The organism is Saccharothrix isguenensis, from assembly GCF_052936305.1.
Window position 1 is genome coordinate 4235575 of the sequence record NZ_CP193626.1, and the last position, 57671, is coordinate 4293245.

The following is a 57671-nucleotide window of genomic DNA, read 5'->3' on the forward strand; positions in this document are numbered from 1 at the left end:
GCCAAGGTGTCGCTGATGGCCCGTGGTGACGGGGGCACCGGCTGGAGCAAGGCGTGGAAGGTCAACTTCTGGGCCCGCCTCCTGGACGGCAACCACTCCCACAAGATGCTGGAGGAGCTGCTCAAGAACAGCACCCTCGACAACTTGTGGGACACCCACCCACCGTTCCAGCTCGACGGCAACTTCGGCGCCACCGCCGGGGTCGCGGAGATGCTGCTCCAGAGCCACGGCGGCTCGATCGACGTGCTGCCCGCGCTGCCCGATCTCTGGGCCGAGGGCTCGGTCAAGGGGCTCCGCGCCCGCGGCGACGTGACCGTGGACGCCGAGTGGACCGGAGGCGTGCCGACCAGGATCACGCTGCACCCCGGCCAGTCCGGTGAGCTGAAGGTGTCGAGCGAGCTGTTCACCGGCCGCTTCCGGCTGATCGACGCCAAGACCGGTCGGGACGTGCGGTTCCAGCGCGACGGGAACACCATGTCCTTCCAGGCCTCCAAGAAGCGCGAGTACATGGCCCTGTCCGGGGCGTCGGTGAAGGTGGCGGTGCCCGCGACGGTCGTGGGCGGCACCCCGTTCGAGGTGGAGGTCACGGTGTCGGCACTCGACTCCGCCCTTCCCGGGGCGACCCTGGCGCCGGCCCTCCCCGAGGGCTGGACGAGCACCCCGGCGCAGCAGTCCGTTCCCGCGATCCCCGCCGAGCGCTCCGAGAGGTACGCGTTCACCGTGACGCCGCCGTCGGACGCGGCGGCATCCCAAGGGATCGAGGTGGCGTTGAGCGGCGACGGTTGGACCGCCAGCGGTGTCGCCTTCGCGCGCGTCGAGCCGCCGCCCCCGTGCGCGGTGCCGCCGGCCGACACGCCGCTGGTGGCGTGGGACGCCACGTCGGGCGCGGTGGTGGAGGACCGTTCCGCGGCCCACCGCGACGGCGCGGTCGTGGGCGCGGCGGTGTACGACCCGAACGCGCCCTCGGGCTCCGGGCTGGTGCTCGACGGCCAGACCTACGTGCGGACGGAACCCACGTCGCTCGGCTTCCTCCGGGAAGCGACGTTCGCCGCGGAGGTGAAGGTCGACGGATCGGGCCACTACCGGCGCCTGTTCGACTTCCAGCCGGGCGGCGACCCGGGCACCGACGGTGTGCTGATCGACCTGACACCGTCGAACAACGTGCGGTTCATCGGCGCGGGCCTGAACGTGACCACGGACGCCGTGGTCCCGACAGGTCGTTACGTCGACCTGGTCGTCGTGATGGCCGACGACGGCCGGATCGACGTCTACGTCGACGGCGCCCGCGCCGGAGGGGCACAGGTGCCGGCGGACGGCATCGACGGCTGCGCCACCCGGGAACTCCGCTTCGCCGCCGACCAGGCCGGCGGCCAACGCCTCATCGGAGCCCTGGACCGGGCCGCCATCATCCCGGACGCGCTGTCCGCCGAGGAAGTAGGCGCCTGGCGCACCCGCGCCTTCGGCTGACCACGACACCGCCGGGACGACCGACCCACGGCGGCAGGTGACCGGCCACGGCCCGGCTCGCACCTTCGCGAGCCGGGCCGCTTGACGTCCCGCTCCCGTGGTCGAGCCGGACCCCACGCGAGCCGGTCAGATCCTGCGAACCGGTCAGTATGCTGCAGACCTTCCGTGTCCCGACGAGGAAGTTGAGCCGATGCCGGTCACCGACGAAGCCATCGAGAAGATCAAGGGGATGATCGTCAGCGGTGAGCTGGGCCCCGGCGACAAGCTGCCACGCGAGGCAGACCTCGCCGAACGCCTCGGGCTGTCCCGCAACTCGCTGCGCGAGGCCGTCAAGGCGCTGTCGTTGATCCGGGTGCTCGACGTCCGCCAAGGCGACGGCACGTACGTCACCAGCCTCCAGCCCGCGTTGCTGCTGGACGCCCTGGGGTTCATCGTCGACTTCCACCAGGACGCGTCGGTGCTGCACTTCCTCGAAGTGCGGCGCATCCTCGAACCCGCGGCGACCGCCACGGCGGCGATCTCGATGCCGGACGAGGACGTCCGGGCGCTGCGCGCGACGCTGGAGTCGCTGCCGGAGGACGCGGGCGTCGAGGAGCTGGTGGCCAACGACCTGGAGTTCCACCGCCGGATCGCGGAGGGCTCGGCGAACCCGGTCCTGTCCTCGCTGCTGGAAGGCATCTCCGGGCCCACGGCCAGGGCGCGGATCTGGCGTGGCCTCACCGAGGAGGACGCCGTCCGGCGCACCCGGGAGCAGCACCTGGCGATCCTGCTGGCGATCGAGGCCCGGCAGCCCGACCTGGCCCGGTCGTGGGCGACGGTGCACATCGCCGGCGTGGAGATGTGGTTGCGCAGCACCGTGGGCTCACCGGCACTGGGCGGATAGGCGTGCGGTGCGAGGTCGCCGCGAGAACGGCGGCGCCTCGCACGGGACGCACGGGACAGGGCGGGAACACGGCGCAGGCTCGTGTTCCCGCCCTGAGTTCGAGCGGTCGGCGGGTGGTCCGCTACGGCGTGTCCGCCGGGTCATGATTGTGTTTTGTCGGGTGTGGCGCGGATCCAGTCGATGGTCTCGACGATGTCGTTGGTGGCCTGCCAGTGCAGGGCGAGCTTGTCGTATCGGGTCGCGAGCGCGCGGAATTGCTTGCGGCGGTTGAACCCCCGTTCGACCTGGTTGCGCCGCTTGTAGGCATCGGCGTCGAAGGACGGGCGCCGTCCGCCGGCCGACCCTTGCGCAGCCGGTTGGCGACCTGATCCCGTCGCTGGGGAATCACCGCCTGGATCTTCCGACGCCGCAGCGAGGCCCGGTTCGCCCTGCTGCCGCAGGCCTTGTCGGCGGTCAGCGAGTTCGGTCGCTTGCGGGGCCGGCCCACACCACCGGGCCGGGGCACGGCGACGGCCTCCAGCAACGCCTCCAACTGTCTGGTGTCCGCCGCCTGGCCGGGCGTGGTGCGGGTGGCCAGTGAACGGCCCCGGCCGTCCGCGATAGTGTGGATCTTGGACGTGAGGCCGCCCCGGGACCGGCCCAGGCCCTGGGCTGCCCGGGATTGCTCCGGGGTCAGCCCCCTTTTCGGGCGCCGGCCGCGTGCTGGTGGGCGCGCACGATCGTGGAGTCGGCCTGCGCGTCCCAGTCGCTGTCGCCCTCGGCCTCGGCGCGGCCCTGGACCTGCCGTTTCACCCGCGCCCACGTCCCGTCCACGGCCCACCGGCGATAACGCTCGTAACAGGTCTTCCACGGCCCGTACCGCTCCGGCAGGACCCGCCAGGGCGCGCCGGTGCGCATCCGCCACAGGATTCCGTTGACCACCCGCCGACGGTCACCCCACCGGCCACCCCGCCCAGGCTTCGGGCCGGGGAGCAACGGCCTCGACGGTCCCCTGTGCGCCGATGCCCGCGTTGTTGACCAGCACGTCCAGCCCGCCGAGCTGGTCGGCGGCCTGGTCGACCGCCTTGCTGACCGACGCGGTGCCGCTCACGTCCACGACGATGCCGATCAGGGGTCCGGGGACGTCCTGGGGGTTCAGGTCGAGGCAGGCGACCGCCGCGCCGCGACGGGCAAGCAGCATCGCGGTGGCCAGGCCGATGCCCGACGCACCGCCGGTGACCACGGCGCGGAGTCCGGTGAAGTCGGTCATGACGCGCTCCGCCGGTCGGCCGCCGACCACACCGGACCGGTCGGGTAGGCGAAGCGGGTGATGGTGTCGGGGTGCATGGCCGCGCTGAAGCCCGGCGCGGACGGCGCGGCGTAGCGCCCGTCCACGATCCGCACGGGGTCCACGAAGTGCTCGTGCAGGTGGTCGACGTACTCGATCACCCGGTTCTCCATCGACCCGGACAGCGCCACGTAGTCGAACATGGACAGGTGCTGCACCAGCTCGCACAGCCCGACACCGCCCGCGTGCGGACACACGGGCACGCCGAACTTGGCCGCCAGCAACAGGATCGCGATGTTCTCGTTGACACCCGCCACGCGCGCGGCGTCGATCTGCAAGTACGAAAGCGCACCCGCTTGCAGGAACTGCTTGAACACCACGCGGTTCTGCACGTGCTCCCCCGTGGCCACGCCGATGGGCGCGATGGCCTGGGCGATGGCGGCGTGGCCGAGCACGTCGTCGGGGCTGGTCGGCTCCTCGACCCACCACGGGTCGAACGGCGCCAGCTCGCGCACCCACTCGATCGCGGTGCCCACGTCCCAGCGCTGGTTGGCGTCGACGGCGATGCGGATGTCCGGGCCGACCGTGCCGCGCGCGATCCGCATGCGGCGGATGTCGTCCGCCACGTCGGCCCCGACCTTGAGCTTGATCTGGGTGAACCCGTCCGCGACCGCTTCCCGGCACAGCCGGCGCAGCTTGGCGTCGTCGTAGCCCAGCCACCCGGGTGACGTGGTGTAGGCCGGGTAACCGGAGGCCAGCAGCTCCTCCCGGCGCGCGGCGCGGCCGGGCTCGGCGCGGACCAGGATGTCCAGCGCCTCGGCGGGGGTGAGCGCGTCGGTGAGGTACCGGAAGTCGACCAGCTCGACCAGCTGCTCCGGGCTGAGTTCCGACAGCAGCAGCCACAGCGGCTTGCCCGAGCGCTTGGCCTTGAGGTCCCAGAGGGCGTTCACCACGGCGGAGATCGCCATGTGCATGACCCCCTTCTCGGGGCCCAGCCAGCGCAGCTGCGAGTCGTACACCATCTCGCGGTACACCCGACCCATGCCGTCCACCACGGACTCCAGGTCCCGGCCGACCACGTAGTGCTTCACCGCGTCGATGGCCACGGCCTGCACGTCGTTGCCCCGGCCGATGGTGAACGCGAAACCGTGGCCCTCCAAGCCGTCGGGGGCGTCGGTCGTGATCACGACGTAGGCGGCGGAGTAGTCCGGGTCCGGGTTCATCGCGTCGGAACCGTCCAGCTCGCGCGAGGTCGGGAACCGGAGGTCGTGCGTCGTCAGCCCGGTGATGGTCGGCCTCATGCCTGCCCCACCTCCTGCCGCTGCCTCCCGAGACCGTCGATCTCGACCTCCACCACGTCACCCGCCCGCAGGTACGGCTTCGGGTCCGGCATGCCGAGGGCGACGCCCGCCGGCGTGCCGGTGTTGATCACGTCACCGGGCTCCAGGACCATGAACCTCGACAGGTACCGGACGATCTCGGCGACGCCGAACACCATGTCGGAGGTCTTGCCGTCCTGGCGGGGCGTCCCGTTGACCCACAACCGCAAGCCCAAGGCCTGCGGGTCGGGCACCTCGTCGGCCGTCACCAGCCACGGGCCCAGCGGGTTGAACGTCTCGCAGGACTTGCCCTTGTCCCACTGCCCGCCGCGTTCGAGCTGGAACTCACGTTCCGACACGTCGTTGGAGATCGCGTAACCCGCGACGCACACCATCGCCTCGGCGTGGGTGTCGAGGTAACGAGCCGTGCGGCCGATGACGACCGCCGGCTCGACCTCCCAGTCGGTCTTGACGCTCCCCCTCGGCACGAGCACGCGGTCGTTCGGACCGACCACCGCGTTGGGAGCCTTGAAGAACACGACCGGTTCCGCGGGCAGCGGCGCACCGGTCTCGGCGGCGTGGTCGGAGTAGTTCAGGCCGATGCAGACGACCTTGCCCGGACGGGCGACCGGCGGCCCGATCCGCTCCCCGGGATCGACCACCGGGAGCGCGCCGGCGGCCAGTGCCGTCCGAATCCGGTCCAGGCCGTCACCACCGAACAACCCGCCGTCGATGTCGGACACCACCCCGGAGACGTCCCGCACGTCCCCGTTGTCGTCCAGCACTGCCGGACGCTCGGCTCCCACCGCTCCTACTCGAAGCAAGATCACTCGACACCATCCCCGCCATACATCGGACCTATGCGCGAAAGGTATACCGGTGTCCTGAGGTGCGCAATGGAAGCCGCCAAATAGATCGGATGTATTGCAGTCGCGGTGACTGTCTGAGCAGCCCCAACCGCCTCGGGGCCGTCGACGACCGGCTCATCCGCCGCTCTTCCACACGTCGTCCGGCACCGGCAGGCGAACCCACCGCGCGGCGGCGTGGGCGTGGTCGACGGCGCCGAGGCCGGTCACCACGGAGGCGACGGCCGGGTGGCGCAGCGAGAACGCCATGGCGGCGTGCGGCAGCGTGGTCCCGTGCCGTTCACAGGCTTCGGCCCACGCTCGTGCTGCCGTGCGCACGTGGTCCGGTGCGGGTCCGTAGTCGAAGTGGGCGTCGTCCGGTGGCCGGGTCGGGCCAGGAGGCCCGAGTTGAACGGTGCGGCGGCCAGGACGGAGACGCCGCATTCGGCGCACGTGTCGAGGAGGGGCCGCGCGGTGCGGTTCACGAGGGTCCAGCGGCCGGCGACCATGACGACGTCGACGTCGGTCTCCCGGACCGCCCGCAGCGACGCCTGCCACTGGTTCATCCCCAGCCCGACCGCGCCGACGACCCCCTGCTCGCGCAGGGCGGCCAGTGCGGGCACGGCCTCGGCCAGCGCCTGGTCGACGTGGTCGTCGGGGTCGTGGACGAGCACGATGTCGATCCGGTCGACCCCCAGCCGCTCCAGGCTGGTCTCGATGCTGCGCAGCACTCCGTCCGCGCTGTAGTCGCGCACGCGCGTGAGGTCGTCGGGGACGTCGAACCCGCCGTGCGGGAGGTCGGAGCCCGTGGGCGCGGGGTTCGGTTCGAGCAGTTGTCCGACCTTCGTCGAGATGACGTAGTCGTCGCGCGGACGGCTCGCCAACGCGGCGCCGAGCCGCCGTTCGGACAGGCCCAGCCCGTAGTGGGGGGCGGTGTCGAAGTACCGCACCCCTTCCGCCCAGGCCGCGTCGACCGCCGCGCGGGCGACGTCGTCCGGTCGGGCGCGGTAGAGGTTGCCGATCGGGGCGGCGCCGAAGCCGAGTTCGGTCACGGTGACGCCGGTGGTGCCGAGCGGGCGGCGTGGAAGTTCCTGCAACGGTGCTCCCGGAGGTCGGGTGGAAGTCGGTGGTGTCGTGCACGAGGTCACGAGCTCCATTCCTGCGCCGCGGCTCCGTTGCACGTCCGGAGCTGGAGGTGGTTCCGGCGCGCCGGTGCCGCCGTTGGCCACGTCGACGCACTTGCCGCCAGCGCCGGTGATGGAGCCGTCGGGCCGGAGCGTCCACACCTGGTGTGGACTGCCCGTGCAGGTCCACAGCACCAGTGCCGCGCCCTCCCTCGACGAGCCGCCCGCCGCGTCCAGGCAAGCGACCACCGTTGCCGACGATCAGGCCGTTCGGGCTGTCGAGACCCACCGCTGCCCGGAGCTGCGGTTGCAGTCGGCGATCTGCACAGCGGTGCCGTTGGTCGCCCTTCATGAGCCGCCGATGGCACTAGACATCGGATCTATACCCCATCAGATAGGTATCCTGCTGACACCTCTCGGGTTTGACAAGTAACTCCTCCGATGTAAGCGGACCGTACGGTCTCGGCCACGCAACTGCGGAGTGGGCGCACTTCCGGCTGCTGATCACCACGAGACGGCCGGAAGTGGTCAGCGTCGAGGTCGCCGGTCGTTCGCAGATGTTCCCCGCCTGTTCGCCCAGGAGCGACCATCGGCGGGTTGACGGTGTCGGGCCTGTGCCGGGAACCTTCGGTGCCGGCCGATGATCTCCATGTCAGCGGCCGGTTCCGCCGCCGTGCCACTCGACACCGGATGGAGGGCGTGGTCGTGGTGACCGCCCAGTCTGCGAATCAGACCCGTAGGACCTCCCGCACGAGCGCGAGGCGGACCGCCTTCAGACTGCTGGGCGCGCTGGTCGGCGCGACCCTGCTCACGGCGCTCGCCCCCGCGATCGCGTGGGCCGAACCCCCGCTCGCGCTGCCCGCGTCCTCGGCCGCCGCCGACGCCAAGTGGCAGCCCGCGTTCGACTACGACACCGATGGCTGCTATCCGACCCCCGCGATCTCGCCGACCGGCGCGGTGGCCACCGGCCTGAAGAACTCGGGCGCTCTCAACGGTCAGTGCCGCGACCGGTCCGACCTGGACAACACGAACTCGTACTCCCGCTCCAAGTGCAACAACGGTTGGTGCGCCTACCTCTACGACCTGTACTTCGAGAAGGACCAGGCCGTGCCGCTGATCGACTGCTGCGGTCACCGGCACGACATCGAGCACGTGGTCGTGTGGGTCAGCGGCGACCAGGCGCAGTACGTCTCGACGTCCGCCCACGGCCGCTACTCGACCTACCCGCGTTCCCGGGTCGCGTGGGAGGGCACACACCCCAAGATCGTTTACCACAAGGACGGCGCGGGCACGCACTGCTTCCGCCTCGCGGGCGCGACCGAGCAGCCCGAGAACCACTACCGCGCCTGGCAGTACCCCGACCTGGTGAGCTGGGACCACTTCCCCGCCGGCATCCGGGACATCCTGGTGAACGCCGACTTCGGCAGCGCGAGCCTGGCCATCAAGGACAGCGCCTTCGCCTACAACCTCGGCCTGGCCAAGCCGAGCGGCATCCCGTTCGACCCCAACGCCTGACGGAACGCCGCGGCTACCGACGCCCATGTCGTCGGTAGCCGCGGTCGTCGTCGGTGCACGGGATCGTGGCCGCCCGGTCGTGCTCCGTCCGGCGGCTCGGAAAGCCGCCCACCGGCTGGTCGACACCGCCCCGCACGAGCGGCGGCGTTCACCGGCGTCGCCCGTGCGGGACGAGGGCCAGCCGGAGGCCGCGCGGCGCGTTCAGGACACCCCGTGAGGACGTGGGGGCGCGGTGTGGCAGCACGTGGTGGGTGGCGAGGACGGTCGCGAGGGCGACGACGAGTTCGGCCGTGGCCAGGTGGGAGCCAGGGCAGAAGCGGGGGCCCAGCGCGAAGGGCAGGTAAGCGCCGGGGGTCGGGCGGGAGGTCGGGCGCCAACGGTCCGGGTCGAACCGGTCGGGGTGGGGGTGGCCGGACTCGTCCCGCTGGTTGACGTATGGGCTGAACAGCAGCTCGGCACCGGCCGGGAAGTCCAGGACGGAGGCGTCGAGCACCCGCCGCAGCTGCCACACGGGCGGGTGCAGGCGCAGGACCTCGCGGACGACGGCCCCGCACAGCGGCAGGTCGGCGCCGCCGGGGTCCGGATGGGTCGCCACTTCGCCCCGCACCCGCTCCTGGACGTCGGGGTGCAGGGAGAGTTCGTGCAGCGCCCATGCCAGGGCCGCGGCCGGGACGTGGTGGCTCGACAACAGCATCGTGCGCACCGCCAACGCGGTGGTCCGCTCGTCGAGGCCCGCACCGGCCAACGTGGCGACGAGCCCGGCCGAGGGCGTCCGAGCGCGGAGGTGCTCGCGGACGGCGGTGTGGGCGGCGAGCTGGGCACGCAGCAGACGACGTCGGCGGGGTAGTGGCGGGCGCGCCCGTTCCGCGGCCGACAGCTCCTCCCCCACCAGCCGGGCGAGGGTCGGGGAGGTACCGCCCAGGACGTAGTGGGTGTTGACCGTCGACATCAGGTCGACCGCTCCACCCAGCACGTCGAAGCTCGCCGCCGACGCCCACCCGGTGACGGCGTGCCGCGCGTGCGAGCTGATCACCGGGGCGAACCGGGCGACGGCGGACGCGGTCAGCTCGGGGTGCATGGCCCGGCGTGCCGCCATCCAGAGCCGCAGCCCGTCCGGGCCCCAGGACGTCGCGGCCGTGCCCTGCTCGGTCCTGGCGGTCAGCGCGTGCCTGCTCGCCAGCAGCCGCTCCGTGGCCGCGAGATCGGTCACCAGCCACGCGCCGGGGTGCAGCTCGACCACGCCACCACCGCTTCGCGCCAGGACGGTCAGCGCTCGACGCGGATCCCTCATGCCGGTGGGGTCCTTCCCGGGCCGCCGGAGTCGGCGACCCGGGAGGAGGACCGGGTCACACCGGCGGGTAGGAGTAGTACCCGAGATTGGCGAAGCGACGACGACGCACGATCCTCTTGAGCAGTTTCACCACAGGCTCCTCATCGTTGATGAGACCCAGTGTTACTAGATGATCACTCTATGTCAACGACGGGCAGCCGGGTGCTCGGCGCGCGCCGTGCCGGGCGGGACCGTGACGGTGAGGCTGGTGCCGGTGCGGGCGGTGACCGGGGCGAGCAGGCCGTTGATCCGCACCAGGTTGTTGGCGAACTCGGGGTCGGTGTTGGCGACGCTCAGCGTGACGGCCGTGCCGGACGTGGCGGTCTTCGGGGTGAAGTCGGCGAGCGCGGGCCGGTCGTCGCCGATGACGAGGATGCCGTCGAGGGTGGCCGTGCCGTGCGGCGAGATGACCGAGAGCGGACCACTGGTGGCGCCTTCGGGGACTGTGACGACGAGCTTGTCCGGTGCGGCGGAGGTGACCGCGCCGGACGTGCCGTTGAACCGGGCGCTGGTGCCGGTGGCGGCGAAGCCCTTGCCGGTGACCGTGACGGAGTCGCCGGGGCGGACGCGGCCGGGCACGGCCGACAGGATCGCGACGGCGGGGGTGCCGAGCCGTTCGACGCCGGTGGTGTTGCCCACCGCGTCGTAGCGGTAGCGGGCGACCGAGCCGTCCGCGGTGACCACGCCGACGAGTCGGCCGAGGGCGTCGTAGGCGTAGGACGCCGGACCGGGTGGCGGCTCCGCCTGTGCCTCGGCCTGCGCCGGGGCGGGCGTGCTCGCGGGGCGCGGCGTCGCGGGCGACGGCTGGGCGGAGGAGTACCCCGCAGCGGAGCCGGCGACGGTGAGGAGCGCCAGGAACAGGGTGGAGAGGCGTCTTGTCGACCGCGGCACGTTGTCTCCTCGGGCCGTTCGGGCGGGGCGCGGGCAGGGGCACTACCCCGGCCGCGAGAGGACTCGGCCGGTCGGACGACACAGCGCGCAGCGGTGAGCAGGGGTCGCTGCGCATGACGTTTCGCGGCGGGTGGCGGGTTCATTACAGGAGTCACCCGAACGTCGCAGCGGGGCGGTCCTCGCCGGGGTGGCGGACTACCCGTTCGTGCAGGTCAAGCTCGTTTCGGTGACCCAATTGCCCGGCTTCGAGTCACCGCAAGGAGGTCGTGCAGCCCAATGGCGCAACGTCGGATCGCGGTTATCCGGGTATTCCACGCGAGGGCGGCACGAGCACGGCCATGGCGATCGCTCGTGGCACCGTCCACCGGGGTGCGCCGGCCGGTGACGCGGACGGTGGCGCGGACGGTGGCGCGGACGGTGGCCTACTGATCGGCGGCGGGGAGGGCGGACCCCCATGGCCGTCACCAGTCCACAATGGAGGGGAGCGGACCACCAGGCCGGCGTCCGGGTCCGGGCGAGCAGCCGGGCGGTCCCTCGGAGGCACCGACAGGTGGACCCGTCGTCGTGCCGTCTCGCGGTCGCTGCGGTGTACTGGCCTCGACACGTCGGGAGCAGGAAGGACGCCGTGGTGGAACCGGACATCGTGGTCGTCGGGGCGGGGCTTGTCGAGGTCGGTGGTCGAGTGCGCACGGACCCGGTCGACGGGTTCCGGCTGGACCGGGCGTTCCCGGTGCCGCAGCCCTCCTGCCCGGAGGTCCGGCCAGGCCGGTCCCTGTGCCGCTCGGTGCGGTTCGGCGGGGGCCGGCACGCGTCCGGCGCCCGCAGGGACGACCACCGGGTCACCGCCGACACCACCGAGACCACCGGCGCTGTCCGGCACGACGTGCGCGACGGCGTCCGGTGAACGGCGGGGCACCGACGCGGTGCGTGGTGTTCGGGGCGACGGGGTACATCGGCGGTCGCCTCGTCCCGGAACTGCTCGCCGCCGGGCACGAGGTCCGCGCCGTCGCCCGGGACACGCGGAAGCTCGCGGACGTGCCGTGGCGCGACCGGGCCGAGATCGTCACCGGCGACGTGACCGACGCGGGGAGCGTCGCCGAGGCGATGCGGGGCCGGGATGTCGTGTTCTACCTGGTCCACTCGCTGCACCTGCACGACTTCGTCGACGTGGACCGCGCCGCGGCCCGACTGGTCGCGCAGGAGGCCGCCGCCGCGGGCGTCACGCGGATCGTGTACCTGGGCGGCATCGCCCCGGACACCGGAGAGCTGTCCCCGCACCTGGCTTCACGCCGGGAAGTGGGCGAGATCCTGCTCAAGTCCGGCGTGCCCACCGTCGTGCTCCGGGCGGCGATCATCATCGGCTCCGGCTCCGCGAGCTTCGAGATCCTGCGCTACCTGACCGAACGCCTCCCGGCGATGGTCACCCCGAGGTGGGTGCACAACCGGATTCAGCCGATCGCGGTGCGCGACGTGCTGCACTACCTGACCCGGGCGGCGGACCTGCCCGCTGGGGACGACCGCGCCGTCAACCGCGCCTTCGACATCGGCGGACCCGACGTGCTCACCTACTACGAGATGATGCGCCGGTACGCGGTCGTCGCCGGCCTGCCCAGGCGGCTCATCCTGTCGGTGCCCGTGCTCACCCCCTGGCTGTCCGCGCAATGGGTCAACCTCGTCACACCGGTCCCCCGCAGCATCGCCGTGCCGCTGATCGAGTCGCTCATCCACGAGGTCGTCCGCCACGACCACGACATCGCCGGGCACATCCCGGACCCGGACGGCGGCCTCACCCACTACGGGACCGCGGTCGAACTCGCGCTGACCCGGATCCGGAACGCGGACGTGCCCACCCGCTGGTCCGACGCGAGCGCACCATCCGATCCGCTGCCCACCGATCCGGAGTGGTCCGGCGGCAGCGTCTACGTCGATCGCCGCGAACGGCGCACCACCGCCGACGCCGACACCCTGTGGCAGGTCGTGGAGTCGATCGGCGGCGAGCACGGCTGGTACTCGTTCCCACTCGCCTGGTCGGTGCGCGGCTGGATAGACCGCGTCGCCGGCGGCGCGGGGCTCCGCCGCGGCCGGCGCCACCCGCACCTCCTGCACACGGGCGAGGCGCTCGACTGGTGGCGGGTCGAGCACATCGACCGCCCACACCTGCTGCGGCTGCGCGCCGAGATGCGCGTCCCCGGCAGGGCCTGGCTCGAACTCACGGTCACCCCGCACGAGCGCGGCGCGACCTACACCCAGCGCGCGATCTTCGAACCGCACGGGCTCGCCGGGCACCTGTACTGGAAGTCCATCGCACCGTTCCACGGCGTGGTGTTCGGGGGGATGGTCCACAACATCACCGGAGCCGCGGAACAGGGAATCCGGACCTGACCGGACGCCGGACGACCGCCGCGCGACGGTCCGTGAGCCGCGGCGACCGCTTGTCATGCGGAACCGCCCGTGCGCTTCTACTGTCGACGAGAGGTGGAGCCACGGAGGTGCGATGAGAAGCCAGTACGAGTACTTGGCCGTGCTGGCCGCGTGTTTGCTCGTCACCGCGCCGCTGGAGTGGATGGGACGCGGCGTGTACCGCCGTGGGCGGGACGTGGTCCGCGCCGTCCTGCCCGTGTTGCTGGTCCTGGTCGTCTGGGACGTGGTGGCGATCGCACGCGGGCACTGGAGCTTCCACCGCGACGGCACGACGGGTGTGGTGCTGGGCGGCGTCCTCCCGATCGAAGAGGTGTTGTTCTTCGTGGCCATCCCACTGTGCGCGTTGCTGACCTACGAGGCCGTCCGCCGGTTGTTGCGCGATGGCTAGGGAGTACCTGCTGGCCGCGCTGACGACGGCTGTCCTGGTGGTGCTGCTGGAACTGCTGGTGCTGCGCACGGGGTTGTTCCGACGCCCCGCGTACTGGGTCACGATGGTGATCGTGCTCGGCTTCCAGGTCCCGGTGGACGGGTGGCTGACCAAGCTCGACGCGCCCATCGTGCTGTACGCGGACTGGGCGATCAGCGGTGTGCGGGTGCCCTGGGACATCCCGGTCGAGGACTTCCTGTACGGCTTCACGATGGTGACCGCGGTGCTGCTGCTGTGGGAGCGGGCGAGGAGTGCGCATGACGCGGTTGACCGCCACTGAGGTGTCGGGGTCGTTCGACGTCGCGGCGAAGGACTACGACCTGCTGGTCGGCATGAACCCCGGTTATCACCGGGCGTTGCGGACGTCCGCGCGAGCGCTCGGTCTGCGGCCGTCCGGTCCGGGAGGAGGCGGAGCCGGGCCGCGCGTGCTGGACCTGGGCTGCGGCACGGGTGCGTCGACCGCCGCGCTGCTCGACGTGTGCCCGGACGCCGAGATCGTCGCGGTGGACGCGTCGGCCGGGATGCTCGCGCGGGCACGGGCCAAGCGGTGGCCCGACACCGTCACGTTCGTGCACAGCCGCGCCGAGGACCTGGACGTGAGCGGGCCGTTCGACGCCGTGTTCGCCGCCTACCTCGTGCGCAACCTGCCCGACCCCGATGCCACGCTGCGCGCCGTCCACGGGCTGCTGAAGCCGGGGGCGCCCCTCGTCGTGCACGAGTACTCGGTGCGCGACTCCCTGCTGCGCACGGCGATCTGGACCGCACTGTGCGGGCTCGTCGTCGTACCGGCCGGTCTGCTGCTCACCCGCGACCGCACGCTCTACACCTACCTGTGGCGCAGCGTGCTGCGGTTCGACGGCGCGAGCGCGCTGCGGGACCGACTGCGGCGCAACGGGTTCGTCGGCGTGCGGAGCCGTCCGGTGCCGGGCGGGCAGCTCGGCGCCGTGCACACCTTCATCGGCCGGGCGCCGGCGCGGGAGCACTCGTGACCTTCCGAGACCCCAAGGCGGTGCGAGTCTCAGCGCCGGCCGGACGCGCGAGGTTCGACGGGGACGTCCCCACGGTGGTCGTGGTCGGCGCGGGCATCGCGGGACTGGCCGCCGCGACCATCCTGGCCGAGCGCGGCGCCAGGGTCGTGGTGTGCGAGCGCGAGCACCACCTCGGCGGCCGGGTGGGCGGGTGGCCGACCCGGCTCGCCGACGGCAGCGAGGTCACGATGACCCGCGGCTTCCACGCGTTCTTCCGGCAGTACTACAACCTCCGCGCGTTGCTGCGCCGGGTCGACCCCGGTGGTGGGGCGCTGGTCGGCCTGCCTGACTACCCGCTGTGGCACACCGGCGGGCACCGGGACGGGTTCGCCGGGCTGCCCACCACCTTGCCGTGGAACGCGCTGGCCTTCCTGCGCCGCAGCCCGACGTTCCGGTGGTCCGACCTGCCGTCCGTGGACGCGCGCGCCGCCCTGCCGCTGCTGGACGTGTCGGTGCCCGAGGTCTACCGGGAGCTCGACGGGCTGGACGCGGCGACCTACCTGGAGCGGATCCGCTTCCCCAAGCCCGCGCACGTGCTGGCGTTCGAGGTGTTCTCGCGCAGCTTCTTCGCCCATCCGAGCAGCATGTCGGCGGCAGAGCTGGCGGTGATGTTCCACATCTACTTCCTCGGCTCGGCGGAAGGGCTGCTGTTCGACGTGGCGGCAGACCCGTTCCCGCACGGCCTGTGGGAGCCGCTCGGCCGCCACCTCGCCGAGCTGGGCGCCACCGTGCGCAGGGGTGTCGAAGTGCGGTCGGTGGAGCCGGGCGGGTCCAAGCGGTTCGCGGTGGACGTGTCGGGCGACGTGCTCGACGCGGACGCCGTCGTGCTGGCCGCCGACGTGCCCGGTCTGCGCCGGGTCGTCGCCGCGTCACCCGGCCTCGGCGACGCGGCGTGGCGCGAGCGGATCGCGGACCTGCGCACCGCGCCGCCGTTCCTGGTGTCGCGGTACTGGCTCGACCGACCGGTGGACCCGGACCGGCCGGGCTTCCTCGGCACCAGCGGCTACGGCCTGCTGGACAACGTGAGCGTGCTGAACCACTACGAGCACGAGGCTCGGGCGTGGGCCGCGCGCACCGGCGGTTCGGTCGTGGAGCTGCACGGGTACGCCCTGCCGTCCGACGAACCCGATCCCCGCGCGCGGCTGTGGGAGCAGCTCACCGAGGTCTACCCCGAGACCAAGCGCGCGGGTGTCGTGGACGAACGCCACGAGCTGCGCGCCGACTGCCCGCTGTTCCCCGCCGGCGGCTTCGCCCAGCGCCCCACCGTGCGCACCCCGGACGACTTCGTCGTGCTGGCGGGCGACCTGGTGCGGATCGATCTGCCCGTCGCGCTGATGGAACGCGCGGCGACCACGGGGTTCGCGGCGGCGAACCGGCTGCTGGGCCGGTGGGGCGTGGCCGGGACGGAGCTGTGGAGCGTGCCCACCGCCGGTCGGGGGCCCGTGCTGCGCACCGTCGCCCGCCGTTGGGGCCGGACCCCTGCGACAGGCAGCCGGGCGTAGGCCGTGTCCCGGTGCGGGGCGTGGCGAGGTCGCGCCGGTCCGGTCACGACCTCGCCGCGCCCGCACCGGGACCTAGTTCGCCTCTCCTGTCAGCGCGAACGACCGCAACCGCCGGGTGGCCGCTACCGTGCCCGCCACGACGAACACCGACGCCATGGTCAACGCGGTCGCCACCGACATCGTCGAGGAGATCAGCGGGGTGTCGCCGATCGCGTCCGCGATGGCCGTCGCGTGCCGGCGGATGCTGAACACGCGGGCGCCGTCGACGAACGACACCAGCAGGTTCTCCCACAGCACGATGTAGATCAGGCCGACCGCGACCGGGCGCTTGGCCATCACGCTCAGCGCGAGGAACAGGGCGCTGTAGGCCAACGCGCCGAGGGCCGTGCCGACGACCAGGCCGCCCGCCAGCGTGCCGGAGCCCGCGACCAGGGCCGCGACGGCCAGCGGCAGGGCGGTGGCCACGGTGGTCACCAGCCAGGCCACCAGGAGCTTGGACAGGATGATCTCCGAGCGCGGCAGCGGCTTGGTGATCAGGTGGGTGATGGTTCCGTCGTCGATCTCCAGGCCGAGCACGCTGCTGCCGACGATCAGCGCGGTCAGCGGCAGGATGACCGAGAGTCCGAGGTTGGAGAAGACCAGCGGGCCCCAGTCGGACGGCGTCACGTACTCGTCCTCGCCGGCGACGCCCAGCAGGGTCAGCCCGATCAGGATGATCGGCATGGGGAGCAGCAGCAGCACGCGCCTGCGGCCGAGGAGCGCCCTCGCCGTGAGGGCGATGATCGTCGGGTTCATGTGGTCACCAGGTAGGAGAAGACCTTCTCGAGGGACTCGTCCGAAGGCAGGATCGTGGTCAGCCGGATGTCCCGCTCCTTGGCGAGCTTGGCCAGGGTGCGGGTGAAGGTGCCGTAGTCGCTGGTGTGCACCTGGAGGCCCGCCGCGGCGATGCTCACCCCGGAGACCGACGGCTCCGCCATCAGCGCTGTCGCGAGGAGGCGGTCGTCGGAGGAGGCGATGGTGAACACGTGCGGACGGGTGGTCATCAGCCGCCGGATGTGCCGGTAGTCGCCGGAGGCGGCGAGCCTGCCCGCCACGATCACCTGCACGGTGCCGGAGAGCTGCTCGACCTCCTCCAGGATGTGGGAGCTGAACACGATGGTCCGGCCCTCCGCCGCCATGCCGTCGAGCAGCTCCATCATGTGCATCCGCTGCCGGGGGTCCATGCCGTTGAACGGCTCGTCCAGCAGCAGCACGTCCGGGTTGTGCACCAGCGCCGCGGCGACCCGGCTCCGCTGGCGCATCCCCTTGGAGTAGGTGGAGATCCGGCGGTCCTGCGCGTCGCGCAGGTCCACGGTGTCCAGCGCGGCGCGGGCGGCGGCCGCCGGGTCGGGGAGCTTGTGCAGCTTGGCGCCGGCCAGCACGAACTCCCACGCGGTGAGGAATCCCGGCACGCTCTCGCGCTCGGTCACCAGGCCGAGCTTGCGGTACATGGCGGGGTTGGCCCACGCGGGCTCACCGCCGATCACGACCGTGCCCTGCGACGGGGCCAGCAGGCCCGCCATCAGGTGCAGCACGGTGGTCTTGCCCGCGCCGTTGGGGCCGAGGAGGCCGGTCAGTCCGGGGCCGATCGACAGGGTCACGTCGTTGACCGCGACCACGTTGCCGTACCAGCGGGAGACGCCCGCGAGTTCGACGGTGTTCATGACTTCATCCCCTTGTACCGCCACACGGCGGCCGTCGTGCCGAGCGCGGCCAGCGCGACCGCGACCAGGCCGTACACCGGTCCCATCGAGCCGATCGCGACGAGGCGGACGTCCGCTCCGAACAGCCACTGGTCCACGCCGTTGAGCAGCCTCGTCGGGTCGAGCAGCCCGGCGAGCCGGCCGATCGTCCCGGAGTCGAGTTCGCTCAGGACACCCGAGATCGGGGCGGTGAGCAGGAAGACGCCCATGATCATGCCGGTGGCGAACACCCGGCGCCCCGACAGCGAGGCGATCGGCAGTGCCAGCGCCGCCAGCAGCGCGGCGTGGACCGCCGCGGCGACGAGGCCGACGAGCAGCCCGCCGACCTCCTCCAGCACCCCCGGGACGCCGTCGTCGGTGCTGAAGGCCATGCCGATGAACATGATCAGCATGGGCGCCGCGAGCAGCAGGAACGTCGCGGTGGCCAGCGCGGCGACCTTCGTCAGCGCGTAGCTCGACCGGCCCAACGGGCGGGACAGGTACAGCTGCAGCAGGTTCGTGCGCAGGTCGACCGACACCAGCTCGGGCGCGACCACGGCGACGAACACCGTCGCGGCGAAGGTGAAGGTGGAGGCGATGCCGACGTAGTCGAGCACCGGCTCGGGCGACTGGCTGTTGATGATCACGATGATCAGCGACGCGATGCCGGCCAGGCCGATCAGCCCCATCGGCAGCACCTTCGCCCACGGGCTGCGGCCGATGCCGTAGGCGCTGCGGACACTGTGGACGTACAGCGCGCGGGCCGAGTAGCCGCGGCCGAGCCTCGGGCCGGTGTAGCGCTGGTAGCCGATGTCGTGGATGACGCCGGACTCAGACATGGGACACCTCCTCGGCCGGACGGTCGCGGAACAGGTCGGCGACCTGGTGCCGCTGGCGTTCCAGCCGGTGCAGGCAGAGATCGAGGTCCGCGACGGCGTCCCGGATGAGGTCGTACACCGCGCCGTTGTCCTCGCCGAGGCGGACGGTCAGCACGCGGTTCTCACGGCGCACGTCCAGGCCTGCGGCGGTGAGCGCGGCGGCCAGCCGTTCGGCGCCCTCGTCGATCTCGACGACGAGCAGGTCGTTGTGCTCGGTCATCGACGACAGCGTCGCCGAGCGCAGGAGGGTGCCCGCGTCGATGGCGACCAGCGACGTGCAGATGCGCTCGATCTCGCCGAGCAGGTGGGAGCAGACCACGACCGAGATGCCGAACTCGGTGCCGATGCGGTGCACCAGGTCGAGCATCGCCCGCCTGCCCGCCGGGTCGAGCCCGTTGGTGGGTTCGTCGAGCAGCAGCAGTTCGGGGTCGTGGACCAGCGCCTGGGCGAGCTTGACCCGCTGCTTCATGCCGGTGGAGTAGCCGCCGATCCGGCGGTAGCGCTCCTCGTAGAGCCCCACGTGCCGCAACGTCTCCGACGCCCGCTCCCGCGCCGCCGCGGCGGGCAGACCGCTGACCCGGGCCATGTGCGTGACGAACTCGGCGGCGACCATGTCCGGCGGCAGGCAGTCGTGCTCGGGCATGTAGCCGACCTTCGCCCGAACCTGCTCCCCGTCGGCGACCGGGTCGAGTCCGAGCACGCGGATCCGCCCGCTGGTGGGCGTGAGCAGCCCCAGCGCGAGCTTGATCAGCGTGGTCTTCCCCGCGCCGTTGACCCCGACCAGGCCGACGACACCCGCCTCGATGTCCAACGTCAGGTCCGCCAGGGCGGTCACCTTGCCGTCGTAGCGCATTCCCAGCGCTGTGGTCTCGATGAGTGGCACACGAAGACCCTATGGCCGCCGTCCGCGCACCACATCCGGCCGTCCCCTGAGTCCGGCGGTCCCTCGACCCCTAGGGGTCGGCGGCGGAGGCGCGGACGGGGTCCACGATCAGGCGCACGGCGTCGGTCAGCGTGGCGGGCCGCCGCACGGACTCCGGCAGCGCGAGCCCATCCCAGCCGGGGCCGGCCACCACCACCGCTCCCGTGCTCCGGCGCAGGTCCTCGATCGGCACAGCTGCGGCGAAGTCGACGTGGTGTGCCCAAAGCACGACCACGGCCGGGCGCAAGCGCTCCACCGCGTCGTGCAACGCCGGCGGCGGCACCCGTGCGCCGAGGCTGCGCCACAGGCGGTCCTCTTCGGACAGCGCGGCGCCGAGGGCTTCCAGCGCCAACGTGTGCTGTTCGTCCGGCGCGCACGACAGCAACGCGGTCAGCACGCCGTCGCGGTGCGGGTAGGGCACGGCGCGCAGCGCGTGCAGCAGGCCCGCGCTGGCCAGGTGCTCCACCTCGACCCCGTCTCCGCGCCGGTGCACGCGTTCGCCCAGCTCGATGAGGAATGGCGCCAGCACCGCCTGCCAGGCCGCCACGACGCCGTGCGCCGTGATCAGTTCGGCCGCCAGCCGGCGCACCCGGGGCTCGTCCAGCCGGTCGGCGGCGGTCAGGAACCCGCGCCGAGCGGACCGGGCCGCGTCGGCGGTGAGTTCTGGCCTGGCCGGCTGCGGGGAGGCCGGGGCGTGCTCCCGCGACTGCCAGGCCGCGTCGGCGGGTGCGACCCCCTGCGCGGTCAGCGCGATCATGCGCCGCAACTGGTCGATTTCGTCGTCGCGGTAGCGGCGGTGACCGCCGGCGGTGCGGTCGGACGGCCCCAGCCCGTAGCGCTGGTCCCACGTGCGCAGCGTGGTCGGCGAGATGCCGAGCATCGCCGCGACGGCGCGGGGTGTCCAGCTCATCGACTGCGGGCTCACTTCCTGGCGCGTTCGGAGAGCATAGCCCTCAGCTCGCTCTCGCCGAGGCCACCCCAGATGCCGAACGTCTCGTGCACCTCGAGCGCGTGCTCGCGGCACTTCTGCATCACCGGGCACCGCCGGCAGATGGCCTTCGCCATGGCTTCGCGCTGCTCACGGGCGGATCCGCGCTCGTTCGGCGTGTGGAAGAAGTAGACGCTGTCCATGCCGCGGCACAGACCGGAGAGCTGCCAGTCCCAGGACTCGGTGACCGGGCGGGGCAGGCGGGAGAGCTCGGGCATGGCGCACGTCCTCTGCGAGTCGACAGCGATGACGAGCCCAGCATAAATTCGACTCAGAACCGATTCAAGTCGAGGCGCTTACGGCTGTCGGTCGAGTCAGGGCGTGCGTGACGAACTGCGTGCCGACGCCCTGACGCTGGAACTGCGGGACCAACCCCAGCGGAGACAGCGACAGGACGTCCACGACACGGCGGGCGGAGCAGGCACGACGCCATTGCGCGCCGGGTCGTCAGTCGGGGAACGCGCCCCTCGACCGGAGGGCGTACCGGCGCTCGGCGTAGGCCAGGTCGTCCCGCCACAGCCGCGCGGCAGCCCACCGCATCACCGGCCGCACCGCCGGCGCCACCCGCCTGACCAGCGCGAACCCGCGTCGTTCGGACTGCGCGATGGTCGCCTCGACGACTGCCGTCCGCCCGAGGTCCAGCGGCGTGGCGTGGGTCTCCACCACGCTGCCCTCCCCCTCGCCGGAGACGATGCGCATGACCACCGTCCGCGGCTCGGGGCAGGTGAACTCGGCGGTCACCGGCACGCCGAGCCTGCCGACGACCCGGAACGTCACCTCGACCAGGAAGCGGTCCCGCTCCGCGGTGGGCGTCTCCAGCACCCGGAGGTTCGCGAACGCGTAGGGGTGGAACCACGCGCCGTGCCACGGGTCGAGCCGGTTCGCCATCACGTCCTCGGGCTCGCAGCGGCCGATCAGCGTCGCGACCGCGTCGAGCGCTCCCCCCGCCGGACGTGCGGGCAGCACCGGCTCGGGCAGCGGTTCCTCACCGCCGACGTCGTCCAGGCGCACCCAGACGAGCACGCCGTCGTCGTGCGTGGGGAACGGGCTCCACCCGCCGAACCGCTCACCGCCCAGTGCGAGACCGTGCCAGCGGCAGACCACTCTGCCGCCGGTGACCTCGCCGTCGCACAGCGGTGCGCCCAGGTGCGGGCACGAGCCGGGACCGGCCATCAGCACGTCACCCGGCCCTCGCCACAGCACCACCTCACGACCGGCGACGGTGCGGCCGAACGGCTTGCCGCGCACGACGTCGCGGCTCGCGCCGACCACGAACCAGTTGCCGGAGGGTCGCGCGGTGGCCCGTTTCAGCGCCGCCTCGATGAGCGCGGGTTTCGCGTCACGCCAGGTCGGTTCCTGCTGCGACCAGCTCGGGCTGGTGAACGTGCGCAGCGGCAGGCGGTCGGGCATGTCTTCCCTCCGGTGGTCAGGCCGTGCGGGCGAGCACGGCCCTGGCGAACGCGGGCAGCGCGACCGCGAGGCGTCGGCCGTTCGACACCGCGACGCGCCGGGACAGGACGTCGTAGTCCGCTTCCTCGACCAGGTCGAGGATCCGTCCGTAGAGCCGGTACGCGGTGCTCACGCACGGCCGCGACCGAGGGGCGAGCATCGCGATGCCCGGCAGCGCCCGCGCGTAGACCTGGCGCGTGCGGTGGACCTGGTCGCGCAGCGCCGCCCGGATCCGGCCGTCGACCCGGCCGGCGGCGCGGGCCCACCGCAGCCGGTCCCGGTCGACGCCGGAGGCCGCGAGTTCGTCGGCGGGCAGGTACACCCGGCCCCGGTCGAGGTCCTCCCCGACGTCGCGGATGAAGTTGGTGAGCTGGAACGCGATCCCGAGCGCGGCGGCGGCGGGCTCGGCCTCCTCCCTCGGCACGACCGTCCCGAGCACCGGCAGCACCTGGAGGCCGATGACCGCCGCCGACCCGTGCACGTACCGGATCAGGTCGGCGCGGGTCGGGTAGTCCGTGACGGTCAGGTCCATCCGCATGGACGCCATGAAGTCGTGGAAGTGCGCGGCGGGGATGTCGTGCCGGCGCACGGTGTCCGACAGCGCCGCGACGACGGCATCGGGGCTCGTGCCGAGATCGAGCGCGGAGGTGAGGACGGCCTCCACCGCCGCGAGGCCCTCGACCTTGTCCGGCAGTCCACTGTGGACGTCGTCGACGATGTCGTCCACCCGCCGGGCGAACCCGTACAGCGCGTGGACGGCGGGCCGCTGCTCCGGGCTGAGCACCCTCGTCGCCAGGTAGTACGTACGCCCGTGTTCGGCGTTGAGCGAGCGACACCGCCGATAGGCATCGCGGAGCGGTGGTTCGGTGATGCCCGCGGCATCCAGTTCCCGGTCTGCGGACATTCGTCGGCGTCCTCTCCGCGATGGCACGACCTCACGCTAAGTCCGCCCGCAGCGGTCCGCACGACCAGCGCCGCTCGTCGTGCGGACCACGGGTGGCGCTGCTTAGCTCGGATCCACTGAGTTTCGACCACCACACGAGGGAGCGACGATGTCGCTGTTGGCCGGCGTCGACACCCGCACGCCCACTCCCCCGGAACCCGACTCGTTCCCGGCGCGGTTCGCCGGCGCACTGGACGGCTTCTTCCGCACCCGCACCGGGCTCGACGCCGCGCGCGACCTGGTCGAGGAGGTGCACTCGCTGGCCCTGACCGGCGGCAAGCGGATCCGGCCGGCGTTCGCGTGGTGGGGCTGGCGGGCGGCCGGGGGCGAGGCACGTGGTGAGGCGGCCGAAGCCACCGTCCGCGCGTTGGTGGCGTTGGAGCTGTTGCAGTGTTGCGCCCTGGTGCACGACGACGTGATGGACCGCTCGCCGACCCGGCGCGGCAGGCCCTCCGCGCACGAGGAGTTCGCCGCGCGGCACCGGCGGCGCCGGTGGTCCGGCAGCGCACGCCGCTACGGCGACTCCGCCGCGATCCTGATCGGCGACCTCGCGCTGGCGTGGGCGGATGACGCGCTCGTCACGGCCGGGCTGCCCGCCGACGCGTTGCAGCGCGCGTGGCGGCCGTGGCAGCGGATGCGGACGGAGATGATGGCCGGTCAGCACCTGGACCTGCTGGCCACCGCCGGCCGGGACAGCTCGCTGGAGGGCGCGTTGCGCGTCGCGGCGCTGAAGACCGCCGCGTACACCGTCGAACGGCCGCTGCACCTCGGCGCCGCGCTCGCCGGCGCACCGGCCGACGTGATCGGGTGCCTGCGCGAGTTCGGCCGCGACATCGGCGTGGCGTTCCAGCTGCGGGACGACCTGATCGGCATGTTCGGCGACCCGGCGGTGACCGGCAAACCCGTCGGAGAGGACCTGCGGGAGGGCAAGCGCACCCCGCTGATGGCGATCGCGATCGCCCGCGCCACCGCGGCGGGCGACCACGCCGCCACCCGCACGCTGCTCCGCTGCCTCAGCGGTGTGCCCCTGACGGACGACTCGGTCGCCGCCGCGCAGGCGCTGCTGGTCGACCTCGGCGCCGTCCGGGCAGTCGAGGAGCACATCGACGCGCTGGCCGCACGCGGGCTCGCCGCGCTCGGACGGGCGGACGTCGACGACGTCGCCCACACCCACTTGGCAGAGCTGGCGGCCAGGGCCGTCCGCCGCCGCGACTGACGGGGGAGACACCGTGGCACGCGTGGTGGAGGGCCGCACCGACTCGGTCGTCGTGGTCGGCGCGGGGCTGGCCGGGCTGTCCGCCGCGCTGCACCTGCGCGGGGCCGGGCACGAGGTCACGGTGCTCGAACAGCGGAACCATCCCGGCGGCCTGGCGGGCAGGCTGGACGTGGCCGGGCACCGGATCGACACGGGACCGACCGTGCTGACCATGCCGGAGCTGTTGGAGGACGCGTTCGCGGCGGTGGGGGCACGGCTCTCCGACCACCTGGACCTGGTGCCGCTGCACCCGGCCTACCGCGCCGAGTTCGCCGACGGCAGCACCCTCGACGTGCACAGCGACGCCACCGCGATGGAACAGGCGATCGCCGAGTTCGCCGGCGACCGCGAAGCCGAGGGCTATCGCAGGCTGCGGGCCTGGCTGACCCGGCTGTACCAGGTCGAACGCGACCGGTTCATCGGCGCGAACTTCGACTCGCCGCTCGACCTGCTCGGCCGCGACCTCGTCACCCTCGCGCGGCTCGGCGGCTTCGGCTCCCTGTCGCGGGCCGTGGGCCGGTTCCTCCGCGACGACCGGCTCCGCCGCGTGTTCACGTTCCAGTCCCTGTACGCCGGGGTGTCCCCCGCCGACGCGCTCGCCGCCTACGCCGTGATCTCCTACATGGACACCGTGGCCGGCGTCTGGTTCCCGCGCGGCGGCATGCGTGCGGTCCCCCAGGCCCTCGCGGACGCCGCAGCCGCGGGAGGTGTCCGGTTCCACTACGACGCCGAGGTGGTCTCGCTCGACCGCGCCGGCCCACGGGTGACCGCCGTCCGCACCACGACCGACCGCTTCCCGTGCGACGCCGTCGTGCTCGCCACGGGTCCGGCGCAGAGCACCCGGTTGCTGAACGGCGGACCACGCCGCCCGTTCCCGCTGAAGTGGTCACCGTCCGCAGTGGTGGTGCACGTCAGCGCCCGGCGGCTGGTCGGAGCGCCTGCCCACCACACCATCTCGTTCGGGACCGCGTGGGAACGCACGTTCGACGAGATCATCCACGAGGGCCGCCTCATGAGCGACCCGTCCGTGCTGCTCACCACCCCGACCCTCACCGACCCCGGGTCCGCTCCGGAGGGACGGCACCTGCAGTACCTGCTCGCCCCGTGCCCGAACCTGGACGCCGCCGCCATCCGGTGGGACGTGACCGGCCCGCGGTACGCCGAGGAGGTCATCGGCGAACTCGTCGCCCGCAAACTGCTGGACACCGACGTCGAGGTCCTGTCGGTCGTCACGCCCGACGACTGGGCCCGGTCCGGCCAGGCTGCGGGAACCCCGTTCTCGGCGGCCCACACCTTCGGCCAGACCGGCCCGTTCCGGCCGCGCAACCTGCCGTTCCGCGACGGCAACACCGTGCTCGCGGGCAGTGGCACCACACCCGGCGTCGGCATCCCGCCGGTGCTCATCTCCGGCCGGCTCGCCGCCGAACGGCTCCGGCGACGGTGACGGTGACGGTGACGGTGACGGTGACGCGAGGACATCGCGGCGGCGGCTCGCCCTCGTTCCGGGCAGCAGCCGGTGACCGCACGACCGGAGCCGCCCGCCGCGTCAGTCCTTCAGCGGGTCGTGGCCCCAGTTCATCAGCGAATAGCGCCACCTCGTGTGCTCCACATCCCCATCAGGGCGCTGCGCGAGGTGCCGGTGGACGTAGCCGACGACCTTGCGCATGTGCGCGTGGTCGTCCTCGGTCAGCTCCCCCTTCTTCTTCCGCAGCACCTCCACGATCCGCCTGCCGGACTCGTGCCCCACCGACTCGCCACCGTCGGACTGCCCGACGGACCGGGACTCGTCGGTCTCCAACCACCGCGTCAACTCCGTCGCCGTCATGTTCACGGCGTCGTCGAACTCACCGGTCACGAGTCGTCTCCCAGCGCGCCGGGCTTGTGCACCGCGTCCTTGCCGGTCTTGTCGCTGCGCACCCGGTACTGCGGCTCCTCCTCCGACGCCCGCACCTTCCTGCCCGCGGCCTCGGTGTCCTCGGTGATCTCCTCGACGACCTCGCCGTGCACCGTCTGCCCGTGGCTCGACCAGGTGACCTCGTCACCCTCGTGGAACTTCTCCTCGTCCATGGGACCATCCTGTGCCGCCACGCCGGACTCCACACGTCGGCTGCGCGCCGGTCAGTCGTGGGACACGCTGTTTTCACCCGGTCGACGGGCGATCAGGTCAGCACCCGGTCCCCGTTGAGGACCGCGAGGTACTCGGCCTGGCTCGGCAACGTGGCCGCCAGCTCCCCGCCTGCTCCCGGACCTTCGCGAACTCGCGTCTGGCCGCCTCCTGCGGCAGCAGGTCGATCGCGGAGCGGTGCCCACGGGGAGGTGCCCGCCCAGACCGAGCAGCATGACGTTGTAGGAGTAGGCCTCGAGACCGTGGTAGTGCGGGTACACGGACGCGGGGGCCGGCAGCATGCTGGACCACAGGTCCAGGCGCGGGACAGTGGCGGCGGCGGGCACGGCCGGCGCGGGCGGTTTCCTGGCCTGATCCGGCCCGGCCCGGTCTCAGCCCCGCAGGAGGCCGCTCCGCGTGGTGCGGGGAGACATCACCATGGCCTCCTCGTCGTTGGGGGCCGCCACGAGCCCTGCCCTCACCTTGTCCAGCATCGCGGTCTCGTCGAGCACGCCGTGCCGGACGAGGAAGGGGTAGGCGCCCTGGATGAAGTGCGCCCAGACCCGCATGACCGTTTGCACCTCGACCATGGTGGCCCAGTAGTCCGAGCCGGCAGGCGCGTTCACGACGTCGGCGAACCCGGGGTCGCCGTCGCGGCCCGCCAGGTGCCTGCTCAGGATCTTCGACCTGAGCGCGGAGACGTCCAGCAGGGCGACGGCGGCGTCCACAGCGGTCGTCCGGTCGGCATCGGGGACGACGGGCTGGGACGCGGCCTGGTACCGCGCCTCCAGCCCGCGGAGCCTCTGCAGGTAGGTGCCCTCGCCGCCGCCGCCGGAGCGGCTGTCCCCGGCGGGCCGGCCACCGGTGGCCGAGCAACTGGCGTTGTAGACCACGAGGTATCCCTGGAGGAGGCTGCCGGCCACCGGCGTCCAGTCGTGCACGGGCATCTCCATGCTGCCCGTCTGACGCGCGATGGCCTCGACCTGCTGGAACAGGTTCCTCCAGTCGCTCCGCAGGTTCTCGGTGACCGGCTCGCTGCTCGTCAGCATCGCGAGCCCGTCCTGCACCCAGCGGACCACTTCGTCGAGGCGCTTGCCCTGTTGACGCTCGGTCGCGGCCTTGACCAGGCCCCACGCCGCGAAGTGCGACTTCTGCGGGTCTTCCTGCGCCTTCGGCCGTCCGGCCGTGCTCATCAGGACGCGGGCGAGGACGACGTCGCCCGGTCCGAGCGGCATCATGGGCTGCTGCGCGTCCACGGCACCGAGGTTGACGAAGACGTCGACACCGAACCCCGCTTCGAGCCTGCCCGCTCGGAGCCGCCAGGGGTACGTGGCGTTGCGGGTCCCGAGGTTCGGTGCGGGAAGCCCGACGGGGCTCGGGTGGAAGGAACTACCCCGCTGAGCGGGCAAGTCTCCCAGCTGGGCGGCTACGAGCGGGAACGCGGTGTGCAGGGTGGTCCAGAAGTTCCGGTTGGCGGCGCTGAGGTTCGGCTCGGGCAGGCTGGGGTTCGGCTTGTAGTCCTGGAGCTTGGCGACCGCGTCGAGCGCGGTCCCGAGGTCGAACCCGGCGTCGTCGTCCCGCAGCAGCGCCTCCTGCACCTCCAATGTGCCCATGGCTCCGCCCTCGTTGTCCCCCGTGGCCTCCCCGGAGGCGTAGGCGGTCATCGGGCTCAGCTGGTAGGTCTGCACGAAGGAGACGAGCAGGGCGGACAAGGCGGGCTGCCACAGGTGCAGCGGCCTCGGGTGGTTCTTGATGTCCGCGACCAGCGCCCGCGTCTCACCGAGCAGCCTGGTGAAGTGGCCCACCACCGGGGGGCGCTCGACCGTCACCGCCAACCCGTCGAACTCGTTCAGGGCCGCCTCGAAGTAGGCGACGAACCGTTCGGCGGTGATGCCTCCCAGGTTCTCCAGCGCCCTGCGGGTGAGGACCCAGGCGGTGGTGTGGGACTTCTGGCCTTCTTCGCCGAAGCGCGTGAATCCGCGCTCCCGGCCGACCTGCACGTCGGTCACCCTCACCGCGTCGTAGGCGTACTGCTCGTTGGCATCGGGCATCCCGCTCTCGGTGTTCGTGACGGCGACGTAGCCGAGAAAGGCCGTCGGCGGACGGGCCGGGTTGGTCCACTGCTCGTGCTGCTCGGTGGGGTCCATGCCCTGAGGTCCGCCGAAGCGCTGGACGGCGACCGCGTCGTGGTCGTGGGTGTGGCCCGCGGCGTGCGACGCGTCGTCCACCGACCGCGCCACCGGCACCGGATCCGCCATCACCCGGGCGGCGTTGGCCTCGGCGGCGCGCTCGAACCGGTCCGACGGGTCGCTCACCCGCACGCCGTCCCCTCGGTCGGTGCCCGCCACGCTCCCCTGCCGCTGCTGGATGACGTGCGTCAACTCGTGCGCCAGGGTGTGCGGGTCGCCCCCGCCCCGCCCGATGACCACGTGGTTGTGCGACGTGTAGGCGTGGGCACCCAGCTCGGCGGCGGAGCGCTGGGCGGCGGTGTCGGTGTGCAGCCGGACGTCGGAGAAGTCGGCGTCCAGCCTGGCTTCCATCTCGGTCTTGGTGGACTCGTCGAGCGGGCGACCCGGCGACCGCAGCACCTGGTGCACGCTCGACCACCTCCCTTGATCGGTCGCGGCGGGGTCGTGCCGGCGCTGGGCGGCCAGCATCCCGACCACGGCGGCATTGCCGATCGTGCGTTGCAGCGCCGGCAGCGCGTCCGGCGCGAGCCCGCCGGGGTGGAGGGCCGACACCGCCCCGCTGTCGGCGACCGGTTCCGCCGCGCGTCGCGCGGGACCGTCGAGGTGGTTGATCCGCTCCGGCTCGTCCCGCGCGTGCATGCCGTCTCCGTTCCACAGCAGTGAAGGCTTGTGTGCACGTGTCTAGCGGCGTGGCGGACGGCCGGGAATGGCGTGGAGGGCACTCCTCGGGCAAGCCGGTTGCCCTCCACGACGAACCCTTGTGGCACGGAGCGCGAACGGGGTCAGGTGATCGGCTCCACGGTCGATGCTCACGCCGCGGTCGACTCCCGGCACAACAGGTAGCGCCACGGGTCGAACCACCCCTTCTCGAACGCCTTGCGCAGCAGGGGGAACCGGCCCGTAGCGCAGCATCTCCTGCCCGGCCGAACTTTCCGCCGTGACGACTTCCCAGCCGGTGAACCGCGCGCGCACCTCCTCCTCCCGCGCGCCCTTGAGCACCGGGTGGTGGGCCAGGGCGAGCATCAGCACACAGCGCTCCCGGGTTGGCGCGCCGCGTCACGCCGGGCACGTAGCGGTCGTGGTGACACGGCGTTACGGTGATTGCGCCGAGCAGGGCCATCCGCATCAGCGCCATCCCCGGATCATGGCCACCTCGAACCGTCCCCGCGCGTCCGCTCCGACGCGGTTTCCCTTGCTCCACAACCCAAGTCGCATCCGGTGGTGTTCCGGCGCGGGAGGGCTGATCGATGGCCGGGCTCGTCACACCGCGACTATGCTGGCCCCACGCGACCACAGGAGGCACAGCCATGTCGATCGACGTGCAGCAGCCGAGGGTGCATGACCTGGTGGGCAACCACATCCTGATCGGCGGGATCGCCGGCGGGGCGTTCGAGGCGGGCTTCAACTACCGCGTCCACGAGGGCCACGACGAGGTGACCGGGTTCTTCATGGCCGGCGACGGCGCGGGCGGCCACGGGCAGTTCCAGGTGACGGCGGACGTGTCGGCCGCGAGCTTCACCCTCGACCGGGTGTTCGTCGAGGTCTTCCACGTCTCGCCCGAGGACGGCGCCGAACTCGACAAGGTCGTCGTGCCCGTGGTGCTCGGGCCGAAGATCGTGCCGGACTACCGGACGTACGTGGAGCACGTGGTCACGTCCGGCGAGACGCTGTGGGCCATCTCGACCCGCTACTACGGCGACGGCAACCTCTACCACCGGCTCGTCGCGGCGAACCCCGGCGCCATCACCGACCCGAACGCGATCAGCCCGGGTGACGTGATCAGGGTGCCGCAGGCGTAGGGAGGGGTGAGGCTTCTCCAGCCTCCCAGCCGCCCAGCCGCCGACCGCACGCCGTCCGACCACGAATACCACCGGCTTGGCAGTCCACTGCGGACAGCCGCTGCGCGCACCTGTGCCGGGCGTGCCACGACGGTCACGGCCCAGCCTTGACCCACTCCTCCTCCCACGCGGTCTCTTCGGCGGCGCTGGCGGCGCTGTTCAGCCTTTCGACGTCCGTCTTCGGCACCACCACGGCCACCAGCTCGGGTGTATACCCCTCCCTCCGGGCCGGGTAGTTGACCTGCTCACACCGCCACAGCACGCCGGCGCCGCTCTCCTTGACGCACGTCTGCTGCGGGTAGTGCGACTTGCCGACCTCGATGAAGCCGTAGACCCGGTCCTCCCCGCCCACCGAGGTCACCGTCAGCGTGCGGGCGATCGGCTGTGGTGGACCGGTCGGCTCCGGCGAATCGGTCGGCTCCGGTGAGCCGGTCGGCTCCGGCGGCAGTGCCGCGGCCGACGTGATCTCGCCGGTCGGCACGGCCGGTGCCTGCTGAGCCGGCTCGGGCGAGCCCATCTCGTAGCCGAACACGAACATCGCTCCCAGCAACACGAGTGCCGCCACCAAGACCGCCGACAGGAGGGGCCGGTGGACGTCCACCCGTCCGCTCGGCCGCCCCGCACGCCCCAGCCTGGACCGGCGGTACCGGCCACGTCCGGGTTCCCACCGGTCGATCGCGGCCACCGCGATCCCCATCTCGCCGATGTCCCTGGCCGCCAGGCCGACGACCTTCGCGAGCTGCCCGGACCTGCTCTTCCTGATGAGGTCCACCGCGTGCCGCTGCGCGTCCTGGTCCCGCCGGAGGTCCTCCAGATCCGGCCCGTACACCGCTTGCAGCACGCTCAGGAGGTCGTCGTGGGCGTAGGCCTCCATCTGGTAGGCGATCTTGTCCAGCAACTGCACGCCGACTTCGTCGCGCACCTGCCCGCGAACCTCGGGGCCCTGCTTCGACAGCTCGCCCAGCTCGACCCGGAGCCGGTCGAGCGACCCGCTCTCGCGCAGCCGCCGGCCCCACAGCTTGCCGAGGCTCTGCACCTCACGTCCGCTCCGCATGCCCTCCACCGGCAACGACTGGACCGGTCGCACGCTGTCACCCGACTGGGGCCGGGGGCCGACGCCACCGTGGTCCGTCCCGGGGTATGTCGGCGCGAGAACCGGGGCGCCGCGCAGCAAGGTGCCGACGAGCCGGGACGCCAGGGCCCTGGACGCGCTGTCCTCCGGTTGCCGGCGGAGGTCGACGACCGTGCGGTGAGCGACCCCCAGCCCCGGCACCTCCGGCAGGAACACGATCTCCGGCAGGTCTCGGACGGTGCCGTCGTGGCGGTGCTCGTACGTCGAGTACGACCAGCTCCGCCGGTACCCCTCCCCTCGCAGGTACTCCCCGGCCGCCGCGCGAAGGCCCCACACCATCGCCGTCCGGCTCTGGTCCGGACAGCCGATGACGCTCAGCGGAACGGTGGGCTGGTCGAGCAACCGGGCGAGCACCTCGACCAACTCGTCCTCCATCGGCGCGACCAGCTCCGGCGACCACCGCGTCCGACCGGCGACCTCGGCGAGGTCGCGGACATCGATCGCGTCGAGTCGCCCGGACGGCGCGTCGGACCGCCATCCGTCCCAGTTCGCCAAGCCGAGGGACAGGGACACGTCGAGAGCGGCGGCGGGCCCGATCAGCACGTGCGCGTTCCCGCGCCCTTCGGAGTGCCCGTAGGCGAACCTGCGCACGATCGCCGCCGTGCGGTCCGTGAACTCGAGGTACGACAGGGCGCTCGCCGGCACCACTCCCCCCGAGCCGTGGAGGCGGGTGTGCTCCTTGAGCCGCGCACCCCATTTCGACTTCTCGGGCTCCACGAACGAGCAGGCGGTCATGGTGTGCTTGTTCACGCCGTAAGGCACGCCGAAGAAGGCCTGGTGGACGGTGTCGTCCGGATGGGCAGTGGTCATGGCATGCCGACCTTCCCCGCCTCGGGGCCGGTGATCAGCCCGGTCATCGCGAGGATCGCGACCAGCGGTTCGAGCACCCTGGTCGGGTGGAACCCGTGCGGAAAGTGCTTCTTCGACGGGTCCTGCGGGTCGACGGGCACCGCGTCACCGCCGCTCGCGGAGACGAAGTGCAGCGTGCACCGGGAGAACTCGTCGAACGGGTGCAACGAGGCCGCGGCCCCGACGTGGTGCAGGTAGGCGTACACGTCCCTCGTCTCGGCTCGGATGCGGTCCGCGTTCAGGTCGGTCTCGTCCCCCCGGTGCAGCCAACGCTCGGCCGGCGGCACGTACCTCAGCCGGTCGGACTTCGTCACCGCGATCACCGCCGCCGGTCGACTGCCGGACAGCTGGCCGATGGCCTGCTCGAACGACCCGTTCTCACTCGCCGCCGACGACTGCCCGGTCTCCAGGGGGTCCTCCGAGGCGTGCACGAAGATCACCGCGGTCGCGGCGATCAGGAACCGGTTGGCCCGCGGGTCGGTGCTCTCCAGGTCTTCGCCCGCGACGTCGAAGAACGTCACCGGGCGCTGACCACCGGGACCGCGCAGCAGCAGGATGTCCGCGGCCTCCACGATGCCGCTGCCCGTGCCCGCGAGCGCGTCACCCCGCTCGAACGGCACGATGAAGTCCTCCCGGAACTTCCGGTGCCGGCGGAAGTCCAGGGCGCTGACGGTCACCCCGTGCGCCGTGAGCCCGTTGAGGTAGGCCTGCCTGATCATGGCGGTCAGCAGGTGGGTCTTGCCGGAGATCGGAGCGCCCACGAGGCCGATCACCAGCGGGTCGCCGTAGTCGGCGTAGGTCGCCGGCAGGTAGTGCTCCGCGGTGTCCTCGGACGGGTTCGGGCACAGCCGGTACCCCTTGCGCACCAGGTTGTCCCGCTTCGCCCGGGGCAGCGCCGAGACGTCGACCACCTCGTACCGGTCGTTGCGCTCGTCGTGGAGGGAGATGAGGGGGTCGTCGGGCCACACGAACTCGTCGGCGCAGACGGGGCACCGCACCTGCCGAGGCGGCCGAACCCGCAGGGGAGCGGTCATGTCGACACCACCACTCCGATGATCAGCACGCCGACCAGGAACACCGCCGCCAGGAGCTGGAGGAACCACTTCTCGCGCCACGTCGGCAAGGTGGGCCGCACCGCGGCCGACTCGGTCGCGGACGCGGTCGGTCCGCGCTTGCGGGCGCAGACCCGCTCGAACAACGCGCGTCCGTCGGCGAACCGGGCGTCCGGGTCGACGCAGGCGGGCACGTGGTTGTCGGCGTGCATGCGGCCGAGCAGGTCCCCGGCGGACGGCCGCAGCTCGACGGGGTTGTCGAAGACGGGGTCGAGGAGTTCCCGCAGCCGCTGCGGATCCCGGCTGCGGTCCTGCCGCGTCCCGCCGATGTGCAGCGCCCTGATCTGCAGCGCGGCGCCCCACACGTCGTCGCGCTCGTCCACGACGCCGGTCCCGGCGGCCTGCTCCGGCGACCGGACCGCCGAGCCGCCCCCGCGCCGCGGCTCGCCGACGCGTTCGGCGGACTCGAAGTCGACCAGCTGCACGTGCCCGTCGTCCCAGCGCACCGAGTCGGCGGTCACCGCGCCGTGCACGACACCCGCGTTCGCGGTGAGCTGCACGGCGCGGAGCAGTCCGCTCTCGAACTGCCGGCGGCGGGTGTCGTCGAACCGGGGCAGCTCCGGCGACGCGGGCGCTCCGACGTACTCGCGCAGCAGCACGAACGGTTCCTCGGCGTCGATGTTGTACGCCACGAGCTGGGACAGCTCGGCCGGGTACCGCTCGGGGTAGACCTGGCCGAGCCGGGTGCCCGCGCGGATCTCGTTGTGCAGCAGGTCGTACAGCCGGGGGTTGCGGCTGCCCGCCGCGCGCGAGACGTACTTGCGCACGTACAGCCGCCCGTTCACCTTGACCAGCCGCTGTTCCAGCGCGGCTCCCGGCGTGACGAACTCGTTGAGGTCCTCGACCTCGATCTCGGCCAGCACGCCGGTCACGTACCGGCAGCGCACCACCTCGGTCATCTACCGCTCACCACCCAACACCTGACGCACCGACTCGGGCCGCAACGGCAGCAACCGCACGGCGCCGACGAAGTCCCCGCCCTCGCTCCACACCACGCCGGCGTCGGCAACGAGCGCCTTGTGCGCGCCGTCGCGTTCGAGAACCCGCCGCAGGCGCGCCGGGGCGAATCGGACCAGGCCCGGCTCGGTGGCGGTGCTGAGGTAGCCGAGCTGACCGCTGCGGCACAGCTGCGTCATCTCGCTGCCGCCGTCGGAGCGCAGCGCGGCCAACGCGACCGGCGACTCCGCCCAGACCCGCCCCATCAGCGCGTCCCGGGGCCCCTGGTCGTGGCTGAACCTGGTCCCGGCCATCAGGCCGTCGCGCCGGACGTCCACGCCGTACTCGGCGAGCAGCCGGTCCAGCCGCTGGGCGTACACCCCCGATCGCGTGGGCATGACGGCCGCCGCCGCGGGCCAGGCGGGCTCCAGCGCGCTGCGGCAGACGCCGACCAGGTCGCCGCGGACGACGAGGTACAGCTCCCGGGGAACCGGCCGCACCATCCGGGCGTGGTCGCCGGTCGAGTCCTCCGAGGCCACGAAGAGCCGGTTCCCGGCGTGCTCCAGCTCCGCGGCGATCTCGTCCAGTCCGCCCGCGACCTCGGCGGCAGCGGCGGCGAGGGCCCGCCGGCGCAGCATCGGCAGCCACTCGCGTGCCGTCACCTCCTCGGCGATCCGGGTCAGGTCGCCGACGGCGGCGCGCAGGTGCGCCACCTTCAGCCGACCGCGCCAGTCCCGCACCGCCGAACGCCAGCCCAGCACGACGACCGCCGCGCTGACCAGGACGGTCAGCACGGCCACGACCAGGGTGACCCACGGCGGCAGGTCCGACGCCCGCCCGACCGGCTGCCCGGCGGACACCTGCCCGGCGACGATCCCGGACAGCATCCCCAGGACGCCGGCGAGCCCGTACGTGACCGCGGCCGGCGGCAGTGCGGCCTCCAGACCGAACTCCGCCTCCTGCCCCGGCCGCCGCGCCAGCAACAGCCACCCCGAACCGAACCACGCCGCGGCGAGCAGACCGCCCGCCACCCAACCCGGCCCGCCGGCTCCGACCAGGAAGGTCAGCAGGGCACAGGTCACGAAGATCAGCGGCAACGTCACCAGCGGGAGCGGCCACATCCGGAACGCCGGCACCTCCAGGCCCAGCGGGCCGCGCCGCCGCACCTCGTCCAACGCCGCGGTGCACCCCTGCGGCCCGCTGTTCGCGGCCACCAGCCGCAGGTCCTGGGCCAACGCGGACAACGGGGCGCCTTCGTCGAGCCGCGCGTCGACCGCCTGCTTCAGGTCCGCCGCGATCTCGCCGCCGTCGGCCTCACGAGGATGCGGCACACCGAGCGCCACCACCTCCTCGAACGACGGGCGCCCGACCTGGAGGTGGCCGTCCATGCGGTTGAGCAGTTCCGCCACCGCGCGCCGGTAGTTCTCCACCGCCTGGCCCGCCCAGACCACCTGGCTGCCCAGTCGTTCCGTCGCACGGGGTGCGTAGAGCAACGCCTTGACCGTGCCGAGCGTCCGGGACAGCTCGGCGACCTGCTCCAGCCGCCGGGACGCCTCCACCCGCGACGCCTGCACCGGCCCGGACAGCACGGCTCCGTCCCGGCTGCCAGGCAGGTAGGAGCGGCCGATCGACGCACCGAGGTCGTGCGGCGCCGAGTGCTCCGACGCGCACAGCGACCGGACCGCCGCCGCCCGCGCCTCCGCCAGCTCGACCGGGTCGGCGACGCCTTCCAGCAGCCGGATCCCGGGGTTGGCCGCAGCGCCGGACAGCCCGTCGGCCACCGCGACGACCTGGTCGAACAGGGCCGGCACCCGCAACGCGGCGACCAGGCTGTCCAGGGCGTCGCCCGGCTGCTCCACCGGGCGCGGGACCGATCGCTCCGGTGCCCAGTCCACTCCGCGCGTGTCACCGACCCACAGGACGGTGGCGTGCCGCAGCGCCGGCGGAACGGAGAGCACCACGCCGTCCAGCGGGTTGTCCGTGCTCGCCTCGCCGACCGCGACGCACACGACGGCCGTCACCATGTCCTCGGCCACCAGCGACAGGTAGGTCTCCGCGTGCTCGACCAGCGCACTGGCGTGGTCGATGACCACCACGCCGCCGGCCACCTCGTCCGGCGGCTCGGCATCCGGGTCGCGCAGGTCGACCAGAACGATCCTCGACGTCTTCATGCCGGTGCGCCACCGCCGAGGCCCTGCGCGAAGTCCACCTGTTCACGCAGGTCGAGCAGGTTCTTCACGGTGGCGCCGACGCGCTGGTCCAGCGCGGCCGGCAGCGTCTTCGACCAGAAGTCCCGGAAGACGGCGAGCTGGGGGTCCTGGCCGAGCACCCGGTGCTGCTCGGCCTCCTTGATCTTCAGCAGCTCCAGCGCGGCCAGGTCCACGATCGTGCCGAACTCCGGTGCGGGCGGCGCCGGCGAGCGGTCCGCCTGTGCCGGGGTCGTCGACATGAGCCTGGACGCGAGACCGCGCCGGCTCGGGTTGTCGTCGGTGAGCACCCACCGCTCGTACGCCTGCAGCACGCTCGCCCACGACGACAGCGCGCCGATCGGTGTCAGCTCCAGCTTCATCGACACAGCCTCCCGGCTGCCGATCAGCACGGTGATGTGGTGCGGGCTGACCGGATCGCCGGAGACCTGGACCTTGCCGTCCCACGCCGCGCAGAGCAACCGGTGCAGCACCTGCTGCCGGTCGTGCTCACCCATGAGCAGGTAGTCGTCGTCCTGGCTGAGCCTGCGCCGCCAGGCCAGGGTGTCCTGCGGCTGCGGGTGGCGCTGCGCCTCCGCCCAGAGCTTGATCACCCGCCGCAGCTCGGGCACCTCGGTGATGCCCATCGAACTGCGGTTGAGCACCACGATCATCGAGTCGGCCTGCACGGCGCGGAACTCGGGCTCGCCGACCATGTCGATCGGCAGCGAGACCTCGCGGCGCAGGAACCTCTCGATGTCCGCGTTCTCCTGCGCGGCCGGGTAGGTGAACAGCACCTTGAGCGGCGCGTGCCCGTCCGGCGCGAAGCCACCGGGCACCAGCTCCGCCAGCTTCTGCCGGAACCTGTTCAGGTCCGCCTCGGCGACCGTGTTGTTGTCCCGCCGTTGCGCCGCGTTCGCCAGCAGGTCCTCCATCCGCGGCACCAGCGCGGGCCGGGTGCGGTCGCCGGGGCGCACGCATTCGGCGACGGCCTCCTTGATCCGCTGGCGGACCCGCGCGACCGCGGCCTCCGGGTCCTTCTGCCCCGCGACGAACGCCTCGGTCCAGCCGTCCTGCCCGAGGATCAGGTTGAGCAGGTGCCCTTCGTGCGCGTTCGGTCCCAGGTGGTGCGAGAAATCTTCCTTCAGCCGCAACAACACCGTCTGGTAGAAGCCCTCCAGGCCGCGGTCCTCCTGCGGCAGCAGGTACGTGACGCCGACGCGCGACTTGTAGAGGTCCTGCGACCGCAGGTCGAACTGCGCGGAGTCGTTGCGGGCGTGCGTGACGAACGCGTCGTGGATCTCCCGGAACTCCTCGACGAACGCCTGCCACGGCCGGTCCCACAGCCGGTGGCTGTCGTTCCACGCCGCGTTCCAGATCCGCCGCGACTGCCAGGCGTACCAGGCGTCCTGCTGTCGCATCACGGCCTGCACGGGCTCGTCGACGATCCGCAGCCGTTGCATGAACTTCTTCTGCAGGTTGTTGGGCAGCGGAGCGGACGCGGCGTTCAGCCCCGGCGGCGCAGCGGGCGGCACCCGCCACGTCTCCAGCAGCGAGCGGAAACCGCCCTTGTCCACCGACTCGGCCAGGTCGCGGTGACCGAACACGGTGCGGTGCAACCGGAACAGGTCGAGCCCGCGGAGCAGCACCCTGGCCGCGGCCGACGGGTTGAACTGCTGCGCCAGCGTCGCGACCGGCCCGCCGAGCTTGTCCTTGTCCCGGTCGATGTTGGCGCCGATCAGGCCGGCGCGCTCGGTCAGCGCCGCGATCACCGGCCCGTAGCCGACCGGGTTGCCCTGCGGCGGGATCCGGGCGGGCGTCGCCTCCAACAACGGGTCGAGGCCCGCCGCGCTGATGAACTGGCGGATGTGCGCCTTGTTCGTCTCCGCTGCGCCCGGCGGCACGAGCAGCTCGTTGACCGCGTTGGCGAGCAGGTGCGAGCTGACCACATCGGTCAGCTCCAGCACCGGCGTGGTCAGCGCGGCCACCGCACTCGTGGTCACGCCCCGGCGGCCGACGCCGGTGTCGGCGGTGGCGTGCCGGTCCACCTTGCTGTTGATGAAGCCGTCCGCGAAGGACTGGTAGGGGCGGTTCGCGCCGTCCTCGTCGTCGTCCTGCTCGGTCGGGCCCGCCCCGATCAGCGAGGTCATCAGCGAGACCATCGACCGGTTGAGGTCGTCGCGGCGCACCCCGCCGACCGGTCGGCCGAACAGGAACGCGGTCTGCACCGTGTTCGGCTCCAGCTGCACCTGGTCCAGCTCCGGGTAGCGGACGGACACGGCGCCGTGCGTTCCCCTGTGGTCCAGGGCGTCCGGTGAGCCTTGCGCGTTCTGGTCGTCGATCAACCGGAAGAGGTCGACCAGCGCGGAACCCGCGTTGAGGCTCGCCGGACGGCCGCCGCCCTGCCCGTCGTCGAACGCCGAGGGCATGAGGACCAACGGGTAGATCTCGGCCTGCTTCCCGCCGCGCTGCATCACGTCGCCGATGAGGTGCAGGTAGTCGTAGAAGATCCCGCTGCCGGTGCCACCGGCCACCGAGAACACCACGAACACGATCAGCGTGTCGACCAGCTGGGTGCGCTTGCCGCTCACCACGTAGAGGTCGCCGGCGGACTCGTTGATGTCCGCCAGCGCGTCCTTGATCCCGAGCAGCGCGGTGTCCGGATTGCGCCGGATCGTCTCGAACAGCACGCCACGGCCGACGGTCGGCAGCTGACCCGCGCCGTGCACCAGCGGACCGATCCGCGGATCGCTCTCCTTGGAGGGCAACCAGCGGATGGCGTCCTCGTCCATGTTGATCCGCAGGCTCTGCGCCACGTCGGCGGAGTTGCGCAACCGGGCCGGCACCAGGTCGGCGATCTGGTGCATCGTCTTCTGCGCCGCCTGCTCGTGCTCGCGTCCCGGGACGACCTCCCGCCGAACCCGTTGCAGCTCGTTCGCGCTCAGGTCGGCGTACACGAACTGCAGGCACGACGGCAGCTGGTACGGCAGGAAGTTCGGGTTCTGGATGTCCGCCAGCAGCCTGGTGCCGTCCGGGCCGCAGAGCTCCTCGCGCAGCCGCTTCTCCAGCTCGGCGCCGACCTTGCAGCCCGTCCCGCCGAGTCCGACGAACATCATCGGTTGATAGATCCTCATTACGGCACCGTCCTCACGGTCGCAGGCCGGACAACTGTGGTGGTCATTGGCTCTTCCCCCGACTGGATCACCCGGTCAGGCGAACGGGTTGTTCGGATCGACGGAGGACGTGCGGTCCGGCGCCGGTGCGCGATCCCCGGTCCCGTTGGCAGGGCCGCCACCGAACGGGTCGGGCGGCACGGGGTGCGACGCCGTCGACGTCGGGGAGAACGGGTCGCCGCGCGAGCCACCGAACGGGTCGGACGGTGGCACGGCGGCCGGCGGCGAACCGCCGACGCCCGCGAACGGGTCCGAGGTGGACGTCCCGAACGGGTCGGCGGGCGGTCCGGCGACCGCACCCCCGACCGCTCCGAGCTCGTCGGTGACGGAGAGGGCCAGGTCGTCGCCGATGTCCCGGCGTTCGCCGAGGGCCAGCAGCACCGGCCGCTCCCCCGGCGCGGTGAGCGTGATGTCGGGGCCGGCGCGCCGCACCTCGTACGCGTTCGCCTCGCCCTCACCGGCGTGCAGCAGTTGCAGCCCGGTGAAGTCGTCGTGCAGGACGAACCTGAACACCTTGGCGCCCGGGTCGCGCGGCGCCAACTCCGAGGTGGGGAACCCGGCCTGCCACAGGCGGCCGACCAGCCCTCGTACCTTGGCCGCCTCGTTGCGCGAGCGCAGCCACAGCGCCAGGCAGACCACCGCGACCAGCAGCAGCACCGCGAGCGCGATCCACCACCAGAGGTACTCCTCCAGCAACCCCGGCTCGGGCGTGACCTCGACGGCGAGCAGGCGCTCGGCCACCGGCGCGTTCTCGGCGTCGACCAGGCGGAGCTTCGCCCCACTGGGGCCGACCTCGGTGTCGGCGCCGAACCGCAGCGTGAACGGCACCTCGGTCTTGCCGGGCGCTGCCTCCAGGGTGGCCGGGTCCACGGTCAGCGTCGTGCCGGCGGTGAGGTCGCCGACGTCCAGCCTGAACCGGGCCGGCCTCCCGGCGTTGTTCTCGATCGACACCGTGCCGGACACCGCGCCGCCCGGCGACACGGTCGCGCGGTTGCTGTCGAACAGGATCTGCGCCTGGACCCGGGCCACGTCCTCGAGCACCTTGGTCGACAGCACCCGGGTGTCCCCGCCGACGCCGATCCCGGTCACCTGACCGGTGAAGGTCAGCTCCCCCGAGGCGCGCTCAGGCACCTTGAGCCGCCCGGCGAACGTGCCGTCGCCATCGGGGTCGGCGAGCATGACCTCCTGCTCCGGAAAGCCGGAACTGCCGGTCATGGCCGTGACGAAGGTCAGGTCCTTCAGCGTCTCGGGGTCGGTGATGGCGCTCCCCCGCGCCCACACCTGCATCTCGACCTCGACCTCCTGCCCGGCGGCCGGCTGAGGTGGGGCGCTGGTCAGGTTCGCCTTGACGGCGGCCTGGTAGACGACGGTGGCGGCCACTTCCTGCGCGGGGACGTCGGCCGAGGACAGCCGGACGGTCCAGCGCCCCGGCTCCGGGTCGGTGATGAGCAACGACTCCGTCTCGGTCGACTGCCCGGCGAACTCGAAGTCCGACCCGCCCGCCTTCGGCGCGGGCTCGCTCGCGCCCGGCGCCCGGTACTCGACCTGCACCCGAGCGTCACGCTTGTACACGAGGATCGACGCGTCGCTGGCCACGGCCGGGATGTCGACCACCAGCTCGACCGAGCCCCCGGTGGGCAGGGTTCCGCCGACCGGCGGGGTGATCTTGACGCAGCTCGCCGAGCTGAGCGCGTTCGCGACCGCCGCCCTCAGCTCCGCGACATCCGGCACGACCCGCTCCTGCGGGTTGGGCGCGGCCGGGGTGCAGCTCACGCCCTTCGCGAATCCACGCAGGGCAGCGATGTCGACCTCACCGAATCCGAGCGGCCAGACCTGCGCCCCGGCTTTGTCGAGGTCGCCGAGCACTTCCTTGACTTTCGCGGCAGCCGCGCCATTGCGCCGGTCCGGGGTGTCGCCCCACGACGGGCTGCCGGAAACATCGAGCTTGCCGTCGGTCAGCAGGAAGACCACCTTCTTGGCCGGCCCGTCCGCCTCGACAAATCCCAGGGCCTGTCGCAACGCGGTGGCGTGGTCGGTTCCGTCGCCCTCCTCGTCTTTGCGCTGCCGCAGCTCGCCGATGCACTTCGCGAGGGCGTCGCGCTGCTGCGCCGAATCCAGCTTGTGCGGCGGGCACACGACGTCGACCGCGCTCTGGCCCTCGCGGTCGGAACTGCCGAAACCGACCACGGACACCACCGAACCTGGCGCCAGCACGCTCGCCGCGATCGTTCGAGCGGCCTCTTTCTCCGCGACGATGTCGGCGTCGCCGAGGCTGCCCGACTGATCGACCAGCACGACGACCTGGAGCGCGGGCAGCGCGGCGGGCGAATCCTGTCGCGCCGCGGCACCGGGTGCCACGAATGGCGGAGTCACCGCGCAGAGGGCGACCACCGCTGCCACCACAGCACGTCGAAAGGTGTTCTTCCCGCGATATTCCATGCGGCCCCGCCAATCCACGTTCATGCTTGCGTCAACCGCGCCCTATCGGATACAGCCCAGATCGCCGTGTGATCGGGAGTCGTTACACCGAAGTCAGCGGATGCCGCTTCGAACGTACTGCGACCAGCCTACGGAACGCTGCCGTCCCGATCAGGTGCCAAAAACTGGTCAAAGAGGTCGCCATTCTGACCAGTTTGTGGCCAATACCGGTGGGCACGCCCCGCAAAAATGCGGGCCGACTGCTTTTCGCAAAATTGCGGAAAGCACCACGAGGCGGCACCCGACGGCGAGAACTCCTCGGTTTCGAGTCGCATGCGCGCGTCTCGCTGCCGTGCGCGTGCCTCGCCCGCCGTGTCACTCACGGTCGAGCAGGAGGACCAACACTCCCGGTGTCAGCACAATTGGAGTAACGCGGCACGGGGCGTGGACGGGGCAGGTCAGGTCGATCGACCCACGCGGGCTCAGACGCGCGGCTTGGCCTCGACGGGAACCCAGTCGTGGTGCTTGCCGGCCACGTCGTCACCGGACGAGATGCCCCGGATCCGGCGGAGCACCCACGGCAGCACGTGTTCCCGGTAGTAGCGGGTCTCGACGCGCAGGCTGCGACGAGAGGCCGGGCTCGGGTCGACGGCGTGCGCCTCGGTGGTGTGGCCGAGAGCCATCAGGACGAGGGACGCGACCCGCTGGTGGCCGGCGGCGTTGAGGTGCAGCCGGTCCGGCGACCAGTACTCGGCCCGGCGGACCTCGACGTCGTTGAACGCGTCCACGAACAGGACGTCGTGCCGGGCGGCCAGCTGGGCGATCGCCGTGGTCAGCACCTCGCCCCGGCGGTGGATCGTGCGGCCGAACGGCAGCCGCTGCGCCGGGTTGGCCCCGCTGAGCAGCACCAACCGCACACCGGCCGACGCGCAACGCCGGATCGCCAGTTCGGTCAGGTCGACCAGTCGTGCCAGGTCGACCCCGGGTCGCATCATGTCGTTGCCGCCACCGTTGAGGGTGAGCATCGTGGGCGCCGGCGACAGGGCCAGCGCCGCGTCCAGCTGGGTGGTGGCGATGGGTTCGAGCAGGCGGCCCCGGACGGCGAGGTTGGCGTAGTGGACCGTCTCCCCCGAGGCGACGGCGAGGCCCGCCGCCACCAGGTCGGCCCACCCCCTGGGCGAGCCGTCGGGGCGCTCGTCGCCGACCCCTTCGGTGAAGCTGTCGCCGATGGCCACGTATCGCACTGCCGCTGCCTCCCCGCTGGAACGTCACACCAGCATATGGAGGCGTTCGCGGACGCCTCGGCAGAGGTGACCCAGCACACCCGGGCGGACGCGCGCGTGCCGCCCCCCTCAGGATCGCCCGCGCGCATCGCGCAGTGGTCGGTATTCGAGGGTGGACACCCGCACCGGGCCACCTGCGCCGGTGATGACGACGGTGGCGGCGGCCGGAGGGGTGAACACCTGGCTCGTCAGGGTGGTCGAGCCGTCCTGGGCGAACACCTCCACCGAGCCGCGGTCCACGTACACCTGGAGACGGAGCGCGCCGTCGCGGAGGGGGACGGTGGCGGTGTCCGCCGACGGGAACGCCGGGTGGAAGTCGACGTCGCCCGAGGCGGTCCGGTCCAGGGTCAGCTGTTCGGTCGCCGGGGTGTAGGTGAGGCGGGTCGTGTGCCCACGACCGCACAGGAGGTCGATGACCACGGCGTCCGCGGAGATCGAGTCGCAGGCGACGTCCAGCCGGTAGGGCGGGGCGGCGTCGAAGGAGCGCGGGGTCGTCAGGGTGAACGGCAGCATCGAGAAACCCGGCTGTTCCAGGGCGCCCAGTTCCGCCACCGGCCGCTGCACGAGGGTGACCACTCCCCCCACCGTGGACAGGGACAGCTCGCGGGGCAGCGACATCGACCCTCGCCACGGGGACGTGGGCACGCTCGCGGCGTAGTCCCAGTTGCTCATCCAGCCCAGCAGGACGCGGCGGGCGTCGGGTGCGTTCTCGAACGTGACGGCGGCGTACAGGTCACGGCCCCAGTCCAGGCGGCGGAAGCCGTCCGGGGAGGCGGTGAAGGCGACGCCGTCGAAGTCGCCCACGAAGTAGCGGGTGGCCGAGCCGTTGCCCTCGTGGTCCGGGTTCAGGCTCACCACCAGCACCCAGGCCGACCGGGCGGGATCGCCGTCGACCGGCAGGGCGAACAGGTCCGGGCACTCCCACAGGGACTCGACGCCGTCGACGGGGCCGAAAGTGCTGAGGTGGTCCCAGTTCCTGAGGTCGTCGGACCGGTGGAAGACGACCTCCCGCGCCTCCGCCTCCACCGCGACCATCAGCCAGCCCACCCCCGGCTGCCACGACACCTTGGGGTCGCGGAACGCCTTGGAACCCCGGTCGAGCACCGGGTTGCCCGCGTACTTCGTCCACGTCGCGCCACCGTCGCCGCTGTGGGCCAGCGACTGCGCCTGCTTCCCGTCGGAGTAGGCGCTCGTGTAGACGGCCACCAGGACCGGCTCGTCGCCGACCCCGAACCCCGAGGAGTTCCGGTGGTCGACGACGACCGATCCGGAGAAGATCTCCTCGTCGTCCCCGCAGGGGATGGCGACGGGGTGCTCGGTCCAGTGCACGAGGTCGGGGCTCGTGGCGTGGCCCCAGCTCATGTTGCCCCAGCCGTCGCCCTCGGGGTTGTGCTGGAAGAACAGGTGGTACACGCCGTCGTGGTGCACCAGGCCGTTCGGGTCGTTCATCCAGTGCCGGTCCGGCGTGAAGTGGAAGCCGGGCCGGTACCGGTCGATGTGGTCGCTCAACTGGCTCGCCGATCGTCGAGGCGACGTGGGTCGACGTCGATGCGTCCCCACGCCCCGGTGTTGTGGTCGATGATCTCGCGGTCGGAGGTGGTGCGGGACCGGTCGGCAACGCCTACCCGCGGCGCGCGCCCGCCGAGTCGCGCTCCACGGGCGGGCACTCGATCCTGACCAGGGCGTGCTCCTCCACCCGTTCCAGGCCGAGCAGCAGGCGCACGCCCGCGACCCCGAGCTCGTAGTGCGGCAGCGCGACCGTCGACAGCGGCGGGCGCAGGTGGGCGGCGATGACCTCCTGGTTGTCGAAGCCGACCACCGCGATGTCGTCCGGGATGGACAGGCCGGCCTGCCGCAGGCCGTCGTAGAGGCCCATCGCCACCCGGTCGTTGTGGCAGAACACCGCCGTCGCGCCCTGCCCCAGGATCTCCGGGACGCAGCCGTAACCGCCCTCCTGGTTCGGGATGGCGTCGAAGACCAGGTCCGGGTCGAACGGGATGCGGGCGGCCTCCAGCGCCGCGCGGTAGCCCTTCAGCCGACCGTCGCGGGCGGGGGCGGCCGTGGTCGTGTTGACGAACGCGATCCGCCGGTGCCCCCGGTCCACGAGCATCCCGGTCGCGGTGCGCCCGCCCTGCTCCTCGTCCGGGACGACGGCCCGCGAGTCGCCGTCCGGTGAGAAGCAGTTGACGAGCACGAAGTTCGTCTCGCGCAGGGCGGTGGGGACGTCCGCGGCCCGGTGGAACCACGTCGAGTACAGGATGCCGAGCACCTTGTGCTCCAGCATCATCGAGATGGCCTCGCGCTCCGCGGACTCGTTGCCCTCGGTGTTCGCCACCAGCAGCACGAACCCGTGCTTCCACGCCTCGTCCTGAGCCCCGCTGATGATCTGCCCGGCGAACGGCGTGGTGGCGATCGCGTCGGCGACCAGGCCGATGAACCGGGAGCTGCCCTGCACGAGGTTCTTGGCCAGGGCGTTCGGGCGGTAGCCCAGTTCGCGGATGGCCTCCATGACGCGGCGGCGGGTGTCCGCGCCGATCCGGGCGTCCTTCTTGTTGTTGACGACGAGGGACACGGTGGCGACGGAGACACCCACCGCTGCGGCCACCTCGCGCATGGTGACCGGGTTCGAGGCCGGACGTGGTTCCGTCATCCTTTGGTGGCTCCCTGTTCCAACCCGTAGATCATCGCTTTGTTGAGCACCAGGAAGGCGAGCAGCAGCGGGGTGATCATGACACACACGGCCGCGAAGGTGGCCGTCCAGTCGACCTTCCCCATCGCCCCGATGTAGTTCTGCAGGCCCAGCGGAATGGTCTTGAGCCCTTCCGACAGCACGAAGGTGTTCGCGAAGACGAAGTCGTTCCAGATGAAGATGCTGTTGACCATCACCACGGTCACGACGGTGTTCTTCGACATCGGCAGCGTGATGGAGCCGAACACGCGGTACGGCCCGGCGCCGTCCAGCGCCGCCGCCTCGTACATCTCGCGCGGGATGTACTGGAAGAACGACGAGAACAGGTACACCGACATCGGCAGCGCGAAGCCCGCCAACGGGATGATCATCGACAGGTGCGTGTCGAGCAGGTCGACCGAGGCGTAGTCGATGAACAGCGGGACCAGCGCGATCTGCACGGGCACGATGATCCCGATCAGGAACAGTCCGCGGACGACGCCGGCGAGCCGGAACCCCAGCACCTGCAACGCGTAGGCCGCCATCATCCCGAGCAGCACGATCAGCAGGTTCGCGCCCGTCGTGACGATCAGGCTGTTCAGGACGTACGTCCCGATGTCGCCGGTGGCGAACGCGCGGGTGTAGTTGTCGAAGGTGATCGACTCGGGCAGCCCGAACGGGTTGCCTGCCGCGAAGTCGTCCTCGGAGCGCAGGCTGGTCAGCACGAGCCACGCCAGCGGGTAGACCTGCACCACCACGATCACGGCGATCAACGCCGTGGACAGCGTGTGGTGGACGCTCGGCTCGCGCCGCGGTCGAGGGGCCGGGCGCTGCTTGCGCGGCGAGGCGGCGGGGGCAGGTGCGGGTCGCGTCATCACGCGTCCCCCTTCCGTCCGAGCAGGCGGACGATGAGCCAGACCGCGACCAGGCACTCGACCACGATGAACACCGAGATGGTGCTCGCGTAGCCGTACTCCGTGCTGGTGAACGCGGTCTTGTACATGTAGGTGGTGAGCAGCTCCGAGGATTGCCCGGGACCGCCGTTGGTGAGCAGGTAGGGGATGTCGAAGCCGCGCAGCGCGAACGTGGCGGCCATGATCGTCGTGGTGATCCAGACCGGCCGGATGTACGGGAAGCGGATCCTGGTGAACACCTGCCACCGCGACGCGCCGTCGAGCCGGGCCGCCTCCTCCAGCTCCTTCGGCACGGCGAGCAGCGCGGCGTAGATGATCAGCATGTAGAGGCCGGTGAAGCGCCACCCCTCCGGCGCCGACACCGCGGCGAGCACCGTGTCGGTGTCCGACAGCCAGGAGCGCCGCAGGTCGCCGAGGCCGACCCACCCGAGCACCCGGTTCAGCAGGCCCTCGGGTTCGAGGGAGTAGATGCGCTGGAACAGGAACGCGATCGCGACGGTGGAGATCACGGCGGGCAGCAGGTACAGCGTCTTGACGACCTCCCGGCCCCGCCGCAGCGACGTGAGCAGGCTCGCCACGACCAGCGCGCCTCCCAGTTGCAGGACGAGGCAGATGGCCAGGTAGACGAGCGCGTTGAGGAACGCGTGCCAGAAGACGTCGTCGCCGGTGAGCATCCGGCTGTAGTTCGCCAGGCCGACGAACTCCATGTCGCTGATGCCGTCCCAGGAGAAGAAGCTCAGGAACAGCGACTGGACGATCGGGAAGAGCACGGCGACCCCGTACAGCAGCAGCGGGGGCACCAGGAAGATCAGAACCGACAGTCGTGACCGGCCGGGGATCATGGTGAGGCCTTTCGGGTGGGGCCGCCGGGCGGGACCGGGCAGCGCCCCCACCGCCTATCGGGAGTTACTTGAAGAACCTGGGCGCGTTCTGCGCGATGGTCGAATCCATCGTGGACGTGAACTCCGCCGGCGTGGTGCCGCCCTGGACCAGCATCACCAGCTCCTGCTGCAACCTGGTGTTCGACGTCGGGTCGAGCTGGGTGTCCCACGGCATCGCGAGCTTCGACCCCAGGTCGTCCGACTGCTCGATCGCCTTCCGGTACAGCGGTGTCGCGTTCGCCGGGATCGTCGTCCGCACGTCCTTCGTCGGTGACAGGGCGCCGGTGGCCGCGTACTCGGCGGGGTAGCGCTCCAACGCGAACTTCAGGAAGTCGCGGACCAGCGGGTCGAACGTGGCCGAGTTGACCGCCATGCCGATGCCCGAGCTGACCACGTACTCGTTGGCCGCGGTGACCGAGTCCGGGCCGGCGGGCACGGTGAAGTAGTCGATCTGGTCACGCACGGCCGGGTTCAGCCTGTCGGTGGCGAGGCTCGCCAGCTCCCAGGTGCCGATGTTGTAGAGGGCTGCCTTGCCCGACGTGAAGAGGTCCTGGGCGTCGGAGTAGCCCTGCGCCGAGAAGCCCTCCTGGAAGCACTGCGCCTCGCCCAGTGCGCTCAGCCAGTTCACCGCCTTCTGACCGGCGGGGTCGGCGAACGTCGCCTCGCCCTTCTTCAGCTCCTGCACGTAGTCCGGCCCCGCCACCCGGAACGGCTGGTAGGCGATGTACCGCTCCAGCGGCCACTGGTCCTTCCCGTTGAGGGCGATCGGCGTGATGCCCGCCGCCCGCAGCGCCGTGCACATCGCCGGGAAGTCGTCCAGCGACTTCGGCGGCTCCACACCGGCCTGTCGGAGAAGCGCTTTGTTGTACCAGAAGAACTCCAGCTCGAACTGGAACGGGATCATGTGCAACGACCCGTCGTCGAAGCGCTGGTAGTCGACGGCGTTCCGGCGGTAGTCGTCGTACACGCCCACGCTCTTCAGCAACTTCTCCGCGTCGAGCATCCGACCCTGCTGGGCGAGCTTGCGGGCGAACGGCGTCGCGTCGGTGTCGAACAGCTCGGGGAGCTTGTTCGCGGCGGCCAGGGTCTCGTACTTCTGGATGTAGGACGGCCGGTCGGGCGTCGTGATGAGGTTGAGCTCGAAGCCCGGGTGGTCCTCCGCGTACTCGGCGGCGAGCTTCTGCATGATCGTGATCACCGCCCCGTCTGCCGGCCTGGACAGCAGCCAGGAGATCTCGCGGGGCACGACGTCGCCCTGAGGGTCCACGTCGGACGCGTCGCCCGGCTGCCGGCCGCCGCCGCACGCGGCGAGCACGAGCACGGCGACCGCTGACGCGGCTACCGCTGTGAGGGTCTTCTTCATCGCCCTTCCATCTCCTTCGACAGGGGTGGGTGTTCAGACGTCGGCACGGGTGCGCAGCTCGAAGTCCCGGAAGGTCGCGCCGCCCTCGCCGAGGAAGACGCCGACGCGACCTTCCGGGCGGTCGTGGATCCGGGTGCTGAGCGCGATCCGGCGGTCGAGCACCACCACGCACAGGTCGCCGTCGACGACCAGTTCGAGGGTGTGCTCCCCCGCCGGCAGGTCGCACGGCCGCTCCAGCTCGATCTCGAACGGGACGTCGCCCGAGACCTGCCACTGCGCGTCACCGGTGCGCGAGCGGGGCCAGCGGTCGAAGACGAGCCGACCGCGCTTCGGTTCCAGCCGCACGACGTACGACCGGTCGCCGTCCGCGGTGGACCTCAGCAGCACACCGCACTCCGTGGTGCCCGCCTCGATGTCCAGCACCACCTTCGCGTAGAACCGCGAGGGGGCGTCGTCGGCCGAGACCACCGCCGCGTACCCGTCCGGGGCGTGCAGCCTGGTGGGCAGAGCGACGTCGAACGTCGGCGTCGTGGCTTCGGTGAAGCTGTCCACCAGTTCGTCGGGGAACCCGAACGCCAGGGCGCCGTCGGCGTCCTGCCGGGCCTCCAGCGCGGACAGCGTGCCCGCCCACTGCCAGGGGCCGTCGTCGCGCTGCCCCTCACGGGTGGCGATCCAGCCGAAGAAGAACCGCCTGCCGTCGCGTTCGGCCGTCTTCGAGGCGTAGAACGCGCGACCGTCGACGGTGTCGCGCTCGGGCACGGTCCACGGGCCGTCCGGGCTCTTCGCCATGCGGTAGCGGGTGGTGAAGGACTCGGTGAACTCGGAGTACACGAGGTACCACCAGTCGCCCCACCGGAAGACGTCCGGGCACTCGTGCGTGACGTACCGGCGCGGGTCCCAGAACGGCGGCGCGGGTTCCCAGGACACCAGGTCGGTCGAGACGCACTGGGCGATCACGCCGCGGCGGCGCTCGGGCCCGGCGGTGTGCCGCGCGGCGAGCAGCATGCGCCACCGGCCGGTCCGGTCGTCGCGGAAGACGAACGGGTCGCGCCAGTCGGCGGTCTCGTAGCCCTCGCCGGCGCCGAAGGTCGACTCCGGGTGCTTGACCCAGGTCGCCATGCCATCGGTGCTGCTCGCACGCATGACGAGCTGGAGCGGGAGGCCGTCCGCACCGAGGTGGTCCGGGTTCTGGCCGGTGTAGAACAGGTGGTGCGTGCCCTGGTCGTCACGGACGACGCTACCCGTGTACGCGTTGAAGTCCGCGTCGTCGGGGCCGCCGTTGGCCAGCGCCACGCCCTGGTCCTCGAACCGGACGAGGTCCTTGGTGATCACCAGGCGCCACGGCGTGCCCGGCTTCGGGGTGTCGCGGACCTCGTGGAGGTAGAACAGCCAGAACCTGCCGTCCTCCTCGAAGGGGATGACGTCGCCGACCCATCCGTCGTCGGGCTGGAAGAACACCGGTTGTGCCATCTGCGCTGGTTACCCGTCTGCTTAAACGTTTGACCAGGCGGACAGTAGCCCACGTCACAGGCGAGATCAAGCGTTTAACCAGAGCGAGCGGTGGACGCCGCGGGTGAGCCGTGCCCCTGCGGTGCGCGCCCACCGCCGATCCGCTGCGGTGGGCGCGCACCTCTCGAACGGCCTCGGTCAGGGCAGGACCCACTTCTGGTTGGCGCCGCTGTGGCAGTCCCAGATGTGCAGCACCGTGCCGTCGTTGCTGCTGACGCCCGCCGCGTCCAGGCAACGCCCGGACTGCGGGTTCCTCAGCGCGCCGCCGGACTGCGCGACCCACTGCTGTGCGCCGCTGCCGTTGCACGTCCACAGCTGCGTCACGGTGCCGTTCACCGTGCCGCCGCCCGACACGTCCAGGCACTTCCCGAGCGCGCGGATCGTGCCGTCACCCGGCAGGGTCCACCTCTGCGCGTTGCTGCCGTTGCAGGTCCACAGCTGCACCTTCGTCCCATCGGCGGTGCCCGAGTTGGAGACGTCCACGCACTTCCCGCCGATGCCGGTGATCTGGCCGGCGCGGGTGGCGGAGAGCTCCTTGACCCGGATGTTGCGGAAGGACGCGTCGTCGCCGTTGCCGTGGTTCTGCAGGCCCACGTGGCCCTGCTGCAGGCTGCGGACGGGATCGGTGTTGGTGAAGTCGTTGATCTTCACACCGTTGAGGAACACCTGCAGCCGTTCGCCTTCGACGAGCAGTTCGAAGGTGTTCCACTCGCCGGGCGGGTTGAGCGCCGCGTCCCGGGCGGCGATGTCGGCGGCCTTGTAGCCGTACACCGAGCCGGTGGTCCGGTCGGGGGCGTCGGTGGCGTCGATCTGGATCTCGTAGCCGTTGTCGACCGCCGACCACGGGTCGTTGCTAGCCGGGAAGCCGATGAACACGCCGGAGTTGTCGTCGCCGGCCAGCTTCCAGTCCAGCTTCAGCGAGTACGACCGGAACTCCTTGGCCGAGTGCCACAACATGCCCAGACCACCGTGCGAGGTGAGGGTGGCGTCGGCGACGGTGAAGCCCCCGGGACCGGCCTGGCTCCACCCGTTCGTGTTGCTGCCGTTGAACAGCGACGTGTAGCCGTTCTCCGGCCGGCAGTCGGCGTCGGTCACGCCGGCCGCGTAGCGGATCCCACCGAGCAGGTGGGCGCGGAAGCCGGGCTCGGCGTAGGTCTGCTCCGTGTGCCCGCCGGCGGTGAACCATGACCGGCCGCCCTGGTAGGTCTGGCACCACGCGATCGGGTGATCGCCCATGTTGCCGCCGGAGTAGGTGCCCTCGTCGAGGCGGGCCAGCACGTGCACGTTCGCCCGCGGGTTGGCCTGGAAGTTGTACCACTCGTCGGTCCGGACCCAGTCCGTGCCGAGGTGGGAGGTCGAGGCGTGCGCCCGGTCCTCCACCCGCACCGTCGCCTGCTGGATGGCGGGGTGGGAGTGGAAGTACCCGCCGACCAAGCCGCCGTAGAACGGCCACTGGTACTCGGTGTCGGACGCGGAGTGCACGCCGACGTACCCGCCCCCGGACCGCACGTAGGACTCGAAGACACCCTGCTGGGTGTCGTTGAGCACGTCACCGGTGGTCAACAGGAACACCACCGCCCGGTACTGGGCCAGGTTCGCGCCGGTGAAGGCCGCGCCGTCCTCGGTGGCGTCGACCGTGAAGTTGTTCGCGGCGCCGAGGTCGCGGATCGCCTGGACACCCGTCGCGATGGACGAGTGGCGGAAGCCCGCGGTCTTGGAGAAGACCAGCACCTTGTAGGACGGGTCGGCGGCCGGCGCCGGGGCCGGGGACACGGCCAGGACCATCACCGCGGACGTGACTATCGCCACCGGCACGGATCGCAGTCGGAACATCGGTTTCTCCTTGTTCTGGTGGTGGAGGGCGGTCAGGGCAGGACCCACTTCTGGTTGGCGGCGCCGAGGCAGTCCCAGATGTGCAGCACCGTGCCGTCGGCGCTGCTGTTGCCCGACGCGTCCAGGCAACGCCCTGACTGCGGGTTCCGCACCGTGCCGTCAGCCTGCGGAACCCACTGCTGGGCGCCACTGCCGTTGCACGTCCACAGCTGCGTCACCGTGCCGTTCGCCGTGCCGCCGGCCGACACGTCGAGGCACTTCCCGAGCGCTCGCAGCGTTCCGTCGGCGGACGCGGTCCACTGCTGGGCGCCGGTGCCATTGCACGTCCAGAGCTGCACCTTCGTCCCGTCCGCGGTGTTCGCACCGCTCACGTCCACGCACTTCCCGCCGATCCCGGTGATCCGGCCGGTGCGGGCGCCCGTGGTGAAGGTGAACTCGTCCACGTCGAACAACGAGCCCGAGCCGCCCCTGAACACCAGGTAGAGCGCGGTCGTGCCGGCGGGCCGGTTCGACAGGGTGGTGGTGACGTCGGTGTACGTCTCCCAGCCACCCGTGACCGGCACGGTGACCGAGCCGAGCAGCGTACCGCCGGCCGAACCGGCCCGCACTTCGATCGTTCCGCCGGCCCCGGCCGACGCCACCCTCGCGGTGAACGACGTCGCGTTGGAGAGCACGTAGGGCTGGAACGCGATCCAGTCGCCGTTGTCGATGTAGCCGACCGTCTTGCCGCCGTGCGCGGGACCGTGGTCGACGACCTGCGTGCCGCTGGAAGTGCCGTGGTGCTCGGCCTGCCTGGTCTTCGGCTGGGTGACGTGTTGCGCGTGCGTGGTGATGCCACCGTTGTCGGTGTACTCGGCGTCCCAGACGCCGAAGATGTTGGCGTTGGGGTCGTGCTCACCGTCCTGCGGCGTCTGGACGGTGCCCGAGCACCCCGTCGCCTCCGTCAGCTTGTGGCCGTGCGAGTCGTGCCCGAGGACGTAGCTGAGCTTGACCCTCGTGCAGTCGATCGTGCCGTCCTCCGGGTCGGTGACGCTGATCCGGAACGGCACCGCGTCCCCGAAGGAGAACAGCTGCCCGTTCTGCGGCAGGTGCAGCGTGACGACCGGGGCCGTGTTGCCGACCGTGATCCGCACGCTCGCCGTGGCGGTCCGGCCGGTGCTGTCGGTCACGGTCAGCGTGGCGGTGTAGGTGCCGTTGCTCGCGTAGGTGTGCTGCGGGTTCGCCGCCGTGGACGTGCCGCCGTCGCCGAAGTTCCACGAGAACGTGATCGGGTCGCCGTCCGGGTCGGACGAGCCGGCGGAGGTGAACGCCACGGTCAGCGGAGCCTGCCCGGTGGTCTTGTCCGAGGCGGCCTTGGCGATCGGCGCGAAGCCGCCCGACACGTGCTCGATCCGGTACAGCGCGGAGTTCGCGTCCCCGCTGAACCAGCCGGTGCCGTAGTCCAGCACGTAGAGCGCGCCGTCCGGGCCGAACGCCAGGTCCATCACCTGGGTGCCGGTCCACGGGAAGTCGTTGATCGCGCCGGGGGTCCCGTCGGTGTTGACCGCGATGTCCTTGATCCAGCGCCGGCCGAACTCCGCCCCGAAGAAGTGCCCGTCGTAGGACTGCGGGAACTTGACCGGGGAGTTCAGGTTCGGGTTGTACCGGTAGACGGGACCACCCATAGGCGACTCGCTCCCGCAGCCGAACGCCGCCAGCGAGCAGCCGTCGTACTTGATCCAGGCGGCCTTGGCAGCCGGCAGCGACTGGAGGCCGGTGTTGCGCGGCGAGTTGTTCGTCGGCCCGCCCGCGCAGTTGTACTTCGCGCCGGAGACACCGGTGGCGAAGTTGTGGTCGTTGTAGGTCTCGGCGGTGGTGTTGGACCCGGTGCAGTAAGGCCAGCCGTAGAAGCCGGGGCCGGTGATGCGGTTGAACTCCACCTGGCCCGCCGGACCGCGCGCGGGGTTCGTCGAGCCCGCGTCCGGCCCGTAGTCGCCGAGGTAGACGACGCCGGTCGCCTTGTCCACGGTGAACCGGAACGGGTTGCGGAAGCCCATGGCGTAGATCTCGGCCCGGGTGCCGGAGGTGCCGGGCGCGAACATGTTGCCGGCGGGGACGGAGTAGCCGCCGTCGGCGTTGACCTTGATCCGCAGCAGCTTCCCGCGCAGGTCGTTGGTGTTGCCGCTGGTGCGCTGGGCGTCGTAGGCCGGGTTGCGGTTGGTCCGCTCGTCGAGCGGGCTGTAGCCGTCCGACGCGAACGGGTTGGTGTCGTCACCGGTGCTCAGGTAGAGGTTCCCGGCGGCGTCGAAGTCGATGTCACCGCCGACGTGGCAGCACATGCCGCGACTGGCCGGCACGTCCAGCACCACCTTCTCGCCGGCCTGGTTGAGCGTGCCGTCCGCGCCCAGGACGAACCGGGACAACCGGTTGACACCGTTCCAGGCCGAGAAGTCGGCGCCCTCGGACGGCGCGTCGCCGGCCGGCGTGGACAGCGGGGGCGCGTAGTACAGGTAGACGTGGCGGTTGGTGGCGAAGTTCGGGTCGGCGGCGATGCCCTGCAGGCCCTCCTCGTCGTGGGAGTACACGCTGAGCTTGCCGGAGACCTTGGTGTTGCCGGCGGCGTCGGTGAACCGGACGGTGCCGTCCCTGGACGTGTGCAGGACCGACCGGTCGGGGAGCACGGTCATGGAGATGGGCTCCCCCATCTCGGCCGCGCCCTTGGCCAGCGTGACCTGCTGGAACGACGGTGCCGCCTCCGCCGTCGCCCCGACCTGTGCCGAGGCGGTCCGTGACGCGGCGGTCTGCGACGAGGCGGTTTGGGGTATGGCGACCGCACCGGCCACCAGGAGCAGCGCGGCGGCCCCGAGACGAGCGGGTGCGCGCAGAGATGTGGTCATCGTGACGACGTCCTTCCGAACTTGGCTGTCCGACGGGGAATCGGGGTCACCGGACGGGGGTCCGCCGGCCGGCAGGGTGGCCGGCGGACCCCCTGGACCGTTCACTCAGGGCAGCACCCACTTCTGGTTGGCGGCGCCGAGGCAGTCCCAGATGTGCAGCACCGTGCCGTCGGCGCTGCTGTTGCCCGACGCGTCCAGGCAACGCCCTGACTGCGGGTTCCGCAGGGTGCCGTCAGCCTGCGGAACCCACTGCTGGGATCCGGTGCCGTTGCACGTCCACAACTGCGTCACCGTGCCGTTGACGGTGCCGCCGAGCTTCACGTCCAGGCACTTCCCGAGCGCGCGGACCGTGCCGTCGCCGGGCAGCGTCCACCGCTGCGCGTCAGTGCCGTTGCAGGTCCACAACTGCACCTTCGTCCCGTCGGCGGTGCCCGCGTTGGAGATGTCCACGCACTTGCCGGCGATGCCGGTGATCTGACCGGTGCGCGTGCCGACCATCGCGTTGAGCGTGTACCAGGCCTCTGTGCTCCACAGCGACTGGCCGGACTCGGACGCGAACGGACGCGGCGAGCGCAGGTGGACCACCCGTCCGCCCTGCAGGCCGGACAGCATGACGGTGACCTTCTTCCGGTCCGCCGACGGCGTCGCCGAGACCACCGTCAACGACTGCTGGTCGAGTTTGGGGCCGCCGTAGCTCGCGGTCGGCTGGTAGCGCCACTGCGTCGCCCGGTACTTGGTGACCAGGTCCTGCGCCGTCTGGGCCGACAGCGGTTGGGTGTACTCCAGCTCGAAACCGCCCTGGACCGCGCGCATGGCGACGATGTCGAACGCTTCCGCGCCGTTGGGCGCCAGCTTCTGCAGCCCGAAGTTCAGCTTGCCCGGCTGCCCCCAGTTGCCGCCCGCGCCGATGCCACCGGTGTAGAGGGCGCCGTCCGGGCCGAGGCTGATCCGGTTCACACCCGCTTCGAGCCCCTGCGTCATGCGGAACACCGCGCCCTGGTACTCGCCGTTGACCTTCTCCAGGAAACCGCGTTGCAGGCCGCCGTAGGTGACGTCGCCGAAGACCATCTGCCCCGCGAACGGACCCGTGGTCAGCTGCACCGGGTTGCTCGGCGAGTTCGCGATCTCGTTCTGCGGCAACCACAGCACGGGCGCGGTGACCGGACGGGCGTCGAACGGGCCGGCCGGGTTCGTGTAGTGGTTGAAGAAGCGGTCCTGCTTGATGTGCACCAGCTTCGAGGACGGCAGCCAGCCGCCCTGGTTGTCGGTGACGAAGATGTCGCCCTCCGGACCCCAGCCGATGCCGTGCGGCGTGCGCAGTCCACCGGCGACGTAGGAGACGGCGCCGGTGTTCTTGTCCACCTTGATCGTGGTGCCGCGGTTCGGCGCCGGCTGCGGGTCGGTCGTCGCGCCGCCGTAGTTGATCGACACGGACAGGTTCAGGTAGAAGGACCCGTTCTGGTAGAGCATGCCGAACGCGAACTCGTGGAAGTTCCCGCCGAACGGCCACGTCGCCACCGCGCGGTAGTCGTCGGTCACCCAGTCGCCGTTGGTGTCGTTCAGCTCGGTCAGCCGGTGCTTCTCCGACACGTAGAGCTTGCCGTCGACGTACTTGATCCCCATCGGCTCCTTGAGGCCACTGGCGATCTTCAAGGTCCGCACCTGTGCCGGACTCGTGGCGCCGGTGACGTTGCTCAGCAGGTGGACCTCACCGAGCTGGTTGTTCGAGCCTCCCCAGGTGGTGATCGCGAGCCGGCCGTCCGGCAGCCAGTCCATGCCGCTGACCTGCGGTTCGAACCCGGGTGGGCGCAGGTTGGTCAAGGTGTGGGCGGGGTGCACGCCGGTCAGCGGCAGGCCGTCCCCCGGTGTGTCGCCGCCGCCCTGGCACTCCTTGCGCCCGGGAGCGGTCACCCGCACCACGCCGGAGTCGGTGCTCAGCGCGGAGTTCGGCACGAGGCTGAACCCGGTCGCGCCGGGTGGCTGCCACTGCAGGGTGACCTGCTGACCGCCTCCGGCGTCGAAGTGGTCGATCCGCAGCGCGTGGTAGCCCTGGCCCAGTGCGATCGAACCGTCCTTCGCCGAGGCTCCGTGCAGTCCGTCGTGGTCGACCACCACCGTGTCGTCGATCCGCAGCCGGGAACCGTCATCGCTGATGAGGCGGAACGCGTAGGTGCCGGCGGCGGTGATGGAGATGTTGCCCGTGACCTCGGACGCGAAGTTGTCGCCCAGACC

Annotated in this window: 44 protein-coding genes and 4 pseudogenes (2 of these 48 only partly in view); 12 read left to right on the top strand and 36 right to left on the bottom strand. The window is 71.6% G+C overall.

What is annotated here, in order from left to right; genetic code table 11:
* Both ACRAKI_RS19300 and ACRAKI_RS19305 read left to right on the top strand, forming a co-directional pair.
* Nucleotides 1-1467: the end of a glycosyl hydrolase family 95 catalytic domain-containing protein gene (locus ACRAKI_RS19300; RefSeq protein WP_447001901.1), read on the top strand. The gene continues 1881 nt to the left of window position 1, outside the view; only the last 1467 of its 3348 coding nucleotides appear in the window; the start codon falls outside the window, past its left edge; the stop codon is at nt 1465-1467.
* A 190-nt stretch (nt 1468-1657) separates the two neighbouring features.
* Entirely contained in the window at nt 1658-2350 is a 693-nt protein-coding gene (locus ACRAKI_RS19305; RefSeq protein WP_447001902.1) for a FadR/GntR family transcriptional regulator, read from the top strand.
* A 140-nt stretch (nt 2351-2490) separates the two neighbouring features.
* Here the strand turns inward: ACRAKI_RS19305 and ACRAKI_RS19310 are convergent.
* From ACRAKI_RS19310 to ACRAKI_RS19335, 6 genes and pseudogenes are all read right to left on the bottom strand, one after another.
* Nucleotides 2491-3325, bottom strand: a pseudogene (locus ACRAKI_RS19310) (IS5 family transposase).
* A 4-nt stretch (nt 3326-3329) separates the two neighbouring features.
* Nucleotides 3330-3599, bottom strand: a pseudogene (locus tag ACRAKI_RS19315) (SDR family NAD(P)-dependent oxidoreductase); the annotation flags it as partial.
* Complete coding sequence (locus ACRAKI_RS19320) at nt 3596-4918, bottom strand: L-fuconate dehydratase (protein WP_447001903.1); 1323 nt, start codon at nt 4916-4918, stop codon at nt 3596-3598. The gene ACRAKI_RS19320 and the pseudogene ACRAKI_RS19315, both read right to left, overlap by 4 nt.
* On the bottom strand, nt 4915-5766 hold the full coding sequence (locus tag ACRAKI_RS19325; protein WP_447001904.1) for a fumarylacetoacetate hydrolase family protein: 852 nt from the start codon (nt 5764-5766) through the stop codon (nt 4915-4917). The genes ACRAKI_RS19320 and ACRAKI_RS19325 overlap by 4 nt, the downstream gene beginning before the upstream one ends.
* A 242-nt stretch (nt 5767-6008) precedes the next feature.
* Entirely contained in the window at nt 6009-6878 is an 870-nt protein-coding gene (locus tag ACRAKI_RS19330) for an aldo/keto reductase (protein WP_447008455.1), read from the bottom strand.
* Between the two features lie 120 nt (nt 6879-6998).
* Nucleotides 6999-7154, bottom strand: a pseudogene (locus tag ACRAKI_RS19335) (RICIN domain-containing protein); the annotation flags it as partial.
* A gap of 528 nt (nt 7155-7682) precedes the next feature.
* On the opposite strand from ACRAKI_RS19335, the gene ACRAKI_RS19340 reads away from it, so the two are divergent.
* A complete protein-coding gene (locus tag ACRAKI_RS19340; RefSeq protein WP_447008456.1) occupies nt 7683-8420 on the top strand; it encodes an NPP1 family protein in 738 nt (245 codons plus the stop codon).
* Nucleotides 8421-8568: 148 nt separating this feature from the next.
* On the opposite strand, the gene ACRAKI_RS19345 is transcribed toward ACRAKI_RS19340, so the two are convergent.
* Nucleotides 8569-9711, bottom strand: coding sequence for a cytochrome P450 (locus tag ACRAKI_RS19345; RefSeq protein ID WP_447001905.1), 1143 nt, complete (start codon nt 9709-9711; stop codon nt 8569-8571).
* 183 nt (nt 9712-9894) lie between these two features.
* Nucleotides 9895-10641 (bottom strand): IPT/TIG domain-containing protein, encoded by a 747-nt coding sequence (locus ACRAKI_RS19350; protein ID WP_447001906.1) that lies wholly within the window; start codon nt 10639-10641, stop codon nt 9895-9897.
* A gap of 628 nt (nt 10642-11269) precedes the next feature.
* Here ACRAKI_RS19350 and ACRAKI_RS19355 point away from each other — a divergent pair.
* From ACRAKI_RS19355 to ACRAKI_RS19380, 6 genes are all read left to right on the top strand, one after another.
* Nucleotides 11270-11545, top strand: coding sequence for a hypothetical protein (locus ACRAKI_RS19355; RefSeq protein ID WP_447001907.1), 276 nt, complete (start codon nt 11270-11272; stop codon nt 11543-11545).
* Nucleotides 11546-11568: 23 nt separating this feature from the next.
* Nucleotides 11569-13023: an SDR family oxidoreductase gene (locus tag ACRAKI_RS19360; RefSeq protein WP_447001908.1), complete on the top strand. Its 1455-nt coding sequence runs from the start codon at nt 11569-11571 to the stop codon at nt 13021-13023.
* A gap of 112 nt (nt 13024-13135) precedes the next feature.
* Complete coding sequence (locus ACRAKI_RS19365; protein ID WP_447001909.1) at nt 13136-13450, top strand: lycopene cyclase domain-containing protein; 315 nt, start codon at nt 13136-13138, stop codon at nt 13448-13450.
* The gene (locus tag ACRAKI_RS19370; protein ID WP_447001910.1) at nt 13443-13769 is read left to right on the top strand and encodes a lycopene cyclase domain-containing protein; all 327 of its coding nucleotides are present in this window, start codon (nt 13443-13445) and stop codon (nt 13767-13769) included. Before ACRAKI_RS19365 ends, ACRAKI_RS19370 begins: the two co-directional genes overlap by 8 nt.
* Nucleotides 13747-14478, top strand: a complete 732-nt coding sequence (locus tag ACRAKI_RS19375; RefSeq protein ID WP_447001911.1) for a class I SAM-dependent methyltransferase — start codon at nt 13747-13749, stop codon at nt 14476-14478. Before ACRAKI_RS19370 ends, ACRAKI_RS19375 begins: the two co-directional genes overlap by 23 nt.
* Nucleotides 14475-16019 carry an FAD-dependent oxidoreductase gene (locus ACRAKI_RS19380; protein WP_447001912.1) on the top strand — a complete coding sequence of 515 codons (1545 nt, stop codon included), beginning with the start codon at nt 14475-14477 and terminating at the stop codon, nt 16017-16019. The genes ACRAKI_RS19375 and ACRAKI_RS19380 overlap by 4 nt, the downstream gene beginning before the upstream one ends.
* Nucleotides 16020-16091: 72 nt before the next feature.
* Here ACRAKI_RS19380 and ACRAKI_RS19385 read toward each other — a convergent pair whose 3' ends face one another.
* The 8 genes from ACRAKI_RS19385 to ACRAKI_RS19420 form a co-directional block, all read right to left on the bottom strand.
* Nucleotides 16092-16814 carry an ABC transporter permease gene (locus ACRAKI_RS19385; RefSeq protein WP_447001913.1) on the bottom strand — a complete coding sequence of 241 codons (723 nt, stop codon included), beginning with the start codon at nt 16812-16814 and terminating at the stop codon, nt 16092-16094.
* Nucleotides 16811-17722: an ABC transporter ATP-binding protein gene (locus ACRAKI_RS19390; protein WP_447001914.1), complete on the bottom strand. Its 912-nt coding sequence runs from the start codon at nt 17720-17722 to the stop codon at nt 16811-16813. The genes ACRAKI_RS19385 and ACRAKI_RS19390 overlap by 4 nt, the downstream gene beginning before the upstream one ends.
* Nucleotides 17719-18579, bottom strand: a complete 861-nt coding sequence (locus ACRAKI_RS19395) for a hypothetical protein (RefSeq protein WP_447001915.1) — start codon at nt 18577-18579, stop codon at nt 17719-17721. Before ACRAKI_RS19395 ends, ACRAKI_RS19390 begins: the two co-directional genes overlap by 4 nt.
* Nucleotides 18572-19501: an ABC transporter ATP-binding protein gene (locus ACRAKI_RS19400; protein WP_447001916.1), complete on the bottom strand. Its 930-nt coding sequence runs from the start codon at nt 19499-19501 to the stop codon at nt 18572-18574. The genes ACRAKI_RS19395 and ACRAKI_RS19400 overlap by 8 nt, the downstream gene beginning before the upstream one ends.
* A 70-nt stretch (nt 19502-19571) precedes the next feature.
* Nucleotides 19572-20450: a MerR family transcriptional regulator gene (locus ACRAKI_RS19405; RefSeq protein ID WP_447001917.1), complete on the bottom strand. Its 879-nt coding sequence runs from the start codon at nt 20448-20450 to the stop codon at nt 19572-19574.
* A gap of 11 nt (nt 20451-20461) precedes the next feature.
* Complete coding sequence (locus ACRAKI_RS19410) at nt 20462-20746, bottom strand: WhiB family transcriptional regulator (RefSeq protein ID WP_447001918.1); 285 nt, start codon at nt 20744-20746, stop codon at nt 20462-20464.
* Between the two features lie 229 nt (nt 20747-20975).
* On the bottom strand, nt 20976-21938 hold the full coding sequence (locus tag ACRAKI_RS19415; RefSeq protein ID WP_447001919.1) for a DUF5914 domain-containing protein: 963 nt from the start codon (nt 21936-21938) through the stop codon (nt 20976-20978).
* Between the two features lie 16 nt (nt 21939-21954).
* A complete protein-coding gene (locus tag ACRAKI_RS19420) occupies nt 21955-22881 on the bottom strand; it encodes a phytoene/squalene synthase family protein (protein ID WP_447001920.1) in 927 nt (308 codons plus the stop codon).
* Nucleotides 22882-23029: 148 nt separating this feature from the next.
* Here ACRAKI_RS19420 and ACRAKI_RS19425 point away from each other — a divergent pair, with 148 nt between their 5' ends.
* The gene (locus tag ACRAKI_RS19425; protein WP_447001921.1) at nt 23030-24136 is read left to right on the top strand and encodes a polyprenyl synthetase family protein; all 1107 of its coding nucleotides are present in this window, start codon (nt 23030-23032) and stop codon (nt 24134-24136) included.
* A gap of 13 nt (nt 24137-24149) precedes the next feature.
* On the top strand, nt 24150-25619 hold the full coding sequence (crtI, locus tag ACRAKI_RS19430; protein ID WP_447001922.1) for a phytoene desaturase family protein: 1470 nt from the start codon (nt 24150-24152) through the stop codon (nt 25617-25619).
* 102 nt (nt 25620-25721) lie between these two features.
* On the opposite strand, the gene ACRAKI_RS19435 is transcribed toward crtI, so the two are convergent.
* The 3 genes from ACRAKI_RS19435 to ACRAKI_RS19445 all read right to left on the bottom strand — a co-directional run bounded on the left by ACRAKI_RS19435 (nt 25722) and on the right by ACRAKI_RS19445 (nt 29107).
* Nucleotides 25722-26030, bottom strand: a complete 309-nt coding sequence (locus tag ACRAKI_RS19435) for a DUF3140 domain-containing protein (protein ID WP_447001923.1) — start codon at nt 26028-26030, stop codon at nt 25722-25724.
* Nucleotides 26027-26242 carry a DUF2945 domain-containing protein gene (locus tag ACRAKI_RS19440; protein ID WP_447001924.1) on the bottom strand — a complete coding sequence of 72 codons (216 nt, stop codon included), beginning with the start codon at nt 26240-26242 and terminating at the stop codon, nt 26027-26029. The genes ACRAKI_RS19435 and ACRAKI_RS19440 overlap by 4 nt, the downstream gene beginning before the upstream one ends.
* A gap of 429 nt (nt 26243-26671) precedes the next feature.
* On the bottom strand, nt 26672-29107 hold the full coding sequence (locus ACRAKI_RS19445; RefSeq protein WP_447001925.1) for an eCIS core domain-containing protein: 2436 nt from the start codon (nt 29105-29107) through the stop codon (nt 26672-26674).
* Between the two features lie 668 nt (nt 29108-29775).
* Between ACRAKI_RS19445 and ACRAKI_RS19450 the strand changes: the two genes are divergently transcribed.
* The gene (locus ACRAKI_RS19450) at nt 29776-30267 is read left to right on the top strand and encodes a LysM peptidoglycan-binding domain-containing protein (protein ID WP_447001926.1); all 492 of its coding nucleotides are present in this window, start codon (nt 29776-29778) and stop codon (nt 30265-30267) included.
* A 133-nt stretch (nt 30268-30400) separates the two neighbouring features.
* On the opposite strand, the gene ACRAKI_RS19455 is transcribed toward ACRAKI_RS19450, so the two are convergent.
* The 17 genes and pseudogenes from ACRAKI_RS19455 to ACRAKI_RS19535 all read right to left on the bottom strand — a co-directional run.
* Nucleotides 30401-32248 (bottom strand): hypothetical protein, encoded by a 1848-nt coding sequence (locus ACRAKI_RS19455; protein WP_447001927.1) that lies wholly within the window; start codon nt 32246-32248, stop codon nt 30401-30403.
* Nucleotides 32245-33321, bottom strand: a complete 1077-nt coding sequence (locus ACRAKI_RS19460) for a hypothetical protein (RefSeq protein WP_447001928.1) — start codon at nt 33319-33321, stop codon at nt 32245-32247. The genes ACRAKI_RS19455 and ACRAKI_RS19460 overlap by 4 nt, the downstream gene beginning before the upstream one ends.
* The gene (locus ACRAKI_RS19465) at nt 33318-34298 is read right to left on the bottom strand and encodes a hypothetical protein (RefSeq protein ID WP_447001929.1); all 981 of its coding nucleotides are present in this window, start codon (nt 34296-34298) and stop codon (nt 33318-33320) included. Before ACRAKI_RS19465 ends, ACRAKI_RS19460 begins: the two co-directional genes overlap by 4 nt.
* Complete coding sequence (locus ACRAKI_RS19470) at nt 34299-36506, bottom strand: hypothetical protein (RefSeq protein ID WP_447001930.1); 2208 nt, start codon at nt 36504-36506, stop codon at nt 34299-34301.
* A complete protein-coding gene (locus ACRAKI_RS19475) occupies nt 36503-39655 on the bottom strand; it encodes a tubulin-like doman-containing protein (RefSeq protein WP_447001931.1) in 3153 nt (1050 codons plus the stop codon). Before ACRAKI_RS19475 ends, ACRAKI_RS19470 begins: the two co-directional genes overlap by 4 nt.
* Nucleotides 39656-39730: 75 nt before the next feature.
* Nucleotides 39731-42052 carry a VWA domain-containing protein gene (locus ACRAKI_RS19480; RefSeq protein ID WP_447001932.1) on the bottom strand — a complete coding sequence of 774 codons (2322 nt, stop codon included), beginning with the start codon at nt 42050-42052 and terminating at the stop codon, nt 39731-39733.
* 542 nt (nt 42053-42594) lie between these two features.
* Nucleotides 42595-43356: an SGNH/GDSL hydrolase family protein gene (locus ACRAKI_RS19485; protein ID WP_447001933.1), complete on the bottom strand. Its 762-nt coding sequence runs from the start codon at nt 43354-43356 to the stop codon at nt 42595-42597.
* A gap of 108 nt (nt 43357-43464) precedes the next feature.
* Nucleotides 43465-44904 carry a glycoside hydrolase family 32 protein gene (locus tag ACRAKI_RS19490; RefSeq protein ID WP_447001934.1) on the bottom strand — a complete coding sequence of 480 codons (1440 nt, stop codon included), beginning with the start codon at nt 44902-44904 and terminating at the stop codon, nt 43465-43467.
* Between the two features lie 112 nt (nt 44905-45016).
* Nucleotides 45017-46045, bottom strand: coding sequence for a LacI family DNA-binding transcriptional regulator (locus tag ACRAKI_RS19495; protein WP_447001935.1), 1029 nt, complete (start codon nt 46043-46045; stop codon nt 45017-45019).
* Nucleotides 46042-46938: a carbohydrate ABC transporter permease gene (locus tag ACRAKI_RS19500; protein ID WP_447001936.1), complete on the bottom strand. Its 897-nt coding sequence runs from the start codon at nt 46936-46938 to the stop codon at nt 46042-46044. Before ACRAKI_RS19500 ends, ACRAKI_RS19495 begins: the two co-directional genes overlap by 4 nt.
* The gene (locus tag ACRAKI_RS19505) at nt 46938-47777 is read right to left on the bottom strand and encodes a carbohydrate ABC transporter permease (protein ID WP_447001937.1); all 840 of its coding nucleotides are present in this window, start codon (nt 47775-47777) and stop codon (nt 46938-46940) included. Before ACRAKI_RS19505 ends, ACRAKI_RS19500 begins: the two co-directional genes overlap by 1 nt.
* Nucleotides 47778-47883: 106 nt before the next feature.
* The gene (locus tag ACRAKI_RS19510) at nt 47884-49221 is read right to left on the bottom strand and encodes an ABC transporter substrate-binding protein (protein ID WP_447001938.1); all 1338 of its coding nucleotides are present in this window, start codon (nt 49219-49221) and stop codon (nt 47884-47886) included.
* A gap of 33 nt (nt 49222-49254) precedes the next feature.
* Complete coding sequence (locus ACRAKI_RS19515; RefSeq protein ID WP_447001939.1) at nt 49255-50691, bottom strand: hypothetical protein; 1437 nt, start codon at nt 50689-50691, stop codon at nt 49255-49257.
* Nucleotides 50692-50868: 177 nt separating this feature from the next.
* Nucleotides 50869-52515 carry a ThuA domain-containing protein gene (locus ACRAKI_RS19520; RefSeq protein WP_447008457.1) on the bottom strand — a complete coding sequence of 549 codons (1647 nt, stop codon included), beginning with the start codon at nt 52513-52515 and terminating at the stop codon, nt 50869-50871.
* 80 nt (nt 52516-52595) lie between these two features.
* Nucleotides 52596-55439 (bottom strand): carbohydrate-binding protein, encoded by a 2844-nt coding sequence (locus ACRAKI_RS19525; RefSeq protein WP_447001940.1) that lies wholly within the window; start codon nt 55437-55439, stop codon nt 52596-52598.
* A 105-nt stretch (nt 55440-55544) separates the two neighbouring features.
* Nucleotides 55545-55937, bottom strand: coding sequence for a ricin-type beta-trefoil lectin domain protein (locus tag ACRAKI_RS19530; RefSeq protein WP_447008458.1), 393 nt, complete (start codon nt 55935-55937; stop codon nt 55545-55547).
* A pseudogene (locus ACRAKI_RS19535) lies at nt 55928-57671 on the bottom strand (PA14 domain-containing protein); its annotated part runs 261 nt beyond the window's last position; the annotation flags it as partial. The pseudogene ACRAKI_RS19535 and the gene ACRAKI_RS19530, both read right to left, overlap by 10 nt.

Coding starts and splice junctions, on each gene's coding strand:
- ACRAKI_RS19520 (WP_447008457.1), bottom strand. CDS start 52,515: ATGGTCCTGGCCGTGTCCCCGGCCCCGGCGCCGGCCGCCGACCCGTCC.
- ACRAKI_RS19440 (WP_447001924.1), bottom strand. CDS start 26,242: ATGGACGAGGAGAAGTTCCACGAGGGTGACGAGGTCACCTGGTCGAGC.
- ACRAKI_RS19365 (WP_447001909.1), top strand. CDS start 13,136: ATGAGAAGCCAGTACGAGTACTTGGCCGTGCTGGCCGCGTGTTTGCTC.
- ACRAKI_RS19385 (WP_447001913.1), bottom strand. CDS start 16,814: ATGAACCCGACGATCATCGCCCTCACGGCGAGGGCGCTCCTCGGCCGC.
- ACRAKI_RS19420 (WP_447001920.1), bottom strand. CDS start 22,881: ATGTCCGCAGACCGGGAACTGGATGCCGCGGGCATCACCGAACCACCG.
- ACRAKI_RS19395 (WP_447001915.1), bottom strand. CDS start 18,579: ATGTCTGAGTCCGGCGTCATCCACGACATCGGCTACCAGCGCTACACC.
- ACRAKI_RS19305 (WP_447001902.1), top strand. CDS start 1,658: ATGCCGGTCACCGACGAAGCCATCGAGAAGATCAAGGGGATGATCGTC.
- ACRAKI_RS19410 (WP_447001918.1), bottom strand. CDS start 20,746: ATGCCCGAGCTCTCCCGCCTGCCCCGCCCGGTCACCGAGTCCTGGGAC.
- ACRAKI_RS19320 (WP_447001903.1), bottom strand. CDS start 4,918: ATGAGGCCGACCATCACCGGGCTGACGACGCACGACCTCCGGTTCCCG.
- ACRAKI_RS19515 (WP_447001939.1), bottom strand. CDS start 50,691: ATGGCACAACCGGTGTTCTTCCAGCCCGACGACGGATGGGTCGGCGAC.
- ACRAKI_RS19450 (WP_447001926.1), top strand. CDS start 29,776: ATGTCGATCGACGTGCAGCAGCCGAGGGTGCATGACCTGGTGGGCAAC.
- ACRAKI_RS19470 (WP_447001930.1), bottom strand. CDS start 36,506: ATGAAGACGTCGAGGATCGTTCTGGTCGACCTGCGCGACCCGGATGCC.
- ACRAKI_RS19460 (WP_447001928.1), bottom strand. CDS start 33,321: ATGACCGCTCCCCTGCGGGTTCGGCCGCCTCGGCAGGTGCGGTGCCCC.
- ACRAKI_RS19345 (WP_447001905.1), bottom strand. CDS start 9,711: ATGAGGGATCCGCGTCGAGCGCTGACCGTCCTGGCGCGAAGCGGTGGT.
- ACRAKI_RS19525 (WP_447001940.1), bottom strand. CDS start 55,439: ATGACCACATCTCTGCGCGCACCCGCTCGTCTCGGGGCCGCCGCGCTG.
- ACRAKI_RS19500 (WP_447001936.1), bottom strand. CDS start 46,938: ATGACGCGACCCGCACCTGCCCCCGCCGCCTCGCCGCGCAAGCAGCGC.
- ACRAKI_RS19510 (WP_447001938.1), bottom strand. CDS start 49,221: ATGAAGAAGACCCTCACAGCGGTAGCCGCGTCAGCGGTCGCCGTGCTC.
- ACRAKI_RS19455 (WP_447001927.1), bottom strand. CDS start 32,248: ATGACCACTGCCCATCCGGACGACACCGTCCACCAGGCCTTCTTCGGC.
- ACRAKI_RS19495 (WP_447001935.1), bottom strand. CDS start 46,045: ATGACGGAACCACGTCCGGCCTCGAACCCGGTCACCATGCGCGAGGTG.
- ACRAKI_RS19445 (WP_447001925.1), bottom strand. CDS start 29,107: ATGCACGCGCGGGACGAGCCGGAGCGGATCAACCACCTCGACGGTCCC.
- ACRAKI_RS19375 (WP_447001911.1), top strand. CDS start 13,747: ATGACGCGGTTGACCGCCACTGAGGTGTCGGGGTCGTTCGACGTCGCG.
- ACRAKI_RS19425 (WP_447001921.1), top strand. CDS start 23,030: ATGTCGCTGTTGGCCGGCGTCGACACCCGCACGCCCACTCCCCCGGAA.
- ACRAKI_RS19370 (WP_447001910.1), top strand. CDS start 13,443: ATGGCTAGGGAGTACCTGCTGGCCGCGCTGACGACGGCTGTCCTGGTG.
- ACRAKI_RS19390 (WP_447001914.1), bottom strand. CDS start 17,722: ATGAACACCGTCGAACTCGCGGGCGTCTCCCGCTGGTACGGCAACGTG.
- ACRAKI_RS19415 (WP_447001919.1), bottom strand. CDS start 21,938: ATGCCCGACCGCCTGCCGCTGCGCACGTTCACCAGCCCGAGCTGGTCG.
- ACRAKI_RS19405 (WP_447001917.1), bottom strand. CDS start 20,450: ATGAGCTGGACACCCCGCGCCGTCGCGGCGATGCTCGGCATCTCGCCG.
- ACRAKI_RS19465 (WP_447001929.1), bottom strand. CDS start 34,298: ATGACCGAGGTGGTGCGCTGCCGGTACGTGACCGGCGTGCTGGCCGAG.
- ACRAKI_RS19530 (WP_447008458.1), bottom strand. CDS start 55,937: ATGGTCGGCACGCGCACCGGTCAGATCACCGGCATCGCCGGCAAGTGC.
- ACRAKI_RS19475 (WP_447001931.1), bottom strand. CDS start 39,655: ATGAGGATCTATCAACCGATGATGTTCGTCGGACTCGGCGGGACGGGC.